The sequence below is a fragment of the Paenibacillus lutimineralis genome, from assembly GCF_003991425.1.
Lineage (GTDB): Bacteria > Bacillota > Bacilli > Paenibacillales > Paenibacillaceae > Fontibacillus > Fontibacillus lutimineralis.
In genome coordinates, this window is record NZ_CP034346.1 from 3,344,705 (window position 1) to 3,402,375 (window position 57,671).

At 43.8% G+C, this 57,671-nt stretch carries 53 protein-coding genes and 3 pseudogenes (2 of these 56 running past the window's edge); 20 read left to right on the forward strand and 36 right to left on the reverse strand.

The annotated features are described in order from the left end of the window. The 3 genes from EI981_RS14645 to EI981_RS29660 form a co-directional block, all read right to left on the reverse strand. Positions 1-278, reverse strand: the 5' portion of a protein-coding gene (locus tag EI981_RS14645) for a GyrI-like domain-containing protein (protein WP_126999320.1). Its footprint begins 271 nt before the window's first position; only the first 278 of its 549 coding nucleotides appear in the window; the start codon lies at positions 276-278; its stop codon lies off the left edge, out of view. 2 nt (positions 279-280) lie between these two features. Next, a complete protein-coding gene (locus tag EI981_RS29655; RefSeq protein ID WP_227011434.1) occupies positions 281-763 on the reverse strand; it encodes a GyrI-like domain-containing protein in 483 nt (160 codons plus the stop codon). A 147-nt stretch (positions 764-910) separates the two neighbouring features. Beyond that, positions 911-1,144: a hypothetical protein gene (locus EI981_RS29660; RefSeq protein WP_227011435.1), complete on the reverse strand. Its 234-nt coding sequence runs from the start codon at positions 1,142-1,144 to the stop codon at positions 911-913. Between the two features lie 182 nt (positions 1,145-1,326). Between EI981_RS29660 and EI981_RS14655 the strand changes: the two genes are divergently transcribed. Beyond that, the gene (locus EI981_RS14655) at positions 1,327-2,016 is read left to right on the forward strand and encodes a MerR family transcriptional regulator (protein ID WP_126999322.1); all 690 of its coding nucleotides are present in this window, start codon (positions 1,327-1,329) and stop codon (positions 2,014-2,016) included. Between the two features lie 248 nt (positions 2,017-2,264). Here EI981_RS14655 and EI981_RS14660 read toward each other — a convergent pair whose 3' ends face one another. Then, complete coding sequence (locus tag EI981_RS14660) at positions 2,265-3,047, reverse strand: LuxR C-terminal-related transcriptional regulator (protein ID WP_126999324.1); 783 nt, start codon at positions 3,045-3,047, stop codon at positions 2,265-2,267. A gap of 123 nt (positions 3,048-3,170) precedes the next feature. Between EI981_RS14660 and EI981_RS14665 the strand changes: the two genes are divergently transcribed. Further along, the gene (locus tag EI981_RS14665) at positions 3,171-3,953 is read left to right on the forward strand and encodes an SDR family NAD(P)-dependent oxidoreductase (protein WP_126999326.1); all 783 of its coding nucleotides are present in this window, start codon (positions 3,171-3,173) and stop codon (positions 3,951-3,953) included. Between the two features lie 157 nt (positions 3,954-4,110). Here the strand turns inward: EI981_RS14665 and EI981_RS14670 are convergent, their stop codons facing one another. From EI981_RS14670 to EI981_RS14740, 14 genes are all read right to left on the reverse strand, one after another. Continuing rightward, positions 4,111-4,980, reverse strand: a complete 870-nt coding sequence (locus EI981_RS14670) for an aminoglycoside 6-adenylyltransferase (protein WP_126999328.1) — start codon at positions 4,978-4,980, stop codon at positions 4,111-4,113. Between the two features lie 582 nt (positions 4,981-5,562). After that, positions 5,563-6,384 (reverse strand): DUF4097 family beta strand repeat-containing protein, encoded by an 822-nt coding sequence (locus EI981_RS14675; protein ID WP_126999330.1) that lies wholly within the window; start codon positions 6,382-6,384, stop codon positions 5,563-5,565. 138 nt (positions 6,385-6,522) lie between these two features. Beyond that, on the reverse strand, positions 6,523-7,182 hold the full coding sequence (locus tag EI981_RS14680) for a L,D-transpeptidase family protein (protein WP_418789069.1): 660 nt from the start codon (positions 7,180-7,182) through the stop codon (positions 6,523-6,525). 211 nt (positions 7,183-7,393) lie between these two features. Then, a complete protein-coding gene (locus EI981_RS14685) occupies positions 7,394-8,872 on the reverse strand; it encodes a TolC family protein (RefSeq protein WP_126999335.1) in 1,479 nt (492 codons plus the stop codon). Between the two features lie 90 nt (positions 8,873-8,962). Further along, the gene (locus tag EI981_RS14690; protein WP_126999337.1) at positions 8,963-12,088 is read right to left on the reverse strand and encodes an efflux RND transporter permease subunit; all 3,126 of its coding nucleotides are present in this window, start codon (positions 12,086-12,088) and stop codon (positions 8,963-8,965) included. Further along, the gene (locus tag EI981_RS14695) at positions 12,085-13,431 is read right to left on the reverse strand and encodes an efflux RND transporter periplasmic adaptor subunit (RefSeq protein ID WP_162616183.1); all 1,347 of its coding nucleotides are present in this window, start codon (positions 13,429-13,431) and stop codon (positions 12,085-12,087) included. The genes EI981_RS14690 and EI981_RS14695 overlap by 4 nt, the downstream gene beginning before the upstream one ends. A 469-nt stretch (positions 13,432-13,900) precedes the next feature. Then, positions 13,901-14,275, reverse strand: a complete 375-nt coding sequence (locus tag EI981_RS14700; RefSeq protein ID WP_126999341.1) for a hypothetical protein — start codon at positions 14,273-14,275, stop codon at positions 13,901-13,903. Between the two features lie 385 nt (positions 14,276-14,660). Next, entirely contained in the window at positions 14,661-14,915 is a 255-nt protein-coding gene (locus EI981_RS14710; RefSeq protein WP_126999343.1) for an acyl carrier protein, read from the reverse strand. Beyond that, the gene (locus tag EI981_RS14715; protein ID WP_126999345.1) at positions 14,916-15,950 is read right to left on the reverse strand and encodes an HAD-IIIC family phosphatase; all 1,035 of its coding nucleotides are present in this window, start codon (positions 15,948-15,950) and stop codon (positions 14,916-14,918) included. It abuts the gene before it with no gap. Beyond that, entirely contained in the window at positions 15,943-16,416 is a 474-nt protein-coding gene (locus EI981_RS14720) for a GNAT family N-acetyltransferase (RefSeq protein ID WP_193556492.1), read from the reverse strand. Before EI981_RS14720 ends, EI981_RS14715 begins: the two co-directional genes overlap by 8 nt. Next, positions 16,397-17,599 (reverse strand): bis-aminopropyl spermidine synthase family protein, encoded by a 1,203-nt coding sequence (locus EI981_RS14725; protein ID WP_126999349.1) that lies wholly within the window; start codon positions 17,597-17,599, stop codon positions 16,397-16,399. Before EI981_RS14725 ends, EI981_RS14720 begins: the two co-directional genes overlap by 20 nt. Before the next feature lie 457 nt (positions 17,600-18,056). Next, the gene (locus EI981_RS14730; protein WP_126999351.1) at positions 18,057-18,458 is read right to left on the reverse strand and encodes a fascin domain-containing protein; all 402 of its coding nucleotides are present in this window, start codon (positions 18,456-18,458) and stop codon (positions 18,057-18,059) included. Positions 18,459-18,482: 24 nt separating this feature from the next. Then, positions 18,483-19,832, reverse strand: coding sequence for a fascin domain-containing protein (locus tag EI981_RS14735; protein ID WP_126999353.1), 1,350 nt, complete (start codon positions 19,830-19,832; stop codon positions 18,483-18,485). Between the two features lie 29 nt (positions 19,833-19,861). Further along, positions 19,862-20,710, reverse strand: coding sequence for a hypothetical protein (locus tag EI981_RS14740; protein ID WP_227011436.1), 849 nt, complete (start codon positions 20,708-20,710; stop codon positions 19,862-19,864). 202 nt (positions 20,711-20,912) lie between these two features. On the opposite strand from EI981_RS14740, the gene EI981_RS14745 reads away from it, so the two are divergent. Next, on the forward strand, positions 20,913-22,082 hold the full coding sequence (locus tag EI981_RS14745; RefSeq protein WP_126999357.1) for a DegT/DnrJ/EryC1/StrS family aminotransferase: 1,170 nt from the start codon (positions 20,913-20,915) through the stop codon (positions 22,080-22,082). A 57-nt stretch (positions 22,083-22,139) separates the two neighbouring features. Here EI981_RS14745 and EI981_RS14750 read toward each other — a convergent pair whose 3' ends face one another. Beyond that, complete coding sequence (locus tag EI981_RS14750) at positions 22,140-22,679, reverse strand: GNAT family N-acetyltransferase (RefSeq protein ID WP_126999359.1); 540 nt, start codon at positions 22,677-22,679, stop codon at positions 22,140-22,142. 169 nt (positions 22,680-22,848) lie between these two features. Here EI981_RS14750 and EI981_RS29045 point away from each other — a divergent pair, with 169 nt between their 5' ends. From EI981_RS29045 to EI981_RS14760, 3 genes are all read left to right on the forward strand, one after another. Then, complete coding sequence (locus tag EI981_RS29045) at positions 22,849-22,989, forward strand: hypothetical protein (protein ID WP_162616185.1); 141 nt, start codon at positions 22,849-22,851, stop codon at positions 22,987-22,989. Positions 22,990-23,072: 83 nt separating this feature from the next. Further along, positions 23,073-24,206: a glycosyltransferase family 61 protein gene (locus EI981_RS14755; protein WP_126999361.1), complete on the forward strand. Its 1,134-nt coding sequence runs from the start codon at positions 23,073-23,075 to the stop codon at positions 24,204-24,206. Beyond that, on the forward strand, positions 24,203-25,645 hold the full coding sequence (locus EI981_RS14760) for a glycosyltransferase family 61 protein (RefSeq protein WP_126999363.1): 1,443 nt from the start codon (positions 24,203-24,205) through the stop codon (positions 25,643-25,645). The genes EI981_RS14755 and EI981_RS14760 overlap by 4 nt, the downstream gene beginning before the upstream one ends. A 101-nt stretch (positions 25,646-25,746) precedes the next feature. Here EI981_RS14760 and EI981_RS14765 read toward each other — a convergent pair whose 3' ends face one another. The 4 genes and pseudogenes from EI981_RS14765 to EI981_RS14780 all read right to left on the reverse strand — a co-directional run. Next, positions 25,747-27,087: a UDP-glucose dehydrogenase family protein gene (locus EI981_RS14765; protein WP_237172624.1), complete on the reverse strand. Its 1,341-nt coding sequence runs from the start codon at positions 27,085-27,087 to the stop codon at positions 25,747-25,749. 49 nt (positions 27,088-27,136) lie between these two features. Beyond that, entirely contained in the window at positions 27,137-28,081 is a 945-nt protein-coding gene (locus EI981_RS14770) for a GDP-mannose 4,6-dehydratase (RefSeq protein WP_126999365.1), read from the reverse strand. Continuing rightward, the gene (gene galU / locus EI981_RS14775) at positions 28,078-28,968 is read right to left on the reverse strand and encodes a UTP--glucose-1-phosphate uridylyltransferase GalU (protein WP_126999367.1); all 891 of its coding nucleotides are present in this window, start codon (positions 28,966-28,968) and stop codon (positions 28,078-28,080) included. The genes EI981_RS14770 and galU overlap by 4 nt, the downstream gene beginning before the upstream one ends. A gap of 380 nt (positions 28,969-29,348) precedes the next feature. Further along, a pseudogene (locus EI981_RS14780) lies at positions 29,349-29,468 on the reverse strand (winged helix-turn-helix transcriptional regulator); the annotation flags it as partial. A gap of 275 nt (positions 29,469-29,743) precedes the next feature. Here EI981_RS14780 and EI981_RS14785 point away from each other — a divergent pair. The 4 genes from EI981_RS14785 (at position 29,744) to EI981_RS29670 (ending at position 32,356) form a co-directional block, all read left to right on the forward strand. Further along, positions 29,744-30,499 (forward strand): YheC/YheD family protein, encoded by a 756-nt coding sequence (locus EI981_RS14785; protein ID WP_126999369.1) that lies wholly within the window; start codon positions 29,744-29,746, stop codon positions 30,497-30,499. Between the two features lie 228 nt (positions 30,500-30,727). Then, positions 30,728-31,117 (forward strand): hypothetical protein, encoded by a 390-nt coding sequence (locus tag EI981_RS14790; RefSeq protein WP_126999371.1) that lies wholly within the window; start codon positions 30,728-30,730, stop codon positions 31,115-31,117. 691 nt (positions 31,118-31,808) lie between these two features. Then, positions 31,809-32,177: an MFS transporter gene (locus EI981_RS29665; RefSeq protein ID WP_227011437.1), complete on the forward strand. Its 369-nt coding sequence runs from the start codon at positions 31,809-31,811 to the stop codon at positions 32,175-32,177. A gap of 8 nt (positions 32,178-32,185) precedes the next feature. Then, positions 32,186-32,356 (forward strand): hypothetical protein, encoded by a 171-nt coding sequence (locus EI981_RS29670; protein WP_227011438.1) that lies wholly within the window; start codon positions 32,186-32,188, stop codon positions 32,354-32,356. Between the two features lie 636 nt (positions 32,357-32,992). Here the strand turns inward: EI981_RS29670 and sufB are convergent. Genes sufB through sufC form a run of 3 tightly spaced genes read right to left on the reverse strand, consistent with a single transcriptional unit; the run spans position 32,993 to position 36,567 of the window. Beyond that, positions 32,993-34,390 carry a Fe-S cluster assembly protein SufB gene (gene sufB, locus EI981_RS14800; RefSeq protein WP_126999373.1) on the reverse strand — a complete coding sequence of 466 codons (1,398 nt, stop codon included), beginning with the start codon at positions 34,388-34,390 and terminating at the stop codon, positions 32,993-32,995. 15 nt (positions 34,391-34,405) lie between these two features. Beyond that, positions 34,406-35,722 (reverse strand): Fe-S cluster assembly protein SufD, encoded by a 1,317-nt coding sequence (gene sufD, locus EI981_RS14805; protein ID WP_126999375.1) that lies wholly within the window; start codon positions 35,720-35,722, stop codon positions 34,406-34,408. A 17-nt stretch (positions 35,723-35,739) separates the two neighbouring features. Next, positions 35,740-36,567: a Fe-S cluster assembly ATPase SufC gene (sufC, locus tag EI981_RS14810; protein ID WP_126999377.1), complete on the reverse strand. Its 828-nt coding sequence runs from the start codon at positions 36,565-36,567 to the stop codon at positions 35,740-35,742. Positions 36,568-36,848: 281 nt separating this feature from the next. On the opposite strand from sufC, the gene EI981_RS14815 reads away from it, so the two are divergent. Next, the gene (locus EI981_RS14815; RefSeq protein ID WP_126999379.1) at positions 36,849-37,331 is read left to right on the forward strand and encodes a MarR family transcriptional regulator; all 483 of its coding nucleotides are present in this window, start codon (positions 36,849-36,851) and stop codon (positions 37,329-37,331) included. A gap of 61 nt (positions 37,332-37,392) precedes the next feature. Continuing rightward, positions 37,393-38,424 (forward strand): nitroreductase family protein, encoded by a 1,032-nt coding sequence (locus EI981_RS14820; protein ID WP_126999381.1) that lies wholly within the window; start codon positions 37,393-37,395, stop codon positions 38,422-38,424. An 88-nt stretch (positions 38,425-38,512) separates the two neighbouring features. Here EI981_RS14820 and EI981_RS14825 read toward each other — a convergent pair whose 3' ends face one another. Continuing rightward, positions 38,513-40,282, reverse strand: coding sequence for a glycoside hydrolase family 2 protein (locus tag EI981_RS14825; protein WP_126999383.1), 1,770 nt, complete (start codon positions 40,280-40,282; stop codon positions 38,513-38,515). A gap of 135 nt (positions 40,283-40,417) precedes the next feature. Here EI981_RS14825 and EI981_RS14830 point away from each other — a divergent pair, with 135 nt between their 5' ends. Further along, positions 40,418-41,215 (forward strand): helix-turn-helix domain-containing protein, encoded by a 798-nt coding sequence (locus EI981_RS14830; RefSeq protein WP_227011439.1) that lies wholly within the window; start codon positions 40,418-40,420, stop codon positions 41,213-41,215. A gap of 26 nt (positions 41,216-41,241) precedes the next feature. Further along, positions 41,242-41,653 (forward strand): annotated as a pseudogene (locus tag EI981_RS14835) (EamA family transporter); the annotation flags it as partial. A 183-nt stretch (positions 41,654-41,836) separates the two neighbouring features. On the opposite strand, the gene EI981_RS14840 reads toward EI981_RS14835, so the two are convergent. From EI981_RS14840 to ppsA, 8 genes are all read right to left on the reverse strand, one after another. Beyond that, a complete protein-coding gene (locus tag EI981_RS14840; protein WP_126999386.1) occupies positions 41,837-42,244 on the reverse strand; it encodes a GNAT family N-acetyltransferase in 408 nt (135 codons plus the stop codon). A gap of 38 nt (positions 42,245-42,282) precedes the next feature. Then, entirely contained in the window at positions 42,283-44,592 is a 2,310-nt protein-coding gene (secA2, locus tag EI981_RS14845; protein ID WP_126999388.1) for an accessory Sec system translocase SecA2, read from the reverse strand. Between the two features lie 58 nt (positions 44,593-44,650). Next, positions 44,651-45,385, reverse strand: coding sequence for an ABC transporter permease (locus EI981_RS14850; protein WP_126999390.1), 735 nt, complete (start codon positions 45,383-45,385; stop codon positions 44,651-44,653). Next, complete coding sequence (locus EI981_RS14855; protein WP_126999392.1) at positions 45,382-46,227, reverse strand: ABC transporter ATP-binding protein; 846 nt, start codon at positions 46,225-46,227, stop codon at positions 45,382-45,384. Before EI981_RS14855 ends, EI981_RS14850 begins: the two co-directional genes overlap by 4 nt. 179 nt (positions 46,228-46,406) lie before the next feature. Further along, a complete protein-coding gene (locus tag EI981_RS14860) occupies positions 46,407-47,342 on the reverse strand; it encodes a LytTR family transcriptional regulator DNA-binding domain-containing protein (RefSeq protein WP_126999394.1) in 936 nt (311 codons plus the stop codon). A 304-nt stretch (positions 47,343-47,646) separates the two neighbouring features. Continuing rightward, positions 47,647-47,967, reverse strand: coding sequence for a thioredoxin (gene trxA / locus EI981_RS14865; protein WP_126999396.1), 321 nt, complete (start codon positions 47,965-47,967; stop codon positions 47,647-47,649). 396 nt (positions 47,968-48,363) lie between these two features. Continuing rightward, positions 48,364-48,762 carry an Rrf2 family transcriptional regulator gene (locus tag EI981_RS14870; protein ID WP_126999398.1) on the reverse strand — a complete coding sequence of 133 codons (399 nt, stop codon included), beginning with the start codon at positions 48,760-48,762 and terminating at the stop codon, positions 48,364-48,366. A gap of 126 nt (positions 48,763-48,888) precedes the next feature. Beyond that, complete coding sequence (gene ppsA / locus EI981_RS14875) at positions 48,889-51,483, reverse strand: phosphoenolpyruvate synthase (RefSeq protein WP_126999400.1); 2,595 nt, start codon at positions 51,481-51,483, stop codon at positions 48,889-48,891. Positions 51,484-52,097: 614 nt separating this feature from the next. On the opposite strand from ppsA, the gene EI981_RS14885 reads away from it, so the two are divergent. From EI981_RS14885 to EI981_RS14910, 6 genes are all read left to right on the forward strand, one after another. Then, positions 52,098-52,709: a TetR/AcrR family transcriptional regulator gene (locus EI981_RS14885; RefSeq protein ID WP_126999402.1), complete on the forward strand. Its 612-nt coding sequence runs from the start codon at positions 52,098-52,100 to the stop codon at positions 52,707-52,709. Then, positions 52,706-53,374, forward strand: coding sequence for a YqeB family protein (locus tag EI981_RS14890; protein WP_126999404.1), 669 nt, complete (start codon positions 52,706-52,708; stop codon positions 53,372-53,374). Before EI981_RS14885 ends, EI981_RS14890 begins: the two co-directional genes overlap by 4 nt. 43 nt (positions 53,375-53,417) lie before the next feature. Further along, on the forward strand, positions 53,418-53,738 hold the full coding sequence (locus EI981_RS14895; protein WP_126999407.1) for a hypothetical protein: 321 nt from the start codon (positions 53,418-53,420) through the stop codon (positions 53,736-53,738). A gap of 189 nt (positions 53,739-53,927) precedes the next feature. Next, positions 53,928-54,713: an aminoglycoside nucleotidyltransferase ANT(9) gene (ant(9), locus tag EI981_RS14900; protein WP_126999409.1), complete on the forward strand. Its 786-nt coding sequence runs from the start codon at positions 53,928-53,930 to the stop codon at positions 54,711-54,713. 307 nt (positions 54,714-55,020) lie between these two features. Continuing rightward, positions 55,021-55,680, forward strand: coding sequence for a TetR/AcrR family transcriptional regulator (locus EI981_RS14905; RefSeq protein ID WP_126999411.1), 660 nt, complete (start codon positions 55,021-55,023; stop codon positions 55,678-55,680). Positions 55,681-55,693: 13 nt separating this feature from the next. Further along, positions 55,694-56,449, forward strand: a complete 756-nt coding sequence (locus tag EI981_RS14910; RefSeq protein WP_126999413.1) for a CPBP family intramembrane glutamic endopeptidase — start codon at positions 55,694-55,696, stop codon at positions 56,447-56,449. Between the two features lie 142 nt (positions 56,450-56,591). On the opposite strand, the pseudogene EI981_RS14915 reads toward EI981_RS14910, so the two are convergent. After that, positions 56,592-57,671, reverse strand: a pseudogene (locus EI981_RS14915) (erythromycin esterase family protein) (its annotated part continues 227 nt past the right edge of the window); the annotation flags it as partial.

Genomic DNA, 57,671 nt, shown 5'->3' on the forward strand with positions numbered 1-57,671 from the left:
ATTAAAAAGCCGGCAACGTAAGTAAAGGTTTCATCCTCTTTATTGAAATCTCTTATGTACCCCTCATAACCATTCGGCGTTTCGGCAGGACAATATTCAGTCATGTTTTCAAGAATATCAAATGTGCCGTTGGAAAAGCATTGTTTCCACAACGATGGAATTGTTGGATATTTTGATGGGTAAATAGGATTAAAGTTTTCAATCTTGGTTCTAATTTCTTTTCCAACCATCTTGTACGGACCAAAATCAACAAATTCAATTTTTTTCAATTTGGCCATTGTCATCTTCCTTTCGAAGTAATAGGAATCCATAGTTCATTTTGAGGATGGTGTCCTGGAGGATAATAGCATTCAACTGCTGGTAAGTCTGCCAGTACATAATCTGATGTAGGAACCCAATCCGTATACAGACGCTTCCAAGCGCTTATGAGATCGGCAGGATTTTGGGCTTCAAATATGACCCATTGACTTTTAGGGAAATTCAGCTTTTCCATATCCGCAGGAGTTTCTTTTTCATATGGAACAGCCAAGTAATAGAAGAAAGCATCATTTTTACCCCAGTCACCTCCGGATAAAATACCCAGTATGCCTTTAGGTACTTTTTCAGAGTTTTCACCCATTAAACCAAGTAGTTTGTCACCAATGCCATTCTGTCGTGCTTCTTGCCAGATCTTAGGTATGGAATTGAACGCATGATCATTATTCACGCAATTTTTGAAACCTGCAGTTGAAAACCCAGGTTTTTTTTCAATTCTGTAGTTCATTTCTGTTCTCCCCGCAATCGAAATGTGGAAAGACATACGTGGATAAGCCTTCAGTTTTACACCTGATTTACGAGTTGATGTTGGTGAAATCCCGTGAAGTTCACGAAATGCTCGCGTAAATGAAGCATGGGATTTATAACCATATGTTTATGCAATTTCAATTACGCTTTTGTTGCTTTGCTGCAGCTCAAAAGCAGCAAGTGTCAGCCGTCTTCTTCTGATGTATTCAGAAAGCGTCACCTCTGAAATAAACGCAAACATTCGTTGGAAATGAGAATCCGGGCAACAAGCTGCTTTTGCAGCTAGCTTATAATCAATTTCACCAGTCAGGTTGTCCTCGATATAGTTAATTGCTGCATTCATTCGATCAAGCCAATCCATTAATGGTCCTCCTTCCATATAAAGTCTAGCAGAAAAATAAACTGCTGCTTTGCAGTTGTTGTACAAAATATGCAAAAGAAAGTTTACGCTTGCACTTATCTGTTTCGCAAATTGGAAATCGTCATTCCTTTCAGTACAATTAATTTCAAACATCGTATGATTCCAACCGAAGGGGCGATCACTTGCGTAAAGATACCAAAACCATCGGCGAAGTGGCCAAGCTGCTGGGCACAACCGTTAAAACCGTTCGTTATTATGACGACATCGCTCTATTGAAACCATCGAGCCACAGCGAAGGCGGGCATCGGTTATATACACCTGAAGATATTTCCCGTCTGCGGCTGATCACAACGCTGCGCTATCTGGATTTCGGCATTGACGAGATCCGCCAAGTAATGGCTGGAGAGATTCAGCTCTCTACAGCACTCGACTGGCAGATTGAAGCGCTGGAGACTCAGGTCAGTACTCTAACCAATATGATTTCAATCCTGCGCCAAGCCAAAGAGCATGATTCAACAGGAACTTCCCTGCATTACATGAATGAACTGGTCGACTCTTTATCCATGAATGCCGATAAGCGAAACCGGTTTATATCCAGTAAAATAGAAGAAATACAGGCGCTCGGTCAGTTGCCGGTCGAATGGCAGGATACCTTTTTATATTTGTTCAATAAATATATTATCAATGAAGTCAAAGTAACGGCTGGGCAGACCGTAGCTTGGAACGAACTGCAAGTGCTTATGAACGACACGCAGTACCTGGAGGAGCTTGTCCATTACGAGGAACGAAAAAGGCAGCTGTTTCTGCTGAACAGCTGCCTTACTTGGGTTGTCAGAATGGAACTGTCATATCCGCCTGACCTTATATGTTAATCACAGCGTTTATAGTTACACCAGGAACATTCGTTTACGGCGGTAGTGTTTCATCCCCCATGCTATATTCAGCGAGCATACCTAGATTTCCTCCTGCAAAACCCCCCACTACATTTATTTTTCGAGTATCTATCTTGTAGGTTGAATTGATCAAAACTAGACTTTCCAGAGTGATGATTTTATCGCAAATCTTAACGGGATTTTCCAAACCACATTTAATCCATCTGCTGAGTTTTGCTATTAAGATTTTAAGCCTTTATTCCATTGCTGTTAATTCGATGAAGCATTTCTGTTCGGCTATGCACTTCTAGTTTGTTATAAATATGATCTAAATGAGCTTTTACAGTATGAAAACTGATGTTATTTTGTTTAGCAATTTCTCGGTTCGTCAATCCTTTTTCTACAAGAGAAACAATTTCCCTCTCCGTCAATGTCAGTTTTAAAAGAAGGTTTTCTTTCTGACATCTTTTCGCCAATCGCCCTCGGTCAGAATTAAATTCTTGAGCTTTTAACGAATTGTGATAACTTAAGGCCAGATGTCGGGAGAATAGGCTAACTATCTCCTTATCACGCGGTGTAAAATCCCCCTCTTTTTTCTCTCTAAAGAGACCAAGGCCCCCAACAAGCCTATTATTGTAGCAAAGTGGAACTGCCAACTCGTAATAAAGGTTTTCTTTACGGAGAAAATCATTATAGTAAGTGGTTTGCTCATACTCATGCAAACTCATAATATCTTCAATCGACATTACTCCGGTAGTCCTCTTCCCGGGTTTACATACATCGCTAAATATATCAAAACGATCGTATACATTGGTATAACTATCACACAAGCTCTGTACTTTATTAATTCCAACAGGATCTCCTAGTTTATCGTGCTGATCAAGCGTAAGGAATGTAAGATGGTGATACCCTGAGCCTAATCGTCCGGCCAGAATTTCCAGTATGCTCTGGCGATACTGTTCGTTATAGTGATTCATCATAAAACACAAATCAAGGATCATCTGATAGTCTTCGATTGTAATATGTTCCATTATGCACCCACATCTCCTTTATCGCTTGTGAATAATATAACATAATATAGGTAATATTTCCGATGATGCTTCTTAGTCTTTAATCTATGCTAGAAGCAATTTAATGAAAGGTAGGTTAATAGAATGATTGAGATTAATATGAATAATAAAGTAGCTATTGTAACTGGCTCAGCAAGCGGTCTTGGAAAAGCCATCGCTCTAAGATTTGCACAAGCAGGAGCAGACGTGGTTGTCGCCGATCTTAATATAGAAAACGCATTAAAAACTGCTGAGGAAATTAAGAGCATGGGCCGTAAATCCATTGCGTTCCCGATTGACACTCGGGATTCAGAATCCTTCACCAAACTTATCGAAACTACAACTAAAGAGTTGGGCAAACTTGATTTCATGATCAATAACGCAGGTATTGGTATCATGAAACCGATCCAAGAGTTTACTACCAACGAAATAGATCTTGTCGTTGACATCGACTTGAAAGGTACTATTCATGGCTGTAAGGCAGCTCTTGCTTATATGGTGCCACGTAAATCAGGAAAAATTGTAAATCTCTCTTCCATTGCTGCAAAAATGGCTACTCCAGCATCAAGTATTTATGCTTCTGCAAAGGCTGGTGTAATGGCTCTGACTGCCGCATTAGCCAGAGAAGTCGCAGAATCAAATATTAATATTAATGCCATTCTCCCTGGCGTTGTTAGAACCGAAATGTGGGAGAAACAGCTTGATGCAATGGCTGGAGATGACGAAGAGACAAGAACAAAGGTATTTGCAAGTTTTACCGACATGATTCCACTCAAGCGCCCACAAGAACCAGTAGATATTGCAAACATGGCTCTTTTCTTATGTAGTGATCTTGCCAATAATATTACTGCACAGTCATTTGCCGTTGATGGTGGCGCTACCATTTAAGTAAAACACCGTGTTTTCCATCGCTATATTTAATAACATCATACGATGCCAAACACCCGATTCGTTAGAGGCTCAAGGAATTACACCGCCATATAAAAACCAGCCAAGCAAACAAGTATGCTTGACTGGTTTTGGCTTATTTCAAAAAAATAAATGATTAAATTGAGTTGGCTCCCGGCTCCAATCGTTGCACCCGCATCAAGTATGCAGTGACGTTTCTGTCATCATCGTACGGGTAATAGTAATTCAACCGTTCCGCAACCTCTTTGGACGTGCTGCGAAATAAATCCAGCAAGGCAAACAAGGCACGCCACACACCTTCATATGTCCCCTCCGGATAAGTGGACATTAATGCCAGCCAGTTCTGCTTTGACAGGTACTTTTCCAAGTACTTTCCATTTTTCCCGGTGCTGAGAGAGAAATTGGTGTCGATGCCAACCTTCCACTCAAGCATCTTGATCAGCATCGGTCTTAAATTCATGTTCAAGTGGTCCATTGCGTAAGTAATTTCTTGTCTCCACAAGCCTTTAGCCACATAGGTCGAAATCCACCAAAACTCGTTGCAGCAATCTGCGTAAAAAGCGGCTGACGGACGCCTCAACCAATAATCTTCATCAGATGGCGCCGGGAGATTCGGTAGAGATTGATCTTTATCCAACAGTACAATGGAAAGTTTGTCGCTGTTATTCCAGTTATCTTTTTTCTCGATTGGACAAAGGGTAAGGTCTATACGGTTGCCATCAGAAAACAACATTAGATAAGAGAAGTTGCCATCCAACTCGGGCGGGAACAAATCCATGTCTTCCGGCGTTTGCATAATGATCCGGCCTCCGAAGCAGTCCATCCAATTTTTGTCCATAATCAAAGAATCCATGTCTGTAACCATAAACACAATATCATAATCCTTAAACATATCTTTCGGAACGTTCGGATTCGTTCGTGATCCGTTCATCCCGACCGCCCGGACTCGCTCGTCATTACCTGCAAAGTCCAATATCAAATCCATCATTTCTTGTTCGCTTCTCATCTTGTTCCAACCTCCAATATTTTTATTTCATTAGTCCAATTAAGGAAGGTGGTCCGCGAATTCGAATGAAACAAGACTCTATTCTGGGAAATCGTTATAATTTATCGAACAGCGTCTTCATCAATTATTGTCCTCCTTCTCCATAACTAATAAGTTGTATTTTATCACAAAATAGATAGTGATTCAGTCTTACGTCTGGATAAGCCTTTCACTAAAAACAGAAAGAATTAAACTGCCCGTTAGTTTAACAAAATAGCATCTCTTCAACTTGCCTGCTGCCAATGAGATCATATCGGGAATGTAACAAAGTTCTTGTCATCGTTTTTGACAAGAACTTGATATCATAAAAAATAAAAAGCCGCATGATTAGCGGCTTCTAATGTTATTATGTTTTTGTCACCCGACATCTTGTCCTTCGACATTGCCGTTTGACTAAAGACACAAATGCTTTATTGTAATAGCATTAGGTCTCCCTCGTTTAAGTTTCTTTTTTGATGAAATCACCTTTACCTATCAATATCGCTTAGATTTGATGCTGTGATGATCTCCCTTTGGACTCTCATTTGCTTTTCGCTCGGGCGGTTAATTCGCGTCGACTTCAATCGATCCGACGTTGGTGGATGCGTTCAGGCGAGGCCCTTTCGAGCCGATCGCGCCCGTTTTTTTGTTTGACGCATTCGCGTCAAACTGAATATCGTCTAAATCGGCCCTGACGTTGCCGATTTCGCTTTTCAAACTGATTTCGGCGTTCCTGGGCGACTCTCTCAAATGAATAGCGATTTCCCCGACATCTGTCTTTGCCGTCAAATCTTTCTCGAGCCTAATGCCATCCACGAAGATTGCACCTGATTTCGCCTCCAGGTTCATAGTTCCCAAAACTCGGCTCATTCGAATTTCTCCCGCGTCCAAATCGATTTTCACACCGTTCGCATTCAGATCGGCCGCCTCGATGCGTCCGAAATTGTTTTTGATCGTCACTTGCTCATATAATTTGTCCGGCAAGGAGATTAGCAGTTTTCTCTCTCCTCTTTGATCATCCGATAGATTAAATTTCTTTCCATTTTCTTCAACTTTAACATTCAAAACCTTCGCCTTCACGGAAGCGTCAAAAGTAAACTGGCTACTGATCGCTTTATCCGCGAGAAGCTCTACCTCGGCATTGTTGCCGGAGCTTCTCGTCACGACAATCGCCATCGCCTGCGCGCTAATATGTACGCTGTCAAATGCAGTTGCCTCGAACGTCTTTTGCTCCTTAGAGACAAGTTCTCCCGCACCTGAGCCTTCTCCAATGACGGATTTTTCCAGGCTACCCGTCAGTGACGTAACCGGATTCGCGCAGCCGGTCAACCCTACAACCGCTATGACAAGTGCCAATATACCTACCCATTTTTTATTCGTTTTCATTTTATCTCCACCTGTTCCGTAACTTATTCTTTCTATAGTTTACCTATCGTTCGTATTCGCTAATACAGTCCAGCGGCTGATCTTCGACCTGGACCAAAGTCAAGGAACTGTTGTTTCGATAAGGGTATGGGCCTAATTTCATTCTAACAGACCGAACTTTTCGTACACTTTCAGAGTAACGACGCCATTCGGGATAAGACCGTTCTGACGTTGAAATTTTTTAAGCGCTATTGTCGTGGAAGATCTGAACCTTCCATCACATTGACCGTGAAAATATCCTGCGTTTTGCAATCTGTTTTGAACGAGCTGAACGTCAGCACCGACGTCCCCTTCACTTATCAATCTCGGTTCTTGATTTGCTTCGCCAAGCACATGGCCGAATATGGTTACTTTCGTTCCGACAGGAATCAATTCGTATAATTTCTCGACATCCCGATTTCTCATTCGAATACAGCCATGGCTGGCATGTTGGCCGATGGAGTAAGGCTTGTTGGTGCCGTGGATTCCATATGTCCCCCAAGGCACGTTCAAGCCAATCCAACGGGAACCAAATGACGGGCCCCAATTTTTTCCTTTATAAGTAACAATATATTCTCCGACGGGAGTTGGCGTGGAAGGATTGCCGACTGCTACCGGGAAGGTTTTGTAAGGAATTTGGTCTAAATAAACGACAAGCTGATGTCGTTGCGGGTATACTTCAATCGTAATAGGACCGTTATCTTTGACGATCGGAAGCGACGGATTCGCATGGATATGTATCGGCATGAATGTTTGGATGAAAAATAAAATGACCAGCATGCTCAAAACTTGAGATCGGTATTTAATCATTGCCATTCTCCTATGTAATTTTTCCGTTAGCTTGACCAGAAGTCTGGAATTCATGTAAACATTTAGATTAACAAATAGGTTTTGAAAAGTCCTCAGTAACATGTATTTGCCTACATAAAATAAAAAAAGCCTGTTTTATCAGGCATAATATGTCCATAATTAATTTGTCTATAGATTTCAATTATTGTTCAGCAACTGCCGCTTCCGTACCGCCTACGAGAATGAAGCCTCTTTCCATTGCCTCCACCTTGCTTATGATGGCGAAATATTGCAGCCGAAACAATATGACTTTCGTGTCGGCCTGCTGCCGCAGATAGCTGGATTGATTCAGATCATGGTACGGCACGATCCCCAATTGAAAGCGGCGCTGCAATGCATCATAATCGGCGGCTGTATCTTTCGCCTCCAATTGCGCAGTCTTATACTGCTTATAGGCATTATCTGCCTCGGCGTAAGTAGCGTTAATATGTTTGGTCAACTGCGCATTGGCCTGTTCTGTCTGCTTGGTCGCAAGCTGCACATTTGTACTCAGATAGCTTTTTCCATGGGAAGTGGATGTACTCGTGTTGCCATGCTCCCATGAAGCCTGTTTTAACTCATTCCACTTCCGCTTCATTTCGTATGATCTAGCCAATATTTCCTCGGTAGCTTTGCGGTTGGGTGACGTAACTTTATCCAGCGCAACATCCTCCAAAATAATATCCGGATCGTAGCGGATACCTAAATCGAAGCAGAGCTGGAACAAGGCCAGGCGATAGTTGGTACGCTGAATCTCCAATTCTCCCATCTGCTTGGATATTTCCAACTGCAGCCCCCGGCTATCGTCCGCCGTAGCTACCCCCTGCTCTTGCAGCGCCTGCAGACGGTGTTGCTCTTTATTCAACAGTTGCAGCGCTTCTTCATGCAGCTTCATCTGTTCTTGCAAGGATAGCAAGTGCACGTATTGGCCAGTCATCTGCAGCTTAATTCCTTCCTTGGCCTCTTCGAGATCAAGCTCCGTATTCCATCCATCCATCTCCAACTGTTTGACGGCGATTTCCAATTCATCCCGTTGGGATTTCATTAGATCGTTCATCCCGTTAATGATTTCTTTTACGCCACTCATCAAGCCATTTATAACGCTATTCGACTCTATGATCGGACCGAGCCAAAACAAATCCTCCGGAGCAGCGTCCGGTGGAATTTGATAATTCACATTCTCCAATATCTTCTCTGGTGTGTCCGGCAGCGTATAAGAATCTATCGTCTGATTTGTACTAATCCTGTTAGCCTGAGTCTTGAGATCAGATCGCTTGAACTCTAGAGCATGAAGCTTTATTTGCAGCAATGCCAAATTAAATGAATCATTTACGGCCCTCGACTGCACTTCAGACAGATTCAGGCGCGTGATCGCAGCTAACTGACGTGACGCCACAAAAGAAGCAGGTAAACTTTTACCCGTAGTTGCCTGCTCCCCTGGCGACATCACAGGTTGAGATGGAATGCTGTTTGTCGATGCTTTATCCTGAGCTGAACTACCATCCGTTACTACTTCGCCTTGCACCGCGTTGTTGCTGGATGATATTGTGCCCTGAATCGTGCCGCTGTCAGCCCACACCGTTGCAGTCGAACTTGCAAGCAGTACGAGCACTAATGACGCAATAACTGCATTTTTGTACATCAAACTGTCCTCCTCGACGTAACAAAGTTAATATATGAAAATAAGGCGAGGGACAGACGAATGATGACCACCCCCGCCCTGCAAACTTGTTTATACTGAAAAATTTTGCTGGCTGCTGTCTTCTTTCCTGAATAGCCGTTCCTGTTTACGCTGCAGCCGCTTCACCTTATAGCGCGCCGTGACCAGATACAAGGATGGAACGACGAACAAGGTCAGTATGGTAGAGAAAATAAGACCAAAAATAATCGTATTCGCCATCGGACGGAAAAGAATATCGCCGATGAGCGCGATCGGAATCATGCCTACAATTGCTGTCAATGAAGTGAGCAGAATAGGGCGGAAGCGTGCTGCGGTAGCATGAATGACCGCCTCCTCCAACTCGATCCCTTCATGCCGTGCGTCTTCAATGAACTCTATCAGTACAATTCCGTTGCGCACTACGATACCTGCCAAAGCAATAATCCCCATCACACTCATAAAGCCCATCGGTACTCCCGTAATAAAGATACCGATAATTCCTCCTGCCGCTGCCAAATAAACAGTAGTCATTATGATGATCGGAATTGAGATCGAGTAAAATTGCATCGTAATCAACATCAGAATGAGAAAAACAACGATGACAGCCAATCCGCCCAACTCTGTAAATATTTTATCCTGTTCTGATGTTTCACCGCCAATAGCCCAGCTGTAACCTTCCGGAAAAGAAATACCATTAAGCTTCCCGGTAATTTCCTCCATCACTTCTGTCGCTGTGCGCCCTTTCACATCGGCATCCACCGTAATCGTACGCGCCAAATTATAATGTTTAATTTGCTGAACCGAGAAGGCCGGCTTGAGCTCAGCCAGCTGTGACAACGGAATTTGCTGTCCTGCTGCGTTCGTCACATTGAGGTGATGGAAGAGCTCGTTCGGATCTTGAACTCCTTTTTCTACAAACAACCTGATACTTATAAGATTTTTCCCTGTATTGTATTGACTGGTTGTAATACCGTCACTTGCAAGCAGTAATGTACGTGTTAGATTCGCATACGACACCATATATTGATTCATAGCCTGCTTGTTGATATCTAACTCCAGTCCGTATTGTTCGATACCCATATCGTCTTTCACATTGTGGGTCCCGCTCGTGTTCACGATCATCCCTTTCACTTGCTGCGCCAGTTTCTGCAATTGTTCCATGTTCTCTCCCGCAATACGTATGGAAACCGGCTTGCCTACAGCGATACCCAACGAAGGTGTTTTGACCGTTATGGATGCTCCAGGATACTCTTTTTTAAATTTTTCATCCCATTCCCGAATTGTTGTGCCGAGATCAGTTCCTTCTTTTTTCAATCTCACCATTAAATGTCCTGTTGTCGGCGAGAAATGTCCGGTAGAATCCTCATCTATATCATAAAACAATTGCGGAGCATCGCCGCCAGCACTGTATGAAAATACATCTACTTCCTTCTGCTTTCCTACCCAAACAGCCACCTGGCTGACCATCCGATCCGTTTCTTGCAGCGAAGTTCCTGTCGGCGTTCTGACACTAATTGTAAACTCCGGACGTTCAGATTCCGGGAACAGCTCAACGGGAACGAACAACACTAAGAAATAGGCTGCTGTCCCGATCAATAAGCCGGACAAACCTATGATTAACGGACGTTTTATCACTCTACTCATCAATTTTCCGGAATATATACGCCCCAACGCTTCGATTTGATTACTTAATAAACCAGGCTTGGAACGGGTCGAGGTCGCTCGGTGTTGTCTACGGTTCTCATACCATTCTCGGAAAATCGGAATGATCGTCAATGACATCACCATTGATGCCAGCATCGTCAAGGAGATGACGATAGGAATTGGTTTAATAAATGCGCCGATGTCTCCCTTCAAAAATATCAATGGAGCAAAGGCAGAAATTGTCGCCAACGTGGCCGTCAATATGGAAATCGCAACTTCCTTCGTCCCTTGAACCGCCGCCGTGCGCGGATCTTCCCCCAGATCTGTCAGCCGCCGTTCAATATTGTCATTGACGACGACTGCATCATCAACCAATATTCCGAGCACGATAATCAGCCCAATTACAGAAATTTCATTAAGCGTAACATTTAGAGCTGGCAAAAAAATTAAACCGATTGCTATCGAAATCGGAATAGCAAGGGCTACAAAGGAGGCTGTAAGCAAACTCATTCCGAGCATGCATATCACAATAACAGCCGCGATAGCGATAAGTGTTTCCTTCGTAAGGCTGGTAAATATTTCATCGACCCGATCTTTTTGTGCAAACAGGGTAATAAACTTGGCATGGGACGGAAGACTTTTCTTCAACTGTTCGAGCTTTTCATTGACGAGCTTGTTCATCGTCGGCACGTCGCTGCCCGTTTCAGCACCGATCCCGATCGTCACAACGGGTTTGCCATTATAATAGGGAAAATACTCCGACTTGGCGTGAGTGAACTCTATCATGGCGATATCCTTCAAATAGACAGGAGCCCCGGCTTGTGACCTCGTCACAAGCAGTTTGTTCAAAATGTCAAGATGATCGACATCCTCGACAATCAACTGATAGCTCCTCTTATTGAAGTTAATACCTCCCGTAGGAACCCGCTCTTTCTCTCCCTCTACCGCCATTAATACTTGTTCCCAGCTAATTTGATACTGCTGCAGTTTACTGCTATCGATGCTAACATGAATTTCTTGCTTCGGAATTCCTTTCAGATCTACCTTGGCTACGCCAGGAATCGCCCGCAGCTGATCTCTCCAATCCATTATCAGCTCATTGAGTTTGTATAGGTCTTCCTTGCTCTCGGCAGTGACGGCATATGAACCAATAAAGGAACTCGCCAGGTCGTCATTAACTACCGGTGTTTGTGCTCCTTCCGGCAATTCCCCTCTCACATCCTGCACGTTTTTGCGCAATTTGTCCCATACGTCTTTCGTATTCGCCTCATCTTTCGCTTTGATGACGATAGAAGAATAGCCTTCGGATGAAGTGGAAACAATCTCCTTAATTCCTTGAATTTCCTTCACTTTCTGCTCGACGATTTTTGTTACCGTCTGCTCTATTTTTTGGGCGGAAGCTCCAGGGTAGATCGTTGTAATCGTCGCATATTTGATAACGATATCAGGCATTTCCTGCTGAGGGAGTCCAGCAAAGCTGAAAGCCCCGACTATCATGGCCATGATAAAAAATAAAAGTGTAATTTTTCGTTTCTTAACCAAGTATTCGATCATTGGGCTGCTCCTTCAGCGGCTTGAATTTTATCGCCGTCAAACAGCATGTCGGCGCCTTGGGTAACAATTTGCTCGCCTACTTTCAGGCCGCCGCTTATTTCCAACTGATTGTTCACCATGTTCCCTCCTAATTGAACAATCGTTTTTACCGCTATCCCTTTTTCTAGCTTATAAACAAAAGGCTTATCGCCATCACTGATTACGGCCTCCACTGGAACCAGAATGACTTCCCGGCCAGATTGATGCAGTCCAACCTTGACTACTTGCCCAGGAGACCAGCCCAGCTTCACGTTATTTATGACAATTTCACCGTTAATCGTTCCAGTTGCCGCATTCGTAAGCGGATAAATTTTCTCGACGGTTCCTTTCGTTACCTGATCATACAGACTGATATCGACTACGGAGCCTTTCTCCCACTGCTTCGCCTCATTATCTGGCAAAGGAAGCAGCACCTTCAATTCATCCACTTTACCTAACGTATACACAGGCTGGCCTTCCGCAGCCAATTCTCCATTATTGAATGCCTTCGCCAATACGACCCCGTCAAATCGTGATATTAGTGTAGTCTTGGACAAGGCCAATTCAGCTTGCCGCTGCGCAGCAAGCGCAGCGTTATAGGCAGCAGACGCCTGCTTCTTGGCCGCAATGCTCACCAATTTGCCTGAATTCGCTTCATCCAACACTCCGGATGCCGCCTGAATCTGCTCTTTCGTTGCGCCTTCTTGCATTTCGGATACAGCAGATTCCGCATCTTCGACTGCATTCTGGGCGCTCGTCAGCGCTAATTGAGCATTCTCGTTATCACTTTGGGACACCAATCCTTGCTCATACAGACTTTGTGAGCGTTCAGCATCAATTTGAGCTTTCTCGTATGCGGCCTGGGCCAAAGTCAGCGCGTTCTTCATTCTCTCTCGCTGCTGCTTCCGTGCGCCTTTCTTTATTTCTAGCAAATTCGCTTCAGCACTTTTTACTTGCGCAGTAGACGCACGGATGGATGCTTCGGCGCTATCCAGCGCGGCCTTGGCCTGCTCAACACCCTGAATTGCCTCATCCAATTGAAGACGATATTGATAAGTATCCAGCTTGGCAAGCACATCCCCCTTCTTAACGACGTCCCCGATCTGAACATTGGACTCCACGATTCGTCCGGGAACCTCGAAGGCCGCAGACATCTCGCTCACAGGCGCCAATGTGCCTGACAGCGTATAATTCGTCGTCAGCGGCTGCTTGCTTATCGTGTCAACGCCTACCACTCTTCCTTGCGTGGCCTGTTCTTCTACGTTGCCCTGTGTCTTTGTATTCGAGCATGCTACAGCTGCCACACTACATAAAATTAATAGCATCGCTGCTATCCCCCGTCTACGCACGCCTCTACCCTCTCCTCTATACATTCTATTTATTTAACATCCAACTCAACTTTCGTGCCTCTAAATACCAAGTAAATGCTTAGTACTAAACCTCGCCCGAACTGTTTGCACCGAAAGTTGAATTATAGATGTGTTCATATTAGTCCTTAGGCCAGACCTAGAGTCAAGCGAAATGATCTATCCGATTGTCCAACTGATTCATATTGATAAATAGATCAACACAAGACCCTATTAAAATGGAATTATTCCTATTTAACCGAGCACAGCTAAACGTATGCAAGCAACAAAGAGAATCCCCCCATGTCCGTTAGCTAGGCGAACATGGGGGGATCCCTTTTATCCACGTTATTTATTCCCTTCCGAGCATAATAGGCGGAAAAACCGAGAAATAAAAAAACCTCCATCGCCACCGTTAGGAGCAAAGTGGCTTTGGAGGTTTTAACGTTTAATTGTAGCCCAGATAGGCAACGACGGTGAAATCACCCGGCGAGTCTAAGACAAGTCTATACTGTCCGTCGGGTTGATTCGAAGCCAAAGCAACCTTGAGACGTGCATATTGACCGGCCGCAATAGTACCCGTCGAATTACTCCCTACCAGCACATCTCCAGTCGGGGTAACCCGATACAGTTTAAAATTAACCCCGAGGCTAATCTGCCCGTAGTTTATGAAGTTGCCTTCGATATAAATATTGCCATGGGCTTGGACTGGCGCCCAAGTATCGTTCCCTGAACCCGGTCCGCTCGAGGCCGCCAAACTAGTGGAAGCAAAACTGAACAACAGGACAAGCAAGAAAGCGAAAGACACGATTTTTCTTTTCATACCATCTCAAGCTCCTTTTTTCATAGAGTGAACTCGACAAACACTTTCTTTGTACCAGGCGGATGGTCTTTACGTTCCAAATTCGCTTTCCATTTGAATGTCGTCGGTTGCCGAACACCTCCCAATATTAGAGTCATTGGGATATTCTGGCTGTTGTTATAAATATACATTACTTTTTCTGCCATAGTCTATAAAAATTTCCTTAATTTTATCTGAGTTTTTTATGAAAACTCTTTTCCAATTGGCTGTTGATCAATGAAATATTCAAACGTAACCAATAAAATAATTGTTTTTCATGTAATGTTCAAAGAAATCTACAACTTGTTTTCTTGACTCATAGGCATCTTTCCAAGGCTCTTTGGAGAAAGTACTGCAAATCAACAAATTATATTACTTTCTCCAGAAAAGAAACAATATTCTCCACACTCGACAAGTTATCCAGTGTTAGATCTTCATCATCAATGCTGATTTCAAACGTCTGCTCCAACTGAACGATAAGCGCGACAGCGGTGACCGAATCAAGTATGCCTCGCTGCCCAAGTAGGATTGTTTCCATGGACACCTGTTTGCTTCCTAATAGAGTTTGCACGATTTGAGCAACCTTGTGCTCCAATTCTCGGCGGTCCCCTTGTTCAATCATTTAATGACACTCCTTTTCCATTTCCAAATGAATCCAATCCGGCCCCGAATAAGTATAGGGAAACGTCAACGTATAGATCGATTCCTCTACCGCCTTCAAACGGCGTTTAAAACCTAACAGTCGCAGCAATAGTAGAGCAGGCCAATTCCGTTTCTGTGACCGATAACGACAGACTACTTCAGTCAACCATGGCCAATCCTGATGAATCCGGGACAAAACAGCTCCCAAAAAAGCAGTACCGATACCTCGCCCCTCCATACGGCAGGAAATACAAAAAAGCTCGATTTCTGCAGCCAAATCATGAACATGCACCATCGCCATCGCCACGATCCCATGATCTCCAAAACGGTCCTTCATCTGTCCGACATAGATGTACTTTCCTTCCGAATCTAAATAAGACTGGATGACAGACGTCGATGGAGCCTGAACAAGATTATTGAATTGGGTCGTACGCGACGCCAGTTCGAACATTCGCAATAAATCTCCGTTTCGTGCGTCTCGTACGGATAATCTCATATCGCATGAGTGCAGAAATTCCTCTCTCGTACCACTAAACCGCTGCTCAGCTGTGTTCCGTTCCCATCGCGACATCATTTGTTGACGGCGGTTGGAGCTTTCCTCCGAGATGGCAAACTGAAATTCGGGAAGTTCGGGAAGTTCCGCCGCGGCACCGGCTTCGTACACATAAACGTCAGGCAGGAAAGTACTTACTTCATACCTTTCATACGGATTGTCGTCAATAAATGCAAGCGAATCGGTGCTGATGTTCATCTCTTGGGCGATTTTTCGAACGCTGTCCGTTTTTGACCCCCAGCCGAATTGCGGGTATAGGAAAAAGTGATCGATTCCAAGCTCCGCCAGCTTTTGTGATGCCCGATACGGATCGTTTCGACTGGCAATACTCTGCAGAATCCCACGATGATCAAGCGTACGCAAGACCTCTCTGATGCCCGAACGCAACTTAACATCCCCGTCTTCAGACAATGTTCCCTGCCATAATGTATCATCAAGATCCCATATCAAGCATTTAATCATGTTCTTTCTCCCCCGCTATACCGCATTCGCTATATTCCATCGTCAAATGTGTCGGCATAAAGCCATATTTTTTATACAGGGTTCGCATCGGCAGATTATGAACATGGACATGTCCCACGATTCTTTGGACTCCTTTTTGTTTTGCGAATGAAATACCCGCTTCAAATAGCTTGTCTACGCCTGCAGTACCGCGAAAAGGCTCGCTAATGTAAAAACTCCTGAACTGCATATAAGTCTCCTGTGTAACGGAATTCACCCTGAATCCCATCCACATCCATCCCGCGGCGCAGCCGTCAATGTCCAACACCAGCATTCCAGACCGTTCGCGAATCATGGCTTTCTCCAGCTTGTGCAAGTGAAAAGACAAGTCCGTAATGGCTTCCTCGCCAAAAGAGATCTTGGAAATCTCCCGTTCCCATTTCGCTATCTCAGTCAAATCATGAGCTTCAATCTGCCGTATGATCACGCTTGTCATTCCTTTCTGGAGATACCCATTTTTTGGCCACCAACTCAAACGTATCATGACCGCAGCCCGTGCATCCTTCATTCTTAAGCTGCTCTATGGTCGCAAATTCCCCGTTAATTCCAACATACACATCTCTTGAGCACTGCTTGCAACGGTAAGTTCGAAGCGTTTGTTTCACCTCGCCTGTATACAAGGCGTCCGTAAATACCTCCGGATATTCCGGTTTTGACTGATCTGTTGTCCGCAGAATGAACATCTGGCTCCGGTTGGCGATCATTTCCGCGCCTTCATAGGCGTTGAATTGCGGGAAATTAGCACTGACCGTAAGCCCCATGCGAACAAATTCCCGTTGCATGGCAAGCATAAACGCAGGCGATTTATGGGCAAAAGACAGAAAAATCGGCAGCCCTCTCTCCCTCTTTAATGCCTGCATGCCGCGTGATACGAACAACCCCATTCCCTGAAGCGTATAGGGCGGATCTGTAAAGAAACAATCATACTGACCGTGCAGGTTTTCCGGCAGCGGCTCCCTCAAATCCATCCGATGGCACCGAATCGGCAGTCCTCGCTCCTTTGCAATCGTTTCAATGTACGTTAAGAATCTTTCGTCAATATCCAGAACATCCACATGCGTAACGGTGTGTCCGCCATCTGGAAACAAACGCTGCAGCAGCAGACCAATAGACACACTCACCAGGTCATCATCGCCGACACATAAAATTTTCTTTCCAATCAATGCATGCTGCTTCAAACAAAGGATAGCCCGGCGCAGGCTCGTTTCCGGCGTGCATTTGGACTGATCAATCTGAACGTCCACGGAAGGCCGCAGCGACAAGAGTTCCTCCAATATAGCCAGCGTATCTTTCAGACTCTCGATCCATTTTGTCTCATCAAGCAGCTCGTGATAAAGGGAATGATTCAAGCCTCGGTATCCCCATTCCTGTTCAATCGATGCGAGTCCGTCCGTTGTACAACGGACGCCGCGTTCCTGCACGAGCGCCCCTGCTTTAATCAATTCCCGTTTAATTGCCGCAGCCACAGGGGTTGGAAGCAGCGTTTTACGTGCCAACTCTTTCGTTGAAATCCCCGGGTTCAAGTAGCATTCGAGTAGTAGCTGCTCGATCACCTGCGTCCCTTCCTGCAGCCGGGTATTCTGACTTGCTTGTTCAATGTACGTCTTCACACAAACCCTCCTAAAAATTGTTATTTTACCATTATGAAAATACAAAAAGGGCAGGAATGAACATACGTCATCCCTGCCCTTTTTGAACACTGCCTAAATAAACACCGTAAAAAAACAAAAAACCGCGCTGAAAACAGCACGGATTGTAGGTGCATAACAATAGGCAGCACTAAGGCTTTGATTATTATCCGCTGTTCTTAACTAATTCCGAAGCCTTCAAAAATCCCATCACAAAAAAACCATGCTATATCAGCAATTGGTCCCAAGGACTGTTGAAAACTTCAAGTATGGAATTTGGTTAGTTAAGAACTACCGCCGACATCAACATCTCTCCTTAGTAAATATAACTTTATGTTACTATACACGATTACTAGAGTCAAATTGATCAGTGCGGGCTTTAACTTACATCGAAATTCGCACTTGACTTGACCTCCGCTAAAATGAATAAATTTTGTAATTATAACAACTCTATAATGATGGATTCCCATGGTCCACGTTCATTTCTATTCGCAATGACAAGATCGTTGCCACCTTGATTGAAGCATACATAATGTCCGCTGCTTGCCTGCAGAGAAATGAGATTATTCGCAAAATTATCAATCCTAAATAGTTCCCAGGGGCCGACCTGATGTCGATTAGCCACGATAAGGTCACCACCGCCATTTTCAGCGGTCAGAACATACTGATTATCAAATGTTTTGAAGTACACAATATCGCTCCAGAGGTCAGCAAAATGCAACCAGAATGTCTCCCATGGACCTACACTTCTTCGATTGGCCACAATCTCTCTTCCACCCCCTCCTTCTGCACTCATGTAATACAGTCCATCCACAGAACGCAATGAAACTTTAATAGCCATACATACCCCTCCCCTATTCACAACTTACAACTTTGAGATATAAAATAATTGATTTAACCCGACTTCAGTCGCATTGGGCAGAAGCGTGCACGGTCCCTCAGATTCTACCGTTACAAATTTATCGTTAGCTATAGATTTTAAGGCAGAGCGACCTTCACCATAATCCAAGAGTTGGAAGGTTTCCCATGAGCCGATATGATCACGATTCGCGATGAGCTCGCCCTCTCCCCCATGTTCTGCAGTGACATATTTATGATTGGCAAGAGACTGAAGAGCGATTCTGTCCCCATCCAAATGGATCAGCCTAAAATTCTCCCATGGACCAACATGATACCGGTTCGCACTTAATGGAAGGTTACCTCCGTTCTCTGCGGCAACCCACAACTGGTTGACAAGCGCCTGTAGGCCGAATACGTCATCTGATAATAGACTGTGATGCGATCCCTTGAAAGGATCCGGCAATTTGAAGGCAAGTCCGGGGTTTGACCTCACCTGGTTCCTGATTGACTCAACCGTTCCTCCATGATCAAAATAATTATAACTCCATGGTGTCTTGCTTATCGCATACTGGCCCAGTTCAATCGATTCGAGCAAATAGGCGGAAACCATTTGATAGAGAGGCGATCCCGGATCCGGGCTGCCCTCCAAGTAATTTTGAATCCATGAGTTTGAATAATGAAAAAAGCAAACAGGCAATCCATTAGTAAGGTACCTTCCATCCTGATATTCAAGGTTGCGCTCATGGATATTCCAAAAGGCCATATTATAACCGGGGTGCTGAAAAGAACACACATCAAAGAAACCGGGTGCAAGATCCAACCACTTTTGATTGGCAAAATGGATGTAATCCACAAAACCTAGATCATAACTTCGTTCCCCCCACCAATGAACAAACCGCTTGGCTTCACCCGAACGTCTTATGGCTGAGAAACCCGCGTTATATACACCGTAACGTGTAGTGGTGAAATTGAAATAATCACTGTTAATAAAATGAGGTGTAAGTACAATCGGTTTCTCATCCAGCGCTCGGATCAAGTCATCAAAGCGATTCATGACCTGGACGTCAGAATCCAGATGGATAAAGTATTTTTCTGAAGGAAAACGATTCAACAAGAAGGAGTAAAATAGGGTGACGACCGCGCAAATGGCTTCGAGGACATTATATTTAAGCATAAGCTGCGGAAAATGTGGAATGCCAAGATCCTTCGCTAAAACAATTTCATCAAACCACGGCACATTCACCGCATCCTGAATCATATCCTTCTCTACAAGACAAACCACAACTTTAGCGTCAGGCATATGCCGCTTGACTGAGCGAGCCATAACCTTTGCCCTGTGGAGATAGTTGGCTGCCGTTACTGTCGAGATAATCATCCTGCCACCTTCCTTTCTGACCAGAGCAATCAACCGGACTTCAATTGTTGTAAGGCATTTGAATACTGTGCCCACAATTGATAAATGGACGCATTATGAGAGAAAAGAGCTTCCATTGCATTCGTCAAGCTGGAGTAATAGTTATTAAAATTGAAGCAGCGGAGACTTTCTGATCCTACAGTATATCTCCATCTATTCAATATAAATCGCTCCTGTTCGTGAATGTTCCAGAATCCGACATTGTAGCCGGGATGTCTGAGAATGGCCGCCTGAAACAAGGATGGGATCAAATTCAAATATTTCTGATCGGGCTGATTTCCACCATAATCATCCTGACCACTAAACTCCCGAATCACCCGAATCCACCAGTTCAATAGGCGACCCAACTCTTGTGTCCTTGTTATGCCTATCATTCCCGCATGAAAAGTGCCTTCCTCCAACACCTGAACCTCCCGTGAGCAATTTGTACGGGGAAAAGGTGCTAGAAAGTGCGGGGTCAATACAATCGTAGATGAAGACAACATTGACCTTAATTCTAGTAAAGGACTGACTACCAGCATCCGAGCATCCAGATAGATGAATTCATTCTCTTCGCTATACACATCCGCCAAAAAACGAAATAAATACCCCTTAAGCGCCGATACATGCTGAAATCCCTGAAATTGGGACATATATGCATCAAAATCGGGTATCCCCAAATCTCTTGCCAATACAAAGTGATGGATCCATGGATATCTTGCAGATTCAGGTAGAGAATTCTCTGCCAGACATACAATGACTGAAGCGTCGGGATGATGCTCTTTTACTGATTTCGCTAAGAGCAGGGCTTCTGCGAATTCATTCCATGTCGCTATCGTTGTCACAAGCATGAGTGTCATTCCCTTCCTTGTAGTCTCTCTTTTATATAAAGTATGCCAATTCTAAAAGAATGAAATAAGTATTTTACCTAATTCTTGAAATTTCTATGGTAATCAAGCCGGAAAAATATACATTTCTTCTGGTGCAAATAACGGTGTCCCCATATTCCATTTTAGAATCTGATACAAAAAAGGAACGTAAAATTGGAGGCGAGTAACATCAATGTCTAAAGAGGATAAGCCGTTTCTCTCATTCGGTGCTCCTGATATTCAGAAAGAGGAAATACAGGAAGTCATTCGGTCTCTTGAGTCCGGATGGATTGGTACTGGTGGCAAGGTCGCGACTTTTGTGGATGCTTTTAAAAAATATAAGGGTGTGGAACATGCAGCTGCTTTGAATTCCTGTACAGCCGCGCTCCACCTCTCCCTTCTTACTGCAGGGATTGGGCCAGGAGACGAAGTTATCACAACACCCATGACCTTTTGTGCTACGATCAACACGATCATTCACTGCGGTGCCACCCCTGTTTTAGCCGATATCGACCCGGTTACTATGAATATTGATCCACAGCGGATCAAAGAGAAAATAACAGAACACACCAAAGCAATCTTGCCGGTACATTTTGCGGGAAGACCTTGTGAAATGGATGAAATCATAACCATTTCTCTTAAGTACGGACTAAAGGTAATCGAGGACTGCGCACATGCGGTAGAGACCGAATACCACGGTCAGAAGGCAGGAACTATTGGCGACTTTGGTTGTTTCAGCTTTTATGTCACCAAGAATATCACCACCGGAGAAGGCGGAATGGTTCTTGCTAGAACCGAAGAAGATATTCGAAAAATTCAAGTGCTAGGGTTGCATGGTCTATCCAAGGATGCGTGGAAACGTTTCTCGGATTCAGGCTTTCAGCACTATTCCGTTCTAGCACCAGGATATAAATATAATATGATAGACCTTCAAGCGGCCTTGGGTATCCATCAACTTGCTCGGGTGGAGGAGAGTTGGCTAAAGCGCCAGCACATCTGGAACAGATATAACCAGGAATTGGGTGACCTACCGGTTATCCTCCCAGCCTCAACAACTCCTGGTACCCGTCATTCGTATCATCTGTACACCCTGCTGATCGATAAAAACCAGTGCGGTCTAGGGAGGGATGAATTTCTGGAGCAAATGAATGCTCTTGGAATCGGCACAGGAGTTCATTACCTGAGCCTGCCCGAACATCCCTTTTATCAAACTGCTTTTGGCTGGAGGCCCGAAGATTATCCACACGCACAGCGAGTCGGACAACAAACCGTCAGCCTCCCCTTGTCCTCCAAATTGACAGATAAGGATATTGATCGTGTCGTCCAATCGACACGTCAAGTCCTTCGCGCAAAACATGGATAAGAATACAGCCTTGCTCTGGTATCCATCCAGAACAAGGCTGTTTTTCGTTTGTAAGATTTACATAAAAAGTTGATTCAACAAATCGTAGAAACCTAACTGGTGCAATAGCTGCCGCCAGCGATAAACATGCTCCCATTCCGTTAATTTGGGTTCATATCCAAGCTTCAAATACATTTTAATAGCCGATATACGGTGATCATCCGTCTGCAATACCGCTCTTGTTTTGTTCTCTGCAACCATTTGCTGCATCGCAGCCAAAGTCACAGCGTAACCAAGCCCCATTCCCCTGTAATCGGGATAAGTCGCCACCATATGAAGATAACCCGTGTCAACTCCCCAATTCTCCTGCCAGAATGCAGATGAAGTCGATACTGGGACGCCTTCAGGCGAAATCACAAAGAAAATTCGATTTGGTTGAAAGGAAGGATCATTCGTCATCATAGAAAAATCAAAGAATTGTCCAAACGACTGCTGAATGATATTCTCCCAATCTTTCTCATAACCCGGTTGATAGCTTTGCAAAGTAAACCCAGTAGGAAGCTCAATATTACTTAAATTCAAGAGATGCTTTCTTTCCATCACAAGTTGTGTACTCATCCGAGGATCCCGCCTTTATTCATTTTTAGAACACAGAATACACATGATGAACTTGTCTAGTTCCGGCCAATTGACATGGTCAAACGCCAATTATACTGAGATATAGGCGTGTAACATATGCTCTTCTCTTGCTTGTGCATATGATGGCTATAAAATTGGAGGTGTAAAGTTGAACAGACAACGCCTGCGAATCCATTTATACCGTAAAGGTATTAAAAAACGTCATGCGAAAAAACGTCATAGGCGAAAGAAAGGCACCGTTCGTAAATACCAAGGTTTTACACCCAAACGAAAAAAAAAAGATTTTTGAGAAATAAAATTCCGCGACAACCAATCAAGAAAAGGAAGGTTTTGAGCCGCCTCAATCCTCATCGTACTAGCGGGAAACACCCGATGATGCAGGCCGTTGAACTGCACAGCGGTCCACCGAAAGGCCTATATAAAACGACGGCGGAATGGGTTGAACATAGCCGCCAACGTGGAGAGGATCATATCTTTTTAGAATTCCATACGAACGAGACCTTCCATTTCACAGCGTCAAAGGGTCTTGAGTCACCCTTGTTCCCGGAGCGCGTGAAACAGCTGCCGTCAGCCTTTGTTGCTGTAATCCCGGAAGGACGGGTGCTGGGAGAAGAAGGATCAGTGATTACACCTGATAATCACCTTTTATGGGACGTCTCATTGCAGCTGATGCCTGAAGACCAGCATCCCGCATTTACAACAACCTCTCCGCGATCTTTAATTGAGATTGCCGATACGGTGGCAGTCCTCAGCTTTTTCAGCAGTGAAACCTATTTCCACTGGTTATACGACGTTCTTGCACGTATCCATCTGCTGCGCTTAAGCGGAATTAAGATCGACAAATATGTCATTAATCAAAATATTCGTTCCCCATTCCAATACGAGACCCTTGCCATGCTCGGGATTTCCCGTGACCAGATTTTGTTCACCTATCCAAATATGAATCTGAAAGCCAAGCAGTTAGTTGTTCCGTCGATTTCCATGCACGCTTTTCTAGAATACGGAAGCTGGCCCTTTCAATTCATGAGACAGGAATTGTACGAGAAACATAACTTTAGGCATACAGGCGCTGACAGAATTTATATTAGCCGTTCTAAATCCAACAAGCGTAAAATTTTAAATGAGGATCAAGTCACTGGTCTGCTGGATGATTACGGATTTACCGCAGTAGTGCTTGAAGATCTGACGGTTGCACAGCAGATTGAGGCCTTTTCTTCCGCTTCTGCAATTGTTGCACCACACGGTTCAGGGTTAGCTAATCTTTCCTTCTGTCATCCGGGAACCAAAATAATAGAAATATTCGCACGTGACTATACGCCGGTATGTTACTGGGAAATGAGTAATTATCTGCAGCTAGACTACTATAGCATGGTGGAAAATGGATATCTTGATCCGCAACAACAGCATTTATTTGAACAGAACATCTATGTGCCTGTCGACGGTTTGGAACAGCTACTTAGGCTTGCAGGCATTGAATCAAATCGATCCAAGGAGGAAAAAGGATGAGCATCCGATTGAAACGGAAGAGCGCTACAATTGAAGAAAAAAAAAACCGAGCCAAAAGCGCTAAAAAGAAAAAAACGAAATCAAAAAAGAAATTGAAAAAAATAAAGAAGATTAGACTGGAACGAAAGCTCCGACTGAAGAGAAAACTCCGACTGAAGAGAAAACAGCGCCTCAGACGGAGAAAGAGATTAAGACACACAAGAGCAACGGTTAATCATCCCGTTCATTCTCTTGAGCAAGAAATGGATCATCAGCCGCCCAACGAAAATCGAAACTCACCCTTGCCTCATTGGATCGGCGAAGAAGGCGATATCACAATAGCTCCCTCCCGTTTTGATAACACCCCGGCTTGGATCAGCCAGTCCGCTGAACAGGGGAGACTGATTGCTCCAGTATACAAAGAGCTTTATCCTGGCTTTTCCGATTTTTATCTCGAAGCTCGAGATATGGATGGCAGTATCCGATTTAATGAAGCTCGAGTGTCCTCGCCTAGTAGCTTCGCTGCCGTTATTCCATCAGGGAGAATTTGGGGCATCAACGGATCTGTCATTACACCTGACAACGTCCTGCTTGAAGATGTGTCGATGGAGTTTTCCATTGGCCAAAACTTTGGGATTCACCCAGCTTTCAGCAGATGGGCTCCACATCCGTTATTATATACACCAGATACTGTTGCCTCCCTGGGGTTTTCAGACAGCCAAAATTACTTCCATTGGTTGTATGATGTTTTGGGTAGGCTGCATATACTTCAGCTTAGTGGTATTAAAGTGGATAAATACGTGATTAACCCGAGAAGCAAAATTTTTTGGGATAGTGATGCCGATGGCCCGAGACCATTTCAGGAAGAGTCTTTGCGAATGCTGGGCATTGATCCAGAACAGATTATTGAGACTCATGAAAATTTCCACTTGAAAGCTGGCAATGTAGTCGTGATGTCACATACCGAACGGCGCGGTTATCCAAAATGGTCGTCAGAGTTCTTAAGGAAGGTCTTTTTGTTTGACCGCGGTTTGGATGTCAAGGGTCAAGGAAGTGAGTATATTTATATCAGCCGTTTGAAAGCGACACGTCGCAGAACCTTAAATGAAACGGATGTTATTGATCTGTTGACATCTCACGGATTCAAAATCTATACACTGGAAAAAATGAGTATGGATGAGCAAATCCGTCTATTTAACAACGCCAAAGTCGTTGTTGCACCTCACGGCGCAGGACTGTCGAATATCACTTTCTGTAAACCAGGGACATCCATTATTGAAATCTTCACACCTAATTGGATAAAGGATTGCTATTGGAGAATCAGCAACCATTGCAATCTAGATTATCATTCATTGGTAGGTGAAGGCGTAACCTGGGATGGGATGAGATGGGATGGTGAAGAGGATCTGATTGTTGATTTGGATCAATTAAAACAAAAGCTGACCCAAATTCTAATATAAGGATCCTGGGAATAAGGAAAAGTCCCCTCTTGTTAACTACAAAGGTCCATCTAAATGGATGGGCCTACTTGTTGTCGACCAGGAGGGGACCTTAACAAAACTTATGAAGTGCCAAGTCCCTCCACTTGAAATCCCATATGGTTTAATTCAGAACGAGGGAGCACATTTCTAGTATCCAATATATATGGATTACTCATTCGGCTATACAATTCAGACCAATCCAACTGCAGATACTGGTCCCAGTGAGTCAAGAGAACAATTGCGTCGGCATATTGAGCTGTCTCCTCTGGCTTCTCGCAGTAAATAATCGGAAATTCCATGTTGAATTTCCGGAACATTTCCATCCCTTTTGGATCATGGACCTTTATATTAGCCCCTAGCTCAAGAAGCTTAGCAATAATGACTTGAGCTTGGCTTTTCCTAACATCGTCTGTGTTTGGTTTAAACGTGAGCCCCAGAATCCCTATAGTTTTACCATTTAGGGATTTGAGTCGACTTTTGATCTTATCTACGCAATATTCATGCATTGTGAGATTCGAATCGATCGCAGCTTTGACTACTGTAAGTTCTCTTCCGTATTTTTGGCTTGTTGACAGAAGTTCTATTGTATCTTTTGGAAAGCAACTCCCTCCCCAACCGCTGGAAACCTGAAGAAATTTGTTACCGATCCGATCATCAAGTCCCATGCCTTTTGCAACATGCTGTACCTGAGCTCCCAAAGCATCGCATAGACGAGCAACTTCATTGATATAACTGATTTTTACAGATAAAAAGGCGTTGGAGGCATACTTGATCATCTCAGCGCTCTTCGAGTCTGTCTCAAAGTATATAGCTGGCGGTTTATCAGGTTGGTTCAGACATGAAAAGGTCTCACTCCATTGTTCATAATCGTGACGTTTCAAAAGTCGGTCGTATAGCTCCCGCATTACAATTTTTGCTTGTTCGCTCTCCGTGCCGATGACGATACGATCTGGAAAGAATACATCTTCCAAGGCAGATCCTTCCCTCAAAAATTCGGGATTACTGACAACGGAAAAGTGTATTCCCGCCTGTAGTCCTGATATTTGCTTTACTATAGCTGTAACTCTTTCGGCCGTCCCTACAGGGACCGTCGATTTGTTAACAATCACGGTGAATGAATCCGGATTTAGGCGTGGGGCAATTTGCTCAGCAACCTGTGTCACGTAAGTCAAATCCACCGTTCCATCCGCTTTAGAAGGTGTGCCCACACAGATAAAAATGATATCTGCCTGGTTTACACTGTCATATCCGGTCTCCGCATGAAGAGTTTTTTCAATTGTCATGGAAATAAGCCGATCCAATTCCGGCTCATAAATGGGACTGTTCCCTGACTGAATCATCCTAATTTTATTCGGATCAATATCAATTACCGTCGTATCATGGCCCAAAAATGCAAAAGCAGCTGCTGTTACAGATCCCACGTACCCAGATCCCACGCAAACAACCCTCATCATAGTTCCTCCCCTCTGTTCATTGACGATATTCCCGAATCATCCGCCGCAAGCCTTCTTTCAGATCGATAACTGGCTCCCATCCGAGAAGATTATTGGCTTTCTCAATGTTTGGGCGGCGCTGCTTGGGATCATCAATCGGCAAGGGGTGGAAGGTAATCCGGCAATTTCCACCAGTAAGCTGATCAATATATTCCGCTAGTTCTAAAATAGTGTGCTCGGTAGGATTGCCAATATTAATAATCTCTCCACTAGCCGCCTCTTTCTCCATCATTAATTTCAAGCCCCGGATTGTATCGTCTGCATAACAAAAAGAACGGGTTTGCATTCCATCCCCATAAACAGTTAGATCCTTGCCCGTAAGAGCCTGATCAACAAAGTTAGAAATCACCCTGCCATCGTCGCTTCTCAGACCTGCTGAATAGGTATTGAAGATTCGGGCCACTCTTATATCCACTTGGAACTTGTGGAAATACTCGTAGCAGAACACCTCGCCGAGCCGTTTAGATTCATCATAACAGGCCCGGGGCCCCCAGGTATTAACATTCCCTCTGTAATGCTCCGGCTGCGGATGAACGTCGGGATCTCCGTATGCTTCACTTGTACTTGTATACAGCATTTTGGCTCCAGTCCGTCTTGCTAGTTCAAGCATATGCATAGTACCAACAGTGTTGATGGAAATAGTTTCGAGAGAAGCGGATTGATAATATTTAGGTGAAGCAGGCGACGCCAGGTGATAAATCTCCCTCACATCAGATAGCGAATCTAGTAGCAACCATTTTTCTGAGGAAGCATCCGCCTGGATGAAAACAAAGTTATCATTCTTCAACAGGGTATCGATGTTAGACATTTTACCTGTAGATAAATTATCTACACCAATAACCCGGTTTCCTTCCGCGACCAGATCTTTTGCTAAATGACTCCCCAGGAATCCTGCTACCCCGGTTATTAGAATGGTCTTCACGCATTTTCACCCTTTTTCTCTGAATTGAGGATACCTCGCAAGTATCCTTGCATTTCTTTTTTTAGAAGTTCATGATGCAGAGCATACTCCACATTGGCCTTTATCAGCCCCATTTGATCGCCTATGTCGTATGAGTTGCCTTCACATTCCAAAGCATAGCATGTTGTCTTCTGTGATAGGTTCCGCAAAGCGTCCGTAAGTTGTACTTCTTCTCCAAGTTTCGGAGGAGGCAGAGTCGAAAGTTCATCAAAAATTTGTGGCTCAAGGATATACCTGCCTATAATCGCCAGATTCGAGGGAGGATCGCTTTTAGGTTTTTCCACCAGTGACTTAATTCGGTAAAGCTTGTCGCTTACTTTCTCTCCATCCAGAATTCCGAACTTTTTAATATCTTGGGGAATTACGGACTGGACACCAATCACAGTCGCAGGCTGCTTATGGTAGCTCTCTAACAATTGCTGCAGACAAGGCTTCTGACTATGAAATATCATGTCTGCTAACAAAACAGCGAAAGTCTCTTGCCCCACCGCCTTGCGGGCGGTCCAAATGGCATGCCCAAGCCCAAGGGGATCGTTTTGTCTGATGTATTGAAAATTTGCCATATTCGGGATTTCGTCCATCCATTGGAGTACCCGAATATCCCCCCTTTTTTTCAACACTTGCTCGATCTGGGGATGATGGTCAAAATAGTCTTCAATAGCACGTTTATTTCGACCAGTAATAATGATGACATCTTCAATGCCGGATGCAACAGCCTCTTCGACGATGTAATGAATAGCAGGTTTATTTATAACTGGCAGTAGTTCCTTAGGAATTGCCTTTGTAATCGGCAAAAAACGTGTACCTAAGCCGGCAGCAGGGATTATGGCCTTTCGAACCATCTGCATGCGATACCTCCTTCACGATAACTCCATATCAATGTATGTCCAGTGTGATATAGTGCCTTAGTCGTATCGTCTATTTTTGGTGAAAATAGACGAGAATACAAGGCGTTGATGTTTTATTGAAAACACAAACTAATGGATAATTTTCAAAGAGGGTAAAATTGAGATATCATCAGGGAATTTTCTATCGAAACTTCAAATTCGTATCCAGTAAAGTATATTGTGGTACGAGTAGGCCCTAATGATTCAATAGAATAAACCTTCCATTTGAACAAATGCCCACAAAAAAACCAACTCCGATGAGTTGGCTATTTTTTATTCATTTTCGAATGAGTTGGCTTATGTAAGGCTAGGATATCTCGAGTATTCTGGCCCACTCACTATTTCACCATACCATCTACCTCCAATTCTTTGAGTTGTGAACTCAATGTTTTATGAGTAGTAGCTACTATCTGTCTTTTTAGCTCATTAAAGCGAACCGGTTGGTTTTCTGCTAGGAGGTAAGGAAAGAAAAAAATGACTAATGTATAGAACTACAATCACGATCTTTGGGATCACGGGATCACCAAGGTTACTCCGTAAACGGAACAAACGGACTAACTAGGCTACCGTGGTCGGCCCAGCAAGGGTGGTAGGGCTTTGGATAGGCGCGGTTCCTCGGCTTGTTATTCGATAAAAAATGGTCTTGGGCTCATACCTTGGTTCAAGGCCATCATGGAGACTCGCTCTACTATTTGGCATAAACTAAACAAAAAAACAAGGGGTGAGTCTCTTAACAATGAAATATAAAAGCACCACCATCAAGAGTAAATGGACGAAAACCCAGTGGTTACTTAAAGATCCCTATTTCCAAAAATACGTACCACGCACATTACCTTTTAACAAAAAAAATCTGTCCTCTATGCTGGACGACTATAACAATTTCTTCTTTAAGCCGACCAATGGATCAGGCGGAAAAAATATTATCCGTATTCGTAAAACAGAGAAGGGCTGCCAAAGCCAGCTGAATACTACTAAAACATCGTACTCAAGTACAACTCAATTGTATCGTGATCTGAAACGCTTTGCAGGGAGCAGATCTTATCTGCTGCAAAAAGGAATTCGCTTAGCCAAAAGCAATGGTAAGCCATTCGATATCCGGGTTATGGTCCAGAAAACCAGACTGGGGAATTGGGTCAGCACCGCCCTATTCACCAAAGTCGGCAACCCCAACAAAGTAGCCACCAATTATAATCAAGGAGGCACCATTAGAACATTCGGCAAGACGATGAATGGTGCCGATTTCAGCTCCACCTACACCCCACAGCTAGAGTTAGAACTCAAAAGACTTGGTGTTGCCGTTGGCAAAAACTTTGATCGCCATCACAAAGGATTCCAAGAACTCGGCTTGGATGTAGCTGTTGACTCAAAAAGGAAACCCTGGATTCTGGAATTGAATACTCGGCCGCAAATATATCCACTTAAAGCATTAAAAGATCAGAGCTTATATAATAAGATTCTGTCTTATGGGAAGCATTATGGACGTTTTAAATAACATAAAGTTAAACGAATCGACCTTATTAACCCTGAACGGATTTTTAATAAAAAAAGTATAACAAGTCGAATAATGATCCTTTGAATCAGCAATAAATGAGAAAAAAACCATCCCAAAGATAATTTCACTAGTGAGGAAGGTCATGAATCTAAAAATCGAAGTCTGAGGCGATTATCACTGTCAATTACACTTCATCCTCCGTATAATGCCCCAGGGAGGTGACGTGACATGGCGAAAACAGTCCAGCCGGTAACTATTGGAGCGAATAGTATTGCAAAGATCGGTAACCAATTTTTCCTAATTGTTGAAGTGGAGGCTAAAGCACCTGGGGTCGAAATTGACCCAGTATTTGCTGTCCGAACGACTGCCAAACAAGCTGCGAGCCTCATTCGTGCAGGCGTGATGCGGACTATCTTTCGAGATACGCCTCCAAAACCAAGTAATGGAAAAAAAGTTGAGTTGAAAGGCGTATTGTTTGCTAATGATCGGATTTTTTCGGTCTTTGACGTTGAAAACTCGACAGACATTTCTGTTCTAGTAAGAATAAACCGTAACGAAGCAAATAAGCTTATCCGAGGTGGTGCTCGCATCATCAAAGTAATAAGAAAGCCATTCTAAATCTCCAATGAAAAGCGATCATTTTTGATCTAATCATCCATTGTTACAAATATTTGCGAAAGCACCTCGAAATAAGAGGTGCTGTTTTTTATGGTTGATTTCGCCTTGTTTAATCACGATCCAATTCTCTATACTGATAATATTTCTGAAAAATATTCTCCGACGCACAAATATTCCCCTAACTTTGACGCGAAGAACAAGAGAGAGTCTCAGCATAAACAATAACACTGATGGCTGGACAGTTCGTCACCCTATATTCGATAGGCTCGCTCGTGGCAGCCATTCCATTCGCCATGTTTACCGGCGTCCGCTGCTGCTCTCTATTATTGCGGGTTTCCTGGATTCAACACCATTACTGCTTTGTCGGCCGGCTATGCCTTGACGCTTGTTGCTCGATTGTTCGCCGGTGTAGCCGCCGGCGCGGCTTAGGGAATGATCGCTGGTTACGCGCGCCGTATGGTGCCGGGTACCTTAAAAGGACGCTCCTTGGCGGTCGCGGTGGTAGGAGTGCCGATTGCCCTAACCTTCGGCGTGTCAATCGGTACCTTACTCGGCGACCTGATCGGCTAGCGTGCCGTATTCGGTGTCATGTCTCTTCTCGCTCTTTTTTTTATCGGTTGGGTTGTGGGAAGTGCTGGATTATCCCAGGCGACTAGCAAATAAAAGAATGACCGTAGGGCAGGTGTTTGTTATGCCCGGCTTGCGCACGATTCTCATGGTTGTGCTCACCTGGATGTTGGTACATAATATTTTATATACGTATATTGCGCCGTTTCTCGAGCCTTCCGGACTCGGAGGACGTGTTGATCTTGTCTTGCTAGTCTTTGGCTTAGCCGCCCATGTCTCCATCTGGGTCGTTGGCCTGCTCATCGACCGCATGTTGCGCCTGCTGGTATTGATCAGTCTAGTCGGTTTTGTACTTACGTCCGCTACCCTATGGGGAGGCGACACATCGCACCGGTTGTCTATTCGGCCGTGGCGTTGCGAGGACTTACCTTCGGGGGCGCCGCCACCCTGCTGCAAGCCGCGTAAGCCATTGCAAGCGGTGAAGAAGGCGTAGATATCGCAATGCCAATTAATACCACGGTATGGAATCTGGCCATCGCTGGTGGAGGAATCGTAGGCGGTACTTTGCTGGAGCTTGTGGGTGCACAGTCGTTTCCAGTAGTGCTATTGATTCTGCTGCTTGTGGCTTTGATTATTGCGTGGAGTGCGAAGAGACACGGCTTCCCCCGATAACAGGGATACCAAGCGTAACCTACGAACCAGGTTATTTAAAACACAATAAAAAGCGGCAGCCAGTCACCATGAACCGGCTGCCGCTTTCTCACTAAAGGACAGTTTACAACCAATTGTACTGATATATTGATAATGTTGTTCTCTATCGCTCTACGAATGATCGTACTCTACTAGAGATACGAGATGATTAACGTAAGGGATTGGCCAAAGAGCCATCGATTGCCCGTTCCTTCTCCCGTTTGGAACGAATTATACAAACAAATGGTAGAGCCAGAACTACAATAAGCGTTGATAAAATGTTCAAATCGTTGATGCCCATCGTTGTGGACAGGTGAGCTAAGTTCGATCCATAGCAGGTTTAACCATCCATTCACTCATATTGTTTACTAGTTAACAAAACATCCATTCGGACACATCAGCGGCAATTTCATTCCAAGCTTAGCCCGGAAGCACTGGAACGCCATGGGTGATCGGCTAGTGGTTTGTCATGGTCAACAATACCGCATAGCGCAACTTATATTTGTCTGGATCGGTAACCTGCTTGATCTTGCTCTTGTAAATACTTCTAGCTCTTCAAGGCAATAAACTCCCTATGGAATGTAATTGATCATTAAGGAAGGTAAGCTATATCCCTGGCTACCCTATACTGCCTTCCATCTCCAGCTTGATAAGCCTGTTCATTTCCACCGCATATTCCATGGGCAGCTCTTTCGTGAACGGCTCGATGAAACCCATCACGATCATCTGGGTCGCTTCTTCTTCGGACAGGCCGCGGCTCATCAAGTAGAAGAGCTGGTCCTCGGATACCTTGGAAACGGTCGCTTCGTGTTCCAGCGTGATATTGTCGTTCATGATTTCGTTATAAGGTATCGTATCTGACGTGGATTCATTATCGAGAATAAGCGTGTCGCATTTGATGTTAGACTTGGCGCCAAAAGCTTTTCGTCCAAAAGAAGCCAGACCACGATACGTAACTTTACCACCGTGTTTGCTGATCGATTTTGATATGATGGTCGATGTCGTATCCGGAGCCAGATGAATCATTTTGGCCCCAGCATCTTGATGCTGTCCTTTGCCAGCGACCGCAATCGAGAGCATGTTCCCCTTCGAACCGCGTCCTTTTAACACTACGGAAGGGTATTTCATCGTCAGCCGCGAGCCAATATTGCCATCCACCCATTCCATAGTTGCGTTTTCTTCGGCTATCGCCCGCTTTGTCACCATGTTGTAAATATTGGGCGCCCAATTTTGAATAGTTGTATATCGCGCACGGGAATTTCGCTTACAGATGATCTCTACAACGGCACTATGAAGCGAGTTCGTGCTGTAAATCGGTGCCGTGCAGCCCTCTACATAATGGACAAAGCTATCCTCTTCCATAATAATGAGCGTTCTTTCGAATTGTCCCATGTTCTCCGAATTGATGCGGAAGTAAGCTTGCAAAGGGACCTCGCATTTTACCCCTTTCGGAACATAGACAAAGCTTCCTCCGGACCATACCGCGCTGTTCAGTGCGGCAAATTTGTTATCGCTCGGCGGAATAATGGTGCCAAAATGTTGACGCAGCAGATCCGGATGCTCGCGCAGCGCTGTGTCGGTATCTGTGAATATAACCCCTTGTTCCTCCAGCTCTTTCTGGATGCTGTGATAGACGACTTCGGATTCATACTGGGCCGACACCCCGGCAAGAAACTTCTGTTCCGCTTCCGGTATACCAAGCTTGTCAAAGGTTTGCTTAATCTCGATCGGCACTTCCTCCCAAGTTTTGCCCTGCTTCTCGGAAGGCTTGACGTAATATTGGATATCATTGAAATCCAGGGCTCCCAAATCGCCACCCCATGCAGGCACCGGCATACTTTGGAACACTTCCAGCGACTTTAGCCGAAAGTCGAGCATCCAGTCGGGTTCCCCCTTCATCTCCGAGATGGTGGCAACAATCTCACGAGTCAGTCCTTTGCCAGATTGGAACACCGCTTGATGCGCATCTTTGAAGCCGTACTGATATTCCCCCAGCTCCACCATTTCCTTGGCCATATGTTGTCATCCTCCTTATTCAGATATGCTTGCTTGATCCAATTCCTTGATTTGTCCCAACTTCTGCTCCACGAGCGCTTGCAGCTGAGTGGCTACACCCTCCAGCGGTACTTCGGCCACGACGGGAGCAAGGAACCCATACACGATTAGCTGCTCGGCCTCTACTCGGCTAATTCCTCTGGACATCAAATAATACAGCTGTTCCGGATTAACTTGCCCGACGCTGGCAGCATGTCCGGCTTTCACATCGTCTTCATCAATCAACAGGATCGGATTGGCGTCGCCGCGCGCCTCGGGATGCAGCATCAATATTTTTTCTGTCTGCTGACCGTTCGCGCCTGTTGCCCCCTTCTCAATTTTGGTGATTCCATTCAATATAGCGGTTGACTGCTCTCTCATCACCGCTCTGATTACCATATCGCTTGGCGAATTCTTGCCGATATGGACCGTCCGGGCTGTGATATTCATCGTCTGACGACCGGATCCCACCAAGATTGACTTTATATCCGAACCGGCCCCTTCGCCTTTGAGGACAGATACCGTATCGCTCATCGTCTTGCCCCAATTCATTTCGCCAATCAACCAGTTGACTTGTCCGTCGTGTTCAACGATGGCGCGCCGATAAGTCAGGTCGATCAAGTCTCTTTCCAGTTGATGCAATGACACGACATTGACCTTTGCCCCTTCGCCTACGAATACTTCCATAACGGCTTGATTCACCGCCACAATCTTATTTAAGGAGGACATGGTATTCTCCACCAGTGTTACGGAGCTGCGCTTCTCGGCTACCACCAATACATGCGGCATAAAGAGCGTATCGGATTCGTCTACAAAAAATAGCGTCTGCAGCGGGGCCTCCACATGAACCCCCTCAGGGATGTAAATAAAAGCTCCGCCTCTCCAGTGCGCGGCATGCTGCGCGGTAAGCAGATTCTCTTCAGTCTCGACTGCTTGCATCAAATAGGGCTTTACAAGTTCCGGATATTGACGTGCCGCTGTTTCCAAATCGGTTAAAATAACGCCTTGCTCCCGCAGCCCTTCCGTCAGGTGCTTGATTAATGGGCCCGAATTCCGCTGTACCAGCACATTGTCAGAGTACACCCATTTCCTGATGGATTCCGGTAATTCATCGAGAGACATCACTAACTCTGGCTTACGGTAAATGCCTTGCTGAGGTATAGGCCAGCGCTGCAGATTCGTCTTTTCCAGCTTGGGCAACTGCAGGGTACTAACGGCATCCAAGCCTCTCTTCCTCAACATAGTCAGCCAATCCGGTTCCGCTTCATATTGAAGTTGCCCTGATACCCGGTTCTCTGCACTGTTCATTGTCATGTTACGACTCTCCCCTTTCAGATACGCGGTGACTTGGTTTGCATCGGAATTTGAAATGACTCTTCTTCGTCCGGAGCAACAGCTTCCTCTGTAATACCCAGCTCTTCTTTGATCCACTCATATCCGTCTGCTTCTAACCGTTCCGCTAATTCCGGCCCCCCAGACTTTACGATGGTTCCTTGCATCATCACATGTACGAAGTCCGGCTTGATATAATTAAGCAGTCGCTGATAATGGGTAATAATTAAAAATCCGCGGTCTGCACTGCGCAAAGCGTTAACCCCTTCAGCAACGATGCGCAGCGCATCAATATCCAGACCGGAGTCAATTTCATCCAATATGACCAAAGACGGCTCGAGCATCATCATTTGCAAAATTTCATTTCGCTTTTTCTCCCCTCCGGAAAAGCCCTCGTTCAAGTAACGATGCATAAATTCCGGGTTCATCTCCAACGTCTGCATGCTTGCTTCCATCATCCGCACGAATTTGATCAACGAAAGCTCTTGGCCTTCTTCACGCCTTGCATTGATCGCACTGCGCATGAAATCGGAATTCGTGACCCCGGTGATCTCACTCGGATATTGCATAGCCAGGAACAATCCTGCCCGAGCCCTTTCATCCACTTCCATCTCCAGCAAATCTTCTCCGTTCAGTGTAACAATCCCCTCTGTCACTTCGTACTTGGGGTGCCCCATCAAAGCTGAGGCCAATGTACTCTTCCCTGTTCCATTTGGTCCCATCACGACATGAATTTCTCCGCCATTTACTTCAAGGTTCAGACCTTTCAGGATCTCTTTGCCTTCTACTGCCGCCTTCAATTGTTCAATCCGCAGGCTCACTGTCATTTCATCGCCACTCCTTTTCATATGCGTAGTTCAACTCATATTCCTACAAAACTGCTGACCAGATACATATCCATTTGATCTTATGCTCATAATTTTTAGGCTTCCGTTACCATACCTCCCCAGAGCATCGGTATTTTGTTTACTAGTAAACATAATATGTGATAATGATTCTCATTGTCAATGATCATTTGAGAAAACCCTTGGTTGCGGCACTTGCTGAATCTAATAAATTATGATATTTTACTTTCCAAGTTAACAATATGGAGTGTGATTCCGGATCAATGGATTATCCTGACAGCATCAAAGCGTTAATTTATGAACAGTTGCTTCACTTCTCTCATTTGCATGAACAACGAATGGAGCTGGAACTTAAAGAGATCAAAAATATGGTGCAGCTCCGTCAATTGAAAAGCATCCCTGGTAATCTATCGACCATCCATGTGCTGGATTGCATCGGCCGTTATGAACCGATTAACCATTCCGCGATTGCAGAAAAATTAAAATTGTCCAAGGCGAGCATTACCAAGATCAGTAAGAAGCTGCTTGAGCTTGACCTCATTCGCCGGACCCAGCTGAACGACAATCGTAAAGAGGTGTATTTTCGTCTAACGCTCCATGGGAAGCAGATGTACGATTTGCATCGGGATTTGCACGAAGAGGAGGAACAGCGCTTTATGCGATTTTTGGACGATTACTCCGGAAGCGAGCTGCAGACGATTTTCAAGTTTTTCCAAGGGATGTCCCGGTATATAGACGAGAGATAAGTAGTAATTTTTTTTAAAATTTTTGTTTACTAGTAAACAAAAATAGCAAGGAGGAATCATATTGAATTTTTCCCAAACGATCAAAGAACGCAGAACCATCCGGAGATTCAGCACAACACCGGTAGCGCCAGAACTGGTCGGATCCTTGATAAATGATGCGGCCTGCCTCTACAAAGCTGAAGGTGCGCCGCGCTGGCGCTGTCTTATCGCGAACACGCCTGAGTCGCGTCATAGGTTGGTGGACAGCATGATGACCAAGATGAAGGAAAGCCGATTCGGCAAGCTCATTCCCGCTAAAATGATCGATTTCTTCGTCAAACGAATAACGGATATCCCTGCTCACCTGATCTTCATTGCGGAGTCCGCCTCCGATCAGCGGCAGAGCGACGAAAATTACGCTGCAGTCTGTAGTGTGATGCAAAATTTTCAGCTGCTTGGCTGGGATCGCGGGTTGGGCGCGCTATGGGACACGGACCCTATGTTTCATAGCGAGGCGTTTCTAACAGAAATCGGTTTGCAGGCAGGTGAAAGGTTTGCTGGAATTTTGCATGTAGGGTATTTCGATAAAGCGCCGAGAGCCCGAAGAAGAACGCCGGCGGAGCAGAAATGGACCGCAATTGGCGGAGGCGGGCAAGCGGATGGTCTTCCGTCGGATCGTGTACGGATTTCGGCGCAGAGCATTCTTGAAGTGCTGAATGACGCCGTCTGGGCACCGAACGATGGACTAAGGGAGCCATGGCGCTTTATCCATGTGACGGGCAACGAAGCAGTCGCAAAACTCTCGGATTCGTCTGGAGATGCATCGTCAGCTTTTCTCCTTATTGTGGCAAAGCAAGAAGCCGATCCCCACAAGCAGGAGGAGGATTACGCGGCGGTATGCTGTTTGATCCAGAACGTTCAACTGTTGGTTAAATCCAGATCATGGTACTCGCGCCGATCGATACCGGATTGGATTTATGACCCGGATCAGTGTGAGCCGTTTGGCATTCAGTCGGGCGAGCGGATCGTAGCACTGCTGGAATTCGGAGAAAACGATCGACCGTCGGATTCGCACTCCTCCCCTCCCCCATTCCTTAACATCACGCATCTATGAAGATATAAGAAAGAAAAAACAGTCTACCCTTGCTGAAGGGTGGACTGCTTGTCGTTATCCTACTAATCCTGCATTCTCTTTAGCTACTCTATCCCAAATTAATCTCTCGGATCTTTTCCAGCGCCACTTTCGGTTTTCGATCTTCGGTAAGCAGGCCGTTCACCTCATGCTGCACGTCTGTAATCTGCGTATAACAGTAGCCGGAAATAAACGGGATTGCTTTAATCGCTCTTGTTATGCTGCCGAATCGCTCGAGGAAAGCTTCCTCACTATCAACCTGATTGCCGTAACCCCAGCCATGCTCGCTCCTGAAAGCAATCCCTCCAAACTCGCTGATCATAATCGGTTGGCCTCTATAACTGTAGCCTTGGGCGAACGCAAATTTCCACTCGTTGTACGTACCGCTGCTGCCCGTAATCGAGTCTTTATCTTTGTAGGTTTCATACAAATCTTCGCCTCGTTCCACGTAATCATGAAGAGTCAAAATATCAGAAATAGTGTGCTCCCATCCATCATTGGTGATGACTGGACGATAAGGATCGATAGATTTGGTCAAATAATAAATGCCTTCCGTAAATTTTTGCTGCCGGTCGTCATGGATAATATTCTGAATGCCCCAGGATTCGTTAAAAGGCACCCAGGTAATAATGCAGGGATGATTGTACTGCTGCTGCACAACCTCAATCCATTCCTTGGTAAAACGCTCCACAGCCTCATCGTTATATTCAAAAGCAGCCGCCATTTCGGACCAGACCAACATGCCTTTGACATCACACCAGTACAGGAACCTAGCGTCTTCGATTTTCATGTGCTTGCGCAAACCATTGTAGCCCATCTGGGTGATCGCCTCGATATCTTCGATTAGTGCTTCTTCGGACGGAGGTGTCAGATGACTTTCGGTCCAGTAGCCCTGATCCAGAATCAATCTTTGGTAAAGGGGAATATTATTCAGCAGGATTTGGCCATCTCTGATCGAGATTTTGCGCATGCCAAAATAGGAGCCCACCCGGTCGATCTCTTGTTCTCCTTCATACAGCACAAACTCCACATCAAATAGATTTGGATGGTCCGGAGACCACAGGTTTTGCAGCCAAGGTCCGTTGATGCCGCTCATCATGCCGGTTTCCGCCATGAGCCAGGCGCTGTCCACCGAAAGGCTCAGCTTTCTTACTGTTTCCCCTTTAAATGTAATTTCGGTCTCCAGCCGCAGATCATTTTTGTTCTTCGTACCGTTAAAGCGGAAGTCAAACCGAATCTTTTGGCCGTCAATGTCCGGCGTCATTTTCACCATATCCAAGCGGGTTTCATGGACATGCTCGAGCCAGACGCTTTTCCAAATACCTGTTGTCTGCACATAAAACGAATCATGATTTCGCCCGGCCCAGCGCTGCTTGCCCCGAGGCTGCAGACAGCTATCGCTGTCTTCTACTTTTAGCACAATTTCATTTTCGGCGTCTTGACCCAGCTGGTCGGTAATATCCAAGGAAAATCGAGCATATGCCCCTTCATGCTCCCCCGTAAAACTACCGTTCACCCAACAGGTGGCTTTATAATCCACGCCTTCGAAATGCAGGATTGTCCGTTTCCCTTCTGCCGCAGGGGAAAGTGTCAGTTTTCTGCGATACCAGATCTGCGCATGGAACTTCTCCTCACCGATCCCGCTCGCCCGGGTCTCATAGGTAAATGGAACGTTTATTTTTAGTGCGGCCGGAAAATGGTCCATCCAACGTTCGGCAACACCAACTTCGTCATCATCGAAACTGAAATCCCACTCCCCGTTCAGATCCACCCACTTACTCCTTACAAATTGGGGTCTTGGATAGTTTTTTATATAAAATTTCGTAGCTGTTGTGGACATCTTAGGCACCTATCCTCTCTAATCACTGAAGTATACTCTGTATTTCTTATCACAGATTACTATCTTGTTTAGAGAAAGAAAATAACTTATCCTATCTAATAACTGATCTATTATCCTTTTGAGGAGTGAACTTCATTGATACATCTGAAGCGATGCGGTTATCATGTGATTCATCCAGAAGGCTTTACGGTCGATCGCCCGGAAGGCTCCGGGGATTACGTTTTTTTATTCTTCCGGAGCAAAATGGAGCTTAGGGTGCAATCGCAGACTGTGTTTGTTGAACCTAATACCTTTATTATTTTTAACAAAAACAGCCCGTATTTCTACCGGGATGCCGAACAGCCTCTGGTCCATGACTGGTTCCATTTTGAAATGGAGGCCGCCGATGCTTTTTTTGATCGGCTGAATCTCCCTCTAGATACCTTAATCAAAGCATACGACCCCTTCTATATTTCCAGAAAAGTGAATGAGATTCATTGGGAGAATCTGCAGAACGGAACCTTCCGAAATGAGATCATCGATTATACCATTCGTTGCCTGTTCATGAAACTTAGCGATATACGAAATCATCTGGAGCCACATCATCAGATCAGCAAATACTATGATCAGTTCCTAAACCTGAGAAATGAAGTTTTCAGTTCCCCATCTACTTGGTACACTGTCGAGTTCTTGGCGGATAAGATGAATATGAGTCGGTCTTATTTTCAGCATATGTACAAACAAATCTTTGGCATATCGGTAATTAACGATATCATCCTTAACAGACTAGGATATGCCTCCTATTTACTAAAGAACACATCGTATACGATCAGCCATATTTCTGGAATCTGCGGTTATGAGAATGATGTACATTTTATGCGGCAATTCAAAAAGTTCGTAGGACTAACTCCAAGTGAATACAGAGGAAGATCTGATGTTGCCGAGTTGCCGTAAACTGCAAAATATATTTTGGTACTGAGTTGAGTGGCTCGGTCGAAAAGGAAACCCCTCCTATTTTAAAAAGCGCTCTTCTTTCCACAGGAGGCGTATTGACTGTATTTATCGTGTTTCCGCCAACGTTTTTATTTGATTGGGATGTATTTATGGGGATCATTCCTTATGGATTAGCACTGGGCATATTCGGCGGCGTTCTTCCCCCCTCTGTACTCGATTGGAATGCCGCATGTCGGTTCCGGATTGGGAACCATTCTTACATCATCCGAATTGCCGGTAGTCATTACCATGTCCTCTTTAGTGCTGGGGGAAGCCATAAGCTGGTCTCAGTGGATTGGGGTGATCATTATTCTGGGCGGGATTATTAACAGCAACTTTCGATTTGATATTTGGAACAAAAAATCTTTAGTTAAAGCAGACAACCATTATTTAAGATAAAATCAATATCAACACTTTACGGCCAGGACGCAGATGTCGATAGTAGATATTTCATGTGATAGATAAAACCAAAAAGGTTGCCTCAAAAGTCTTAATGAATGACTTTTTGGGCAACCTCTTCCTTATTCCCTGATTGATTATTTATGGTTTTGGCGTACCGTAATCACATTGAAATTATCATCATTATGTTCTATTTATATTCCTTGTCATTCCTACGGAAAATTTCCTGAATCCAAAAGACTCATAATAGGATTCCAAGCTTTCTGTACACAAAAGTTGAGGGATTACACGATTTTCTTCGCAATGGCCAATCAATTGATTCAGCATTTCTTTGCCGATCCCTTTAGACTGATAGCTCGGCAGAACACATAGACCACATATAATTCCAGTAATTACTCCATCCGATATAATACGCCCCATTCCCACCAATTTTGAATTATCAAAAGCATAAATTGCGTACCAACTTTGATTGCACATTTGCTTCAAATCATCAACGGATAATTCAAGTGAATTCCATCCTAATGATTCATAGATGGAAAGTAATTGCGCAAAATCATTAGGTGGTTCTTTTGTAAAATTTATAGTGTCCACTCTTTTGCCTCCTAGATTAGTCATATAAATCGTCCCAATCATCCTCGAAAGGGGCTACGCTGCATCAAAATTTTGACCTCCCGAATAATCGGCCACGAAATCTTGCGAAGCCAATAGGCGATGATCGTCACTGAATTCCATGAACTGGGACTCTGCAAGTACTCCATGTATTGATCGTTGATAATATAAGTCCGAGTGGAAGTAGGGCTCTTCAAACCGAACTTTTCCCATATTGCCGGATCATTCGTACCTCCAAGCTTTACAAGCATTTTCGCTGACTCGCTAGTTATTTTTGCCGGAATTTGCTCGAATGCTTGGATGATTTGCGCATGAAATTCGTCGATCGGATTGCGGTTAACAAGACCCGTCAAATGGATGCTTTCGCGGATGTAAGAAACGTATGCTAGATGGTCAGCCCAGAACTTGTCGATATAATAAAGCCGTACCCGCTGCTCCGAAGGGCTCATCGGCGTTTCGCCTTTCAAAATTCCAAGCCGCTCCTTGTACAGAATACGCCTCTGTTCCTCCACCATATCCGAATAACAGTTCAGTTCCTGGCGGATATGGAAGTTTTGGCCCATAATAACGCGCTGAATATGCGCAATTTTGCTGTGAAGATCCGCCCCCTTGAGAGCCTCGTTCTGCCTAGGAACGCGGATCGCTTTATTGATGCCGTACCGAAGCATCACCTCGTCCTCCAAGCTTACGAAAAATACGGAAGCTCCCGGGTCGCCTTGGCGGCCAGATCGCCCGCGCAGTTGATTGTCGATCCTCACGCTTTGGTGCATATGTGTACCAATCACGTACAACCCGCCCAGCTTGGCGACAATCTCTGCTTGCGTAGGATTGTCACCACCGAGCCGAATATCGACGCCGCGCCCCGCCATATTCGTTGACACCGTCACGGCGCCGATCTCTCCTGCTTTGGCGATGATCTCTGCTTCTTTCGCGTCGTTTTTCGCATTCAGAACATGGCAAGGTACATCAGCAACCGCTAGTGCGTTCGCCAGCGTGTCAGACTCCTCGACGCTTGACGTACCAATGAGAATTGGACGCCCGGTCGCATGGATGGACGAAATTTCTTGTACTAACGCCTTATGTTTAGCTTCTTTATGGGTATAAATCCGGTGCGGATGGTCGATCCGTATGTTTGGCCGGTTCGGCGGGATTTGCATGACCTGCAGCACATAACTATGTTCGAATTCTATTGCGGAAGCGTGCGCGGTAGCCGTCATTCCGCATATCCTCGGATACAGGCTAATAAGGTGTTGATGGGTGATCGTCCCGAGAATTTTCCCGCTGGCTAAGGGCTGCAGCCCTTCTTTGGCCGCAAGCGCGGCCTGCAGCCCGTCCGGCAAATTCCTGTTCTCTGCCACGCGGCCGGTATATTCTTCGATCAGCTCGATTTTACCGTCCCGAACGATGTAATCGACGTCTTTTTTTAATAATGATTCCACATGGAGCGCGCAATTTAATGACGTTAACAAATGACTATTATGGCTATCGTACAAATTGCCGCATCTCAGCATCGATTCCGCTTTTGCGGAGCCTGCTTCATTCAAGTAAACGTTCCGCTGGAACTCATCGAAGTCGTAATGCTCTACTTGCTTGAGCTGCCGAGCCACTTCTGCGAAACGAATACCGTCGTTGCTGGAAGATTCCGACTCGCCGATGATGACTAGCGGCACTCGCGCTTCGTCGAGAAGCAGTGAATCCGCTTCGTCGACGATGACGTAGTGGAAAGGACGATGCACGGTATCTGCTTCGTCTAGAGCGATCGTGTCGCGCAGATAATCAAATCCCGCCTCTTTGGCCGTAACATAGGTGATATCCGCGGCGTACGCTTCCCGTTTCTCTAACAGGCTCATGCCCGCTTGAACCGGCTTTACCGTTAACCCGAGGAATCGATAGATCGGGCCCATCCACTCCGCATCTCGCTTTGCCAAATAATCGTTAAAAGTCAGCACATGAACGCCCTCGCCAGTCAGCGCATTTAGATAAGCAGGCATAACAGCAGAGAGTGTTTTCCCTTCGCCGGTATGCTGCTCGATCAAAAATCCCTCGTGCAGAGCGATAGCAGCCATGATCTGAACATCGTAGGGCTGTAATCCGAGCGTTCTCTTCGCTGCCTCGCAGACTAGCGCATAGGCATCGACAAGCAGCCCATCCAAAGGCGTACCCGATTTTGCTTCCTTTTTCAGCCGCAGCGATTCGGCTTGAAGCTGCCCATCGTCCCAGGCTTCCAAATTCCGATTCCTGATGAGCTCCGCTTTGTCCCGATAGCCTTTCAGCTTATGCCGGGTATCGCGATCTTTGAATTCTCGTATCAACTTGACGGCTAAATTCATCGGAATTTGATCTCCCCTCGGTAGCAATAAGCGATTCTATAGTGGCTAAAGTTTTTCCCTACTCATCTTTTAACCGTCGTTGATACAAAACAACAGATACAATCGTAAATACAATCGTCCATGCCAAAATAATGAGGAGAGGTTTTAATAAATCACCCGTCGTAAAGCCTATATTGGGTATACCTAGCAAATGTACAAGTTGACTGCTTGGCGCATACTCCAACACTTTTAAAATTGGATAATCATCCACTAGAAACGCCCCCCATGGTGCCGCAGTGAATACGAACGCCACAGGAAGTATAGATAACGATGCTTCAAGCAACGTCTTGGAGAATAAGCCGCATATCGTCCCGGCTGCTATGTATATAATAATCGAAAGAATGATTGCTGCCGCAAACACCCATATACTAGCTGGCTCATAGCCCATTATATACGTCGCAATAGCCAGAACAACAGTAGACATTACAAAGACTAAAGTACTTTTACCGATTAAAACATCCATGGTCGTGGCCGGAGTCATCATTAATGACCGTAAAGTGTTACGCTCCTTTTCTTCCGCAAACAAGCTTACTTGTACTAAACACGTTAGTAACACAAATGAAGTATTAAGAACAAGACCGAAAGCGAAAGCTCCATTCGCAGATGGGCCTATACCCAAAGACGGGCCTGCACCTCGAAAAAGAAGTGCTAACACAATTGGAAAAATCAAACTAATGGAGACCGCATAATTACGTGAAAACTCTTTGTAATCCTTCACAAATATCGCCCCGGCACGTTTTAAGGAGATACTCATAGTAACTCACTTCCTGTCATTTTAATAAAGATATCTCCTAGACTTGGTTCTTTCGTTTCCAATCGATCAATTAAGCCTCGTCTCATCCAATCGGCGATTTGATCAGCCGTTCCCTCATCTAACGGGAGCTCGTATGCCTCCCCATTTATTAAGTCAACAAAAACTACGTTTTCCCGATGCTGTTTTTTAAGTTCCTTGGGCGAGCCGAGGGCTTGGACTTGTCCTTGATACAAAATCGCTACACGGTTACACATCAATTCTGCCTCAGCCATATCATGCGTAGTTAAGAAAATCGTTGTCCCGTTCTCATTTAAGTAGTGTAAGCCTTTATAAATATGTGCTGAGTTTACCGGATCTAAAGCCGAAGTAGGCTCATCTAAAAATAATAATTCCGGCTCATGGATTACCGCGCATGCCAACATGATACGCTGACGCATCCCTTTCGATAAGCGACTGACTTTCTGTTTGCGTTCTCCGCTCAAGTTAACAAAATGCAGCACCTTATCGATCGAAGATTTAGGAAGATCATATAACTTACGATACAGCTCCAGATTTTCCTCAATTGTTAATCTCTCATATAGACCACTGTTATCCGTCAAGATGCCAAAGCGCATCTTCTGTTCAGACTGATGCATCCTCTTCGCTGACTGGCTAAATACACTTGCCTGTCCACTTGTCGGATTTAATTGCGCCGTTAAAATCTTTATTAATGTCGTTTTTCCCGAACCACTCGGACCCAGGAAACCAAAAATTTCTCCTTTTGGAACGGAGAAAGACACATCTGCTAAGGCATCCTTATTTCCAAATCTCTTTCGAATATGTTCTACTTGGATAACATTCATTGAACTCCACTTCCTTAGAGTTGATGGCTTAAGTATATAAAGATTGCATGATTCCAGCCATCAAAACCCGCCGAAATGTAGCTATTATCGCCTGAATGGTACCACCCAATGCTTGATTGGTTCGGCATTACCCTGGAAATGGCATATGCTTACGAAGTTATGTTTGCTTCGCAAACATTTTAAATGTTAAGAAGTGTTTTTAATTCATGCAATTTTGAACGAGATAACGGAACCACGGCATCTTTACTTGTATTTAATCGCAAGCTATAGCTATTCTTCGTCCATGTAATAATCTCTCTTACTTTTTGTAGATTAACGATGTAGGATCGATGACACCTAAAAAATCCGAAATTTAACAATCTCCGCTCGAGCTCGCTTAGCGTCAAAGCACAGTCATAATTTTCCCCATCTACATGAACAAGGATCGAACCATCTATACTTTCTATGTAATCAACTTCAGGCGGATTAAATAAAATCACTTTGTCATTTCTTTTTGTAGATATCTTCTGCAAGGTTATATTAGCCTCATCTTGTTTCTGCTCTTCCTGCTTATCTTCTTCTGAGTCCCGAATATCCAATGGATGAAATCCGAATTCGTTCAATCGATAAATGGCATCACAGGAAATAAGGGCATCCTCCAAATTCGACGTTAAAATTAATAATTGCTTTTCTTTCAAAAGGTCATCTAGAATCCGTTTAAATTGACGACGATCTTGCTCTTCCAAGTAAAAATAGGGTTCCTCCAGTACAAGTGTAGGCTGATGCGCAAAATAGACACGCAGCAATGTCACATACATCCTTTTTGATGAGCTTAGATTCTGGACTTTTACCTTCCGTTCTTCTTTCAAAGCAAAATAATCCATTAACAAAGCGACACGCTCATCCCTCTCCGTTACTTTGATTAGGAAAGTGATTAGCTCCTCCACCGTTAAACGCATATACTCGCTTTGCCCAGCTCGAAATAAATAATATTGGGAATGATTCACTAATTGATTCAGTAAAAGCTGCTTTCGCTTCAAGTCTGTTATAATGCCAATCGAATGGTTTGATGTCATATTTAATTCGATCTTTGGTAGATATAATTCCCCATCAAAATACATTGGTTGAAATTGCATGCCCCGTCCTCCTGCTCAGTGCCGCTATAGGATATATATAACAATTATAATGTTAGGGTACTTCTTTGTCAGTTTCTATCAAAAAATATAAGGGAAACGGCATTGGCGGCAAACTGATGACTACTTATATGAAAGAAAGCTAAAGAGCGCTGATACTAGAGGTTAAATTGCCAGATACTCCCCTGAACCAGCGCAGAATTTTGTTTTATTATTCAATATAATGAAAGCCGTCGATTGTACCAACGGCTTTCGTTGAGAGCTTTTTTACTCATTAGAATCGAGTTGTTTTTGTTCTTTATGTGAATTAAATCTTTTTATCTGATATGAACTGTTTCAATTTATCAATATGAACAGCTCCAATAAATTTATCGATCGGCTCACCCTCTTTAAACAGAATCGTAGTTGGAAGGCTCATAATTCCATAATGAGCGGCAGTATTCGGGTGTTCGTCTACATTAACTTTTAGCAACCTCACTTCTTTGCTATATTCCTGATCGAACTTCTCAAGTATTGGTGCAAAAGAGCGGCAAGGCCCACACCATGGTGCCCAAAAATTAACTAATGTAAAACCTTCATTTTTCAAATCATTTTTAAAGGTTAGATCCGTAGAGTGACAAATAGTCATTAGTATACTCCTCCTTAATCATTATGAATCACACATTTTAAATAACAACCGCTCATTTGGATCGAGTCCGAAAGAGCCATATTTTTATCAATCTTTCTAGTACCCATGATGGATTGATGGGATATCATCACCTCCTTAATCATCACGTCTTTACTACGTACAATTTACAATTTAATTTATGAAGTTATTAAAGAGTTTTTATATCTGTAATAACTCATAATATACTACAACGAGCTTAGAAATCTTCCCCCGCCAATAATGATGCAATCATAAATGATGTTGTTCAACTCCTTCTAAAGCAGACATTATAGACTAGTTATATCTATTATAAGAATAAAATTTTTACGTTTAACTATTTGCATTCATCGTTTTAGTATGAAATGGAACAAGGTTACCTTAATCCAGTGTTTGATTTTTGACCAGGTCCGTCAACTTTGTGTTTTTAAGGTAGCTTTCCATTTTCTCTTCGGCTTCCTTCATTACAGCTTGAATCGAGCATTCGTCCCCGTGGACAAAATCACATTCAAACAACGAGGCATTCCCTTCAATGGCATGGATAATATCCAAAAATGTAATATAATCTTTCTTTCGAGATAAACGATAACCTCCGTTTGCTCCGGAAACAGATTCGATCATCCCTGCTTTCACTAGCCTTGTTAAAATTTTGGAAAGATAGGTTGGGGAAACACCTTGTATCTCTGCTAATTGCTGAACACCTATTGGCTTAACCGAAGAAGCGTCAATAAGAGCGAGCATGGTGTGCAGAGCATAATTCGTGGCCTTAGTAAACTTCATGGTACCACCTTCATTCAAAGATTTATTGTATCTATAATATCCTCGAAGTCGATAATTTGTCAACCTTCTATCGGCCTGTCCATGTTGTGGATTTTGATGTGACATATACCATGAAGTATTCAACCATTACAATATTTCAATGTACCCTTCTGTTCCATTCACGCGAATTCGTTGCCCGTCTTTGATCAGTCTGGTAGCATTCTCCACTCCAACAACTGCCGGCAAGCCATATTCACGCGCGATAACTGCTCCATGGGTCATCAGTCCGCCAACTTCGGTGACTAACCCTTTTATGCTTACAAATAAGGGGGTCCAGCTGGGATCGGTAAAGGAGGTGACTAATATATCCCCTTCTTCCAGATCGGCATCTTCCATTTTTAAAATGACACGCGCACGCCCCTCGATAACTCCGGAAGAAACGGGCAGACCTGCAATCGCTTCAGCCGGAAGGTTTTCTCGTTTGTACTCGCCTGTAATGATTTCGCCATCCGACGTGATAACGCGCGGCGGGTTTAGTTTTTCATATAATTTGTACTCGTCTTTTCGTTTGCCGATGATCTGGTAATCCAATTGATTGGTGCGTACGACTTCATGAAATTCCTCAAAAGTCAGATAGTAGATATCTTCTGTTTCATGAATAACGCCGAATTGCACGAGTCGCTTGGCTTCTTTCAGTAAAGCCTGTTTATAAACGAAATAGCGGCTAACATAACCGTATTTTGGATACTCCCTATACCCAATGAAATTCCGAACGAGGTCGATCATTTGTTTGGTTTCATTAGCCTTTTGTTCGCCATCCGGCAATAGCTTCAGTCGATCCAATAACTCTTGTTTTTTTGCCAAAGCTTCCTGCCGCCCTTGTTCAAATTTCCGGCTGCTGGCATTAGGCTCAAAGTTTTTAATGTTGCTAAGAATCAACGGGACTAGAGTGATTGGTTCTTCGCTCCATCTAGTTCTCGTAATATCGATTTCTCCGGTACACCGCATTCCGTATTTGCCGAGAAAATCATAGATCTCGTCACGAGTTTCACGTCCGCCCTTAAACTTAACTAGTTCATCCAAAAAGTCATCATCTTTTGCATGTTGTAAATAATCAATGACTTCCGAATAAGGACGAATCACATCCGCAACATCCAATAACGCCAATCCCATTTCCGAAGTAATATTGTTTGGTACGGATTGAGAAACCGTATCTGCCACGTTTTTTTCACCCAACCATTTGTACATATTTTCATTGATCCATGATGAAGCCTCCATAGCAGACATAAACACAGCCGTACTTTGCGGATCAAATAAGATCTTCTTTAATTGCTGGATATCCTCCAGAATAAAATCAAACAAATCCGATCCCGATTTCGCTTGGATGTTTTGTTTTAACTCTTCTATCGAGGTTTGAGTACGCTTGATCAAATCAGAAACGATGGTCGGATCGTTCTCGAATTGTGCAAGCATATCTGTATTACTTCTTTTGGGAATCGGTGCCGTTTGATCATATGGTAACAATTTTATAAAATCTTGCTCTATTATGGTCATGAGTGCCCCTTTGATGAGCGGATCGGATTCCATGGTATTTAATAAAGTTTCCCGTCCGACAGGTGTAGCCAGCCTAGGTGCAACATCAACAAACAACCTCCCGCCGGCTTTACGCATAGGTGCAGGAGTAATTAACAGGTAAAAAGACAATCCCAATGGTTTTATGGGATCTGTCATCATTTGTTGATGAGCAACAGATAGATAGACGTGATTTTCTTGATCATTCACTTCAGGGATCGGGTATAAAGTCGTGATCGGCCGACTCTGGACAATATAAAATGTATCATCGGCCAAACACCATTCGATATCTTGCGGCTGGCCAAAATAAGCTTCGATCTGTCTTCCGATGTGTGTCAGCTGTAATATTTGTTGCTCAGTGAGTGTTTGAGACATCTGCTGATCAGGAGCGATCTGCTCTGTCTCTGTTCCGCCTTCTTTCCTTCCATAGATAGCCAACTTTTTAGTTGCTATCCTCTTCTCGACGATTCCCTCTTCCCGCACTTTATAACAATCGGCAGATACCAAGCCGGAGACCAGAGCTTCCCCAAGTCCAAAACTGGCATCGATCGTTACTACCTTTCGGCTTCCAGTAATCGGATCGGCGGTAAACATAATCCCCGATGCCTGCGGGGAAACCATCTTTTGAACGATAACGGATAAATAAACTTGCCTGTGGTCAAATCCGTTTTGCATACGGTAGATGACCGCACGATCCGTAAACAGAGATGCCCAACATTTGCTGATATGCTGCAAGATAGCATCTTTGCCGATGATATTTAAATAGGTATCTTGTTGACCGGCAAAAGAAGCATGGGGCAAATCTTCAGCAGTCGCGCTAGAACGCACTGTATAAGCATGTTCCTCGCCAAATTGGGAGAGATAGTGAGCAACTGCTTCCACAACATCGGAAGGGATTTCTACTTCCGTAATGATTTGTCGAATCTTCCTGCTGATTTCACCAATTTGGTCTCGATCCTCTACTTTTAGCATGGTCAGTTGACCCAGCAAAACCTGATACGTTTCGTTTTGTTGGATGGCTTTTTGGTACCCCGCTGTTGTAACACAAAATCCTTCCGGTACTTGTATCCCTTGAATCTTTGATAATTCCCCTAAATGGAGCCCTTTTCCGCCAACGAGCCAAAGCTGCGTTTTTTCTATTTCCTGAAAATCGAGAACCAAAGTACTCATACAACATCTCCTCACCATTAAATTGAGAAAAAAACAATTGACAAGAGCTTACCAGCACGGTAAAATTAAAGTATAAGATAGAATAATTATGTCCATAAAGATGAATACAGTCGTATTCTGATTATAGCATCGTGTCTGTTTGAGTGCAATATATAAAGAACCTGGTACGGTTATCCAGGTTCTTTTTTGATTTCCCGCTAACATTTGTCTCATCAAAAACAGGGTCCAATACCTGAACTGTGAAACGGATGTCGAGCGATATTTCCACACCACTGCCTACAATTCCCCCGCAACCTTGAGCGGCATGCCCGTCTCCAAGATGGAAGAGCGCCCCCTCTGCTGATTTTCCAAGCTAAATAGGCATTTAACGAATTCTTCTGGCCTCATACCCGCCCTGCTCCCTGCGATGTTGAAGACAAGTCGTCTTTTTGTAGTCTTCGCCTATTCTAATCCCTGCATAGAGTTAGCACACCCCTCTTGTCCGTATTTTACTGGTTTCCTTCCTATCGCTTTCAGGCCTTCGTGGACAGGTGATAACCCGAATGAAAATCTTGACAATTAGCGTAGATAGACACTATTATCTAACTAACGATAGGTAGAAAAAGGGTGAGGAAATGAGTAAAAGCGAAACAACAAGACAAAAAATTCTTGAAACGACTGCATGGTTAATCGGACATTATGGAATTGAAAGATCTTCACTTTCCATGATCGCTAATTCTGTTGGCATACAGAAGCCATCCATTTATTATTATTTCTCTTCGAAAGAAGAACTAGTAGACGCTGTATTCGCTTGGATTTTAGAGGGATATAGTTTTGAACAATACTTTCCTATTAACAGCTATACGAAAGAGAATTTTGTAGAGAAGATTATTAGTGACGGCTTGCAATTGTTGATTGAAGAATCTACAGATACACAGATGCTAGTTGTCCAGGTATTAAATGAGTTTCTTTTATATGGAAGCCGGGAATCTTCACATAATAAAGAGTACAGATTAAAAATTAAAGCCGTACAGGAAGGGTTTATTGACGGTTTTATAGTCTTACTACAAAAAGGGGTAGAATTTAGACTTACTGATTCAAAAGGATTACGTGAAAAAGCAAGTATATTAGCGTTAACCCTTGATAATTTATCAAACTATCCGATGATAGGAATTCAATTAGATGTCGCAGCTGTATGGAGACAAACCATTACAAGTGTGGTATCTAACGAGGGGAAATTTATATGAGTGATAATCATACATTATTAAATTTTTCAAAAACGGATAAGGTTATCTTGTGGCTTGGTTTCCCTATTATCGGTTTAGTATTCGGTTGGTTTCTTCCGAGTATTGCTGAATGGGGTAGTTCTTTGCCATGGCTACCTTTCCAGGGACCTTTGAAACTGATTGCATCCTATAGTGGAGCTTGGGTTGGTTTTGTTACCATGATTCTTGGTTTGATTACGGGCATTGCCCTGACTCTATTATTTTTTCATGAAAGTTTGGAAACGTCTGTATTCGATGATAAGGTTATATTAAAACTTAGAGATGAAAAAATCATCTTAAAAAAGCAAGACATTTCACTTGTATTTATGGATAAAAAGCAATTGGTGATGGTAGGTAATGATGAGAAAGAACTATTTCGTTGTAAGCAGGAGCTTAATAATAGTAGAGTAGGTGCTGCATTTATAAATCATAATTACGTTTGGAGCGATACGGATCCATTTAAACATGATTTTAAAATATGGGTTTTAGATTCTCCTGGCCTCCCCCCTGCTGCGAATGCTTTATTAAAAGCAAGGGAAATAGCAATTAAAAAAGGAAATGATGAAGAAGCTTTTCAATTGGCTCAAGAGCTTTGGAAACTAAGAGTATCAGTAAAAGAAAAGGATAAAAGGCAATATTATCGATAAAACCAAAAAAACTTTAAATAGATAGAACAAAGGAGGTATAGCAATGAAGGACCTGGATTTCGATCAAATTTACGCCATTATGAAAGCTTCATTTCCTGCGAACGAGTTCAGAACCTACCGCGGCCAAAAACCGCTGATACTGGAGGTTGAATTGCCCGATACTTCCCTTAGCCAGCGCAGAATTAAATTTTATGAACGTTTGGGTTTTTATATTAATCCATATGATTATGTACAGCCAGCACTAAGCGGACAAGCCGCAATTCCGCTCAAGATGATGAGTTATCCTGAGCCGCTTACGCCCAAGCAGTTCGCAAACGTCAAATCCGTATTATATTCTAAGGTTTATAAAGTGGCCGGTTGGTAACCACGCTGCCGGCTTTGCCTCTGATAGACCACATTAAAAATCCTGCAGCATACCTGTAACTAATGGCGATCGTTCCCCCTCCCCTGCTGCACTTTAGTAAGCCAGGAGTACGAGCTGCAGATTCGGCTACCAATATGAGTATTTGACTTTAAGAGTACATAACATTTTAGAGAAGAGGAACTAGAGGTGGTGAGTGACTTGAATAACGAAAAAATCCCGCAGGAAGCGACCCAAGCATTTAAAGTTGTAGAGGAGTTGCTTGGCAGTTCAATAGTCGGGGTATATCTATTTGGTTCTGCAGTAACTAGTGGCTTACGCATTAATAGTGATGTAGATGTCCTAGTAGTTGTAAATCAAAGTTTGAATGAAGTAATTCGTAGAAAACTAACAGACAGACTAATGCGTATATCCGGAAAGATAGGAAATTCAGATTATGTACGGCCACTTGAAGTCACGGTAATAAACCATGGAGATGTTGTCCCCTGGCGGTTTCCGCCAAAAAATGAATATATCTATGGTGAGTGGCTCAGGGATGAGTTTGAGAATGGACAAATTCAGGAACCAACTTATGACCCTGATCTGGCTATTGTTTTAGCACAAGTGAGACAGAATAGCGTTTCTCTTTTTGGTTCTAATGCTTCTGATGTCCTTGAACCCGTGCCGATGACACATATTCGAAGGGCAATTGTGGAATCCTTGCCAGGATTAATTGAGGGCATCAAGGGCGATGAACGAAACGTAATTTTAACCCTTGCACGAATGTGGCTGACAGTGGCTGTTGGTGAAATCTCATCAAAAGATATGGCTGCAGAATGGGCTATACCTAAGTTACCTAAAGAGCATGCGACTTTACTCAACTTAGCAAGAAAAGCCTATCTCGGAGAGTATATTGATAAGTGGGAAGGACTTGACAGCGAGGTAATAGCACTCGTTAACCATATGAAGAACTCTATAGAGTCTTATTTTAGTATCTGAACATGCTTTGAAAGACTTAAAAACACATGAGAAAAAGAAGAGATTGTGAGTAATGTACTTAAACAAACATGGTGAGATAGTTGGAAAGTTGAGCAAAACCCATAACGGATGGTGGGTTTTGCTTTTTGCTTTGCTTTTCTATGAAAATCTGGTGAGTACAATTACATTCAACCTCCTCCCGGAGGCATCCCAGTATTTATCTGTAGCCATTAAGATGACACATATGTCATTTTAATATTGACAATGAATAGTTTATAAATTAATCTATAAATGATACTAGTGTCATTTTGTTTAGGAGCTGATTACTATGCCAAAGGTAAGCCATGATTATGTGAAAAAAAAGAAAAATAGCATTTTGGAAGCAGCCATATCGGTTTGTAAAGCTAAGCCACTCTATGAAATTGCGATGAGAGATATTATTAGAGAATCAGGGTTAAGTCAAGGCGGAATTTATCGCTATTATTCGGATTTGGATGAAATACTGGTTGCAGTCATTAATCAGACAAATGGTAATGCAGACTATAGACAAGTTGTCGATGAGATCATTGAATATAGCAATTCTCCCAAAGAATCCATAGAAAAACTATTTACTTTTCTCGGTGAGTACATCCAAGAAAACTTATCAACGGTTGGTAAAATTCAATTTGAGCTCACCATCTTATTTGCCAATAATCCAGAGAGACAAAAGAAAATTTTATCGAACATTACTGAAAATGAAAGCGGGCAATATTTGGTTGAGCGATTATTTCAGACAATTCATGAGGGGATTTCCTTAGGGAGTTTCCAGCCTGAAGTATCCATTGAACAATTATTTACTTTAATCATGACATCCATTGATGGCATTGTAAGAGATGTAGTATTACAAAAGTGTTATGGAATGTTCCAAAATGAACAAGTGCAATTTGACGAAATCCGATTGATGAATACGCTATGCAAATCCGTATTATTATTGTTGGGATCAAAATAAGGAGGGTTTCTCATTGAGAGAAGAGATGCGAAGATTTCTATTTTATACTTTTGTAACGTCGTGGGTTATATGGGGCGGGTTAGCGTTAATAACACAGCTCAAATGGATGAAGTTCGGTACTCCCTTTTCAATGATATTGTTTATTCTTGGTGGTGTCACCCCTGCCATTTGCGAGATTTGGCTGAAAAAGAAATATAGCTCTAAAGAAGAGTTTAGATCATTTATTAATAATATTAAAAATCCGAGACATCCATTCTTATGGTACATACTTACAGTGGGACTTGCATTTGCGGCGTGTTTTTTGCCAACGCTTTGGGGTGGAGCATCCATGGAGAATCCTCTATATCTGGCATTCATTGAATTTCCTATCATGATTATCGGAGGTGGGTTAGAAGAGATTGGCTGGCGCGGCTATTTACAGCCTACGTTGCAGAAAAAATGGTCGCCATTTAATAGTACGCTCATTGTGGGTGGTATTTGGACAATATGGCATCTGCCATTATGGTTTGTGGTTGGTTCAAATCAAATGAATATGAACTTCCTCTGGTTCATGCTAAGCGCCTTGGCATTATCTTTTCTGTTGACGGTTATATATTCAGCGACCAACAGCATTTTCTTATGTATTATTTTTCATGCCCTTATTAATTCATTCTGGGATGTATATATTCCAAATACAAATGTTACATCTGGTTTATTTACACTTTTGTATGCACTCTTTATTTTTGCTGCATTTGAATTCTATCGAAATAAAAATCAATCAAAAATATGAATGCTTACCCCTTCCCCATTTCGGGTATACAAATCATGCAAAAAGCTGCCGTGCGGCAGCCCCTTTATTTTGAACATCTGTAACAACGCTTGTAGTCCCGCAATGCCATCATTTGTTTTCTCCAACTACTTTCACTAAACTGAGACGGACTCGTTTCACAGATGTGGAAAAGGATATCGAACTGTTCCGATAGAGAAGCATTAAAATACTGCGTCCGATCAGGGATGATTTGAGCGATGCCGTCAAAGAACGGCTGCTCTCGTTGTGCCCATTCCTTGGCCTGATCCTTCAGATTTCGAACATCCAGCATGAACATTTCATATGGAACTTCGCCCAACTTATAGTTGGAGCTGTTCTCGTTCTGCTGGATCGTATCTGTCGCAAGCTTGCCTTCGCTGAAGGCGGTGAAATTCCCCTTAGTTGTGGTAGTTCCTATGACCACATACTGGTCGCCATATCGTTCTTTCAAAAACTGTCCCGCCACTTTCGGGTACATTTCCCTATCAATTACGCCTTTTGCTACGTGGATATTATGTCCCCACACCATCGTTTTACCGCCTAAAGCTTGCTGGGCCCATTCTGCATGATCGGCTAAGTATTGATCGTGGAGAATTACAATCTGTGCATAATCGCTAGGAATCATCATTGTCGTGAAATTCTCGATCGCCTTTGCCGTTCCCTTCACCCAGACGAGCTCGGATGCGTCAATCTCATTGCTCATCTGTTCCGTCTTATTTTCAAGCCATTTTACAACTTTGGTTGCATTCGCGTTGAATTTCTTCTTCTTCTCAGCTGTTAATTTCATATATTCCGTTAAGCTTACAGCTGCAGCTGGTAATCCTTTATAGCTCTCCTCGACTTCAGTTCGTATTTCAGGATGATACAATTTTACGTAGTCAATCACTTTATTAAAAACATCTGGATCCAAAGTCTTCAAGTCGAGCCCGATAAATTGAATCTTCTTGTCATGTGCTGGATCAGCGTTATAGTCCTTCATCCATTCAACCATCGCAACAATCTCATCGGCCGGGTATAGCAGCTTCAAAAACTCTCTAGGATTACCCTTACCCGTGTGGATATATTCATTCAGCTTTAAACCATTGCCCCAATCCTCTTCGATTCCGAAATTCGTAAAGCCCATCTCGGTAACTAAAAACTTGACGATACGAAACTTCATCGTAAATATTTCAGAGCTTCCATGTGAAGCTTCTCCTAATCCCAC

Bases quoted from the DNA above. Each gene is read 5' to 3' on its own strand.
- EI981_RS29655 (WP_227011434.1), bottom strand. From the start codon at position 763: ATGAACTACAGAATTGAAAAAAAACCTGGGTTTTCAACTGCAGGTTTC.
- EI981_RS29660 (WP_227011435.1), bottom strand. From the start codon at position 1,144: ATGGATTGGCTTGATCGAATGAATGCAGCAATTAACTATATCGAGGAC.
- EI981_RS14660 (WP_126999324.1), bottom strand. From the start codon at position 3,047: ATGGAACATATTACAATCGAAGACTATCAGATGATCCTTGATTTGTGT.
- EI981_RS14665 (WP_126999326.1), top strand. From the start codon at position 3,171: ATGATTGAGATTAATATGAATAATAAAGTAGCTATTGTAACTGGCTCA.
- EI981_RS14670 (WP_126999328.1), bottom strand. From the start codon at position 4,980: ATGAGAAGCGAACAAGAAATGATGGATTTGATATTGGACTTTGCAGGT.
- EI981_RS14675 (WP_126999330.1), bottom strand. From the start codon at position 6,384: ATGAAAACGAATAAAAAATGGGTAGGTATATTGGCACTTGTCATAGCG.
- EI981_RS14680 (WP_418789069.1), bottom strand. From the start codon at position 7,182: ATGCTGGTCATTTTATTTTTCATCCAAACATTCATGCCGATACATATC.
- EI981_RS14685 (WP_126999335.1), bottom strand. From the start codon at position 8,872: ATGTACAAAAATGCAGTTATTGCGTCATTAGTGCTCGTACTGCTTGCA.
- EI981_RS14690 (WP_126999337.1), bottom strand. From the start codon at position 12,088: ATGATCGAATACTTGGTTAAGAAACGAAAAATTACACTTTTATTTTTT.
- EI981_RS14695 (WP_162616183.1), bottom strand. From the start codon at position 13,431: ATGCTATTAATTTTATGTAGTGTGGCAGCTGTAGCATGCTCGAATACA.
- EI981_RS14700 (WP_126999341.1), bottom strand. From the start codon at position 14,275: ATGAAAAGAAAAATCGTGTCTTTCGCTTTCTTGCTTGTCCTGTTGTTC.
- EI981_RS14710 (WP_126999343.1), bottom strand. From the start codon at position 14,915: ATGATTGAACAAGGGGACCGCCGAGAATTGGAGCACAAGGTTGCTCAA.
- EI981_RS14715 (WP_126999345.1), bottom strand. From the start codon at position 15,950: ATGATTAAATGCTTGATATGGGATCTTGATGATACATTATGGCAGGGA.
- EI981_RS14730 (WP_126999351.1), bottom strand. From the start codon at position 18,458: ATGGCTATTAAAGTTTCATTGCGTTCTGTGGATGGACTGTATTACATG.
- EI981_RS14735 (WP_126999353.1), bottom strand. From the start codon at position 19,832: ATGATTATCTCGACAGTAACGGCAGCCAACTATCTCCACAGGGCAAAG.
- EI981_RS14740 (WP_227011436.1), bottom strand. From the start codon at position 20,710: ATGACACTCATGCTTGTGACAACGATAGCGACATGGAATGAATTCGCA.
- EI981_RS14745 (WP_126999357.1), top strand. From the start codon at position 20,913: ATGTCTAAAGAGGATAAGCCGTTTCTCTCATTCGGTGCTCCTGATATT.
- EI981_RS14750 (WP_126999359.1), bottom strand. From the start codon at position 22,679: ATGAGTACACAACTTGTGATGGAAAGAAAGCATCTCTTGAATTTAAGT.
- EI981_RS14755 (WP_126999361.1), top strand. From the start codon at position 23,073: ATGATGCAGGCCGTTGAACTGCACAGCGGTCCACCGAAAGGCCTATAT.
- EI981_RS14760 (WP_126999363.1), top strand. From the start codon at position 24,203: ATGAGCATCCGATTGAAACGGAAGAGCGCTACAATTGAAGAAAAAAAA.
- galU (WP_126999367.1), bottom strand. From the start codon at position 28,968: ATGCAGATGGTTCGAAAGGCCATAATCCCTGCTGCCGGCTTAGGTACA.
- EI981_RS14785 (WP_126999369.1), top strand. From the start codon at position 29,744: ATGAAATATAAAAGCACCACCATCAAGAGTAAATGGACGAAAACCCAG.
- EI981_RS14790 (WP_126999371.1), top strand. From the start codon at position 30,728: ATGGCGAAAACAGTCCAGCCGGTAACTATTGGAGCGAATAGTATTGCA.
- EI981_RS29665 (WP_227011437.1), top strand. From the start codon at position 31,809: ATGCCCGGCTTGCGCACGATTCTCATGGTTGTGCTCACCTGGATGTTG.
- EI981_RS29670 (WP_227011438.1), top strand. From the start codon at position 32,186: ATGCCAATTAATACCACGGTATGGAATCTGGCCATCGCTGGTGGAGGA.
- sufB (WP_126999373.1), bottom strand. From the start codon at position 34,390: ATGGCCAAGGAAATGGTGGAGCTGGGGGAATATCAGTACGGCTTCAAA.
- sufD (WP_126999375.1), bottom strand. From the start codon at position 35,722: ATGACAATGAACAGTGCAGAGAACCGGGTATCAGGGCAACTTCAATAT.
- sufC (WP_126999377.1), bottom strand. From the start codon at position 36,567: ATGACAGTGAGCCTGCGGATTGAACAATTGAAGGCGGCAGTAGAAGGC.
- EI981_RS14815 (WP_126999379.1), top strand. From the start codon at position 36,849: ATGGATTATCCTGACAGCATCAAAGCGTTAATTTATGAACAGTTGCTT.
- EI981_RS14825 (WP_126999383.1), bottom strand. From the start codon at position 40,282: ATGTCCACAACAGCTACGAAATTTTATATAAAAAACTATCCAAGACCC.
- secA2 (WP_126999388.1), bottom strand. From the start codon at position 44,592: ATGAATTTAGCCGTCAAGTTGATACGAGAATTCAAAGATCGCGATACC.
- EI981_RS14850 (WP_126999390.1), bottom strand. From the start codon at position 45,385: ATGAGTATCTCCTTAAAACGTGCCGGGGCGATATTTGTGAAGGATTAC.
- EI981_RS14855 (WP_126999392.1), bottom strand. From the start codon at position 46,227: ATGAATGTTATCCAAGTAGAACATATTCGAAAGAGATTTGGAAATAAG.
- EI981_RS14860 (WP_126999394.1), bottom strand. From the start codon at position 47,342: ATGCAATTTCAACCAATGTATTTTGATGGGGAATTATATCTACCAAAG.
- trxA (WP_126999396.1), bottom strand. From the start codon at position 47,967: ATGACTATTTGTCACTCTACGGATCTAACCTTTAAAAATGATTTGAAA.
- EI981_RS14870 (WP_126999398.1), bottom strand. From the start codon at position 48,762: ATGAAGTTTACTAAGGCCACGAATTATGCTCTGCACACCATGCTCGCT.
- ppsA (WP_126999400.1), bottom strand. From the start codon at position 51,483: ATGAGTACTTTGGTTCTCGATTTTCAGGAAATAGAAAAAACGCAGCTT.
- EI981_RS14885 (WP_126999402.1), top strand. From the start codon at position 52,098: ATGAGTAAAAGCGAAACAACAAGACAAAAAATTCTTGAAACGACTGCA.
- EI981_RS14890 (WP_126999404.1), top strand. From the start codon at position 52,706: ATGAGTGATAATCATACATTATTAAATTTTTCAAAAACGGATAAGGTT.
- EI981_RS14895 (WP_126999407.1), top strand. From the start codon at position 53,418: ATGAAGGACCTGGATTTCGATCAAATTTACGCCATTATGAAAGCTTCA.
- EI981_RS14905 (WP_126999411.1), top strand. From the start codon at position 55,021: ATGCCAAAGGTAAGCCATGATTATGTGAAAAAAAAGAAAAATAGCATT.